Below are 57,671 nucleotides of genomic sequence, written 5' to 3'. Positions count from 1 at the left end.
GCTATAGTGTGGATACAAGCTCTATATTGCAAGAAGAAGATCGAATTGATCTATCTGAGGATGATTCTACTATATCTCCAGAAATGTCAAAGGAACAAAATAATCTTAACGATCAACAACTTGCAGCTTTGGTTCATCAAGCAACTGCTCACTCTAACAGAGAGGCAATACCACATATACAACCTTCTACTAGTTCTAATAGAGGAGAGAGCGGTACAGAAGATACTATTTTAGGTATGCAAGCTAAGGATTTAGTAACATTAATTAATGCCGGAGTGCAAGCTTTAGATGGGACTACTAGTCCTCAAGATGCTCAAGGTAGCACTGCTGAAGACTTGGTAACACAAGTAAGTAATCTTTTGCAAGCGACAGGAGGCGATATTGATAATTTGTTGGAATATGGTACCCGATATATAGGTAATCCTCAAAACACTAATGATGCTGCTTGGGATTTAGATTAAATCCTTACCTCTTAATGCTATAACTTCCCTTGCTTCATAAGATAAGTTATGGTAGGCTAGTTTATCTTATTGTAACTCAAGTTATTTTAGTGTTGCCGGTATGGTTTGGGAATTATGCCAAAATTGTCATTGCAAGCGACTAAAAGGAGCGTGGCAATCCAGCAAAACAATAAAAAAATTCTGTAAATCAGAATTTTTTACTGGACTGCTTCGTCAATTGCTACGTAATTTTCCTCGCAATGACGTTAAAACCATACTACTCCTATTATTATCCTTTATCCTCTTCTCTAAGCCGGCTATTGCCGATCCTGAAATAGCTGAATCCTTTAAATGTTCAAAACTTTTTCCTTACTTTGAAAAAAAATTTCATATTCCATCTAATACGTTACATTCAATAGCTTTAAAAGAATCGGGAAAAAAACATACAATCCGTAAAATTAGAGTAGTATGGCCTTGGACAGTAAATGTTGAAGGAAAAGGCTATTATTTTAACACAAAAAGAGAAGCAGTAAGTTTTGTTAGAATAGAGCTTATAAAAGGGCGAGAGAGTATTGATGTCGGATGCATGCAGATTAACTTAAGGCATCATTTAGGGGCTTTTAATTCCCTTGAACAGGCATTTGATCCAAATAATAACATTCGTTACGGTGCAGAATTTTTGCGTTCAAAATATGATCAGCTAGGGAGCTGGCACAGGGCGATAGCTCATTATCATTCGGCTACACATTCTTTAGGGTTTAAATATAAACAAGACGTAGTTAAAATAGCAAGTAATATGGCTCTTTATAAAGCATCCTTACATAGTTATCTAAATAATAATGAAGGGGCTTTAGAAGATACAATTCCAGTAAATAATAACAAAGTTCAAAAAAAATCACTTTTTAGTGGCAATAAAAGATACAGAAGTAGTATTATGATACCGGTTCCTGCTAAAATTAATTAATTCTATGAATATTAAATTAATTACATGTTGTTTAATATTAGTAAGTGCGGTAAAAGTCAATGCCGATTTTAACAATATTCAAGATAATTTTGAATATCAGGAAGAGCAATTAACAATAGCATTACCTTGGAGCGATTGTACCGAAATTCATAAATTATTAGAGGAAAAATTATCTTTTTCAGAACAACAAATAAAAAAAGAAAATAAAATTCATGAAAAATATAAACAATTTTATTTAAAACATAATAATCCTACTAATTTTTCTATGCAATTTCTTGAGAAAAAATCTGAGACTAATGGAGTAGAAACTTTAATATCAGGTTTTTTAAAATTTTGTGAAGATAATTTTCAAACTAGTAAAAGTAAATCTAATTCCCTAAATTATTATATTAAAAAACAACAAGACCAATGGTTTAATGATATAAGAAATGAGAATTACAAAATATATTATAGAAAAAAATACGAAGATACTATCTTTAGAAATAATTAATTAAGGCAACTATATATCTTATAACCTAAATTGTTTCGATATAATAATTTTATATAAAATTGTGTTAGTATAGTTAAGTGTTAAATTTTAAAAGTGTTGTTGATTTATTTGAAAAATTACCTACTGAACAAAAGTGCATAGATTATTTTGATATACGTTGGGCTAGCGGAGCTTATTGTCCGTATTGCGGCAACCAAAAGATTTTTCATTATGCGGATGGAACGAATCACAAATGTTCGGCATGTAAAAAGCGTTTTAGTATCAAAGTCGGCACAATTTTTGAAAATAATAAGATTTCTTTAAAGAAATGGTTTACAGCAGTTTTGCAAGTGACTACGCTAAAAAAAAAGTTTATCATCGTTACAGCTTTCAAGAGATATTAATGTTACCCAAAAACTGCATGGTTTATGCTTCATAGGATTAGAGCAGTGACTAAACTAGAAAGTTTTAGTATTCCTTTAAAAAGCACTGTAGAAATAGATGAGACGTATTATTGGTGGTAAAGAAAAGAACAAACATCAAAATAAAAAAACTAAAGGTACACCAGGTCTCAGCACAAAGACAAAAACCGTTGTAATCGGCATGATAGAGAGAAACGGTAACGCTAAGGCTCAAGTTATAACAAAGGTTAATTCAAAGACCATAGAAAAAATTGCAATAAATAATATTCTAATAGGGTCAACTATTTTATCTGATGAATGGGGAGCTTACAAGGTATTAGAAAAGTTATATAATCATGAATATATAAATCACGACTTAGGTAAATATATAAGAGAGTCTGTGTCCACAAACACGATAGAAAGCTTTTGGGCGGTGTTTAAGCGTGGTATAGTCGGATCTATTCTATTAGCACAAAACACATAGAGAGATATTTAAACGAGTTTATATTTAGGTGCAACCATATAATATAAGCAATATGTTTAATGCTATACTTTTAAATACAGGTAATTATCTTTTAACGAGGCTTTAGCAATGATAGGTCAAGCTCTGTTAAAAATTCATTCTCCAGAGATTGAAGAAGACGAAATCCCTAAACCATTTATAAAATGGGCAGGGGAAAAAGAAACCTTATCAAAGAGTTGTGCTTACACTGACCTGCTAGTTTTACAATAATTATTATGAGCCTTTTATAGGAGGAGGAGCACTTTTTTTGCACTCGTTCCAGACAAAGCTATTATATCAGATATAAACTTAGATTTGATTATTACATACAAGGCAGTTAAGGATGAAGCTCGAGCATTAATTGAGCTGTTAGCTAAGCATAAAGCTAATCACTCTCAAGATTATTACTATGCTGTTAGAAAGAACGCAAATAGCGATAACCCTATTGAGATAGCAACACGTTTCATATACCTTAACAAGACTTGTTATAATGGTCTTTATAGAGTAAATAGCAAAGGAGAGTGCAATTGTCCGGATGGGAGCTGATATTAATCCTAATATTCTTGATAAGGATAACATACTTGCGTGTAGTAAAGCTTTACAAAATGCTGAAATAATATATCAGGATTTCACGTTTATATAGACCCGTCATATCAACCTATTAATAATACTTCATTTAATTTACAAAATATACAAAGCTTGGCTTTACATAGGCAGATCAGGTTAAGCTTTATGAAAAATGCAGAGCATTAAATAAGAAAGGTGTATATTTTATTTCAAATTCAGATAGCGATTTTATAAAGAACTTATACAAGTCTTTTAGTATGGATATAGTAAATGCACCAAGAAGCATAAATTGTAAATCCGACAGTAGGCAAGGAACTAATGAAGTTTTAATAAGAAATTATTAGTACAATGGTAAAACAAATTGCAATTTTACAAGCTAATAAAACTGGAAACGAACCTGAGATTTTTATACATGATCGACTAAAAAGAGAAGGGTATTGTTTTGTACCTAATAAAAGATTTAGTGCAGCTAGGATCCTTATTAAGCAGCCTATTCATACTAGACAGTTTGAAGTTGGCAAAAATATTTATGATACTAAATGGCAATACGATTTTATATTATATCATAAGGAATTTATGATACTATAATAATAATTGATGGTGATGGATATAAAAAAGAAACCTTGAAATGGCTCAAGGATCAAGTTGGCAGTAATTTAATAGAAGTGTTTAGTATGTCTGAATTTACATCTTGGGTAAATAAAAAGAAAATATAGGTTATACAAGTATATAATTCCCTTAATTTATTTCAGTACTTGATTCATATATTATTTAATTTATATTAACTGTAATAATATACAGGGTTATTTATGTTAAAGAAATGTATATTAGTATTGTTGTGTATATAAGTAGTTATAAATCTCTAGGAGAATCTAATAAGACCCAGAACAATGTTTCAGCGATAGAAAGAAAAAAAGTTTCTAGTAATGATAAACAACTAAAACTTGTCTACTTAGAGCATTTGGATCTAACTTCGGATTTAAAGCCTGCAGAAAAAAGCTTGTTGAGTTTAGAACCTTTATCTAATAATAACAATACGAAACCTATAGTTGTAGATATGCAGGAGAATTTTGAAGGGCTAGATAGAGTTAAAGGGGATGATATGCGCACTGCAAGACAGAGAGAACTTGTGCCAAATAGTTTGCTAGGAGATTTTTTATGGGGTTTTATTTCTCGACCGCCACCAACAATTTTAGGAGAGAAAATGCAAGATAGGAGAGGATTATATATTCAACAGACTAAAGCTAAAAAATCACCGAAATAATGCAGTAGAGGGGATAAGTAACAGCTTATTTATCAAACATGCAGCTAATGATATAATAAGTCGATTAGGGATGATTGATAAGGATTTTTCGGATATTCTAGAAATATCGGCTAAATGCGGTTATCTTACGAGCTTACTAAAAAATGCTTATCGAAGTGCCAATATTACCGTAACAGATATGTCGCCTTTATTGCTTGATTCTTTTGAGCATAATCATAAATTATTAATCGATGATGAAGATTTAGAATTGCAAAAAGACTCTTTTGATTTAATTATTTATTCATTAGGGTTACACTGGATAAATGACGTACAACGCTTTTTATCTAATATAAGAATATTTTTAAAGTCTGGCGGTATTTTTATCGGTAATTTTGTCGGAGGAAATAGCTTAAAGAATTTACGTAAATCCTTAATAGATGCCGAAATAGCAAGTGATTTTAAACACTCTTCTCATATTGCTCCTTTTATTCATTTTGATCATGTTCCAATTTTATTTTCGCAAGCAAGATTTGCCGAAGTAATTGTTGACTATGAAAATATAGAGCTAAAATTTAATAATCCTTTAGCTTTAATGAGAGAAATAAAAAATATAGGTGAGGCAAATTCACTAAATACTAGTCACAATTACGCTATTTCTAAAAAGATGTTTTCTTTACTACAAAATTATACAAACGGCTTTGAAGATAATATTAATTTAATTAGTTTTATTGCTTCACCAAATAAGAATAGTATAAGATTAAAGTTGTTATAAAGGTGATAGTGGTGTAGTATTTTTAGCAATATTACGTCATTGCGAGGAAATTATGTAAGTAATTGATGAAGCAATCTCAGGATATTTGACAAGATTGCCGCACAGCCTATGGCTGCTCGCAATGACGATCCAACAATTTATTAAGGTCAAACAAATATGCAAGAATTTGATTTAGTGGTAATAGGTAGCGGTCCAGCCGGTTATACAGGCAGTATTAGGGCTGCTCAGCTTGGTATGAAAGTAGCGTGTATTGAGAAAAGCAATACTCTTGGCGGCACTTGTTTAAATATAGGATGCATACCATCGAAAGTTTTACTTAATTCTTCCGAAAAATATGAAGAAGCTCTAAAACATTTTGAGAATATAGGTATTACTGCAGATGTAAAACTAGACTTACAAAAAATGCTAGCTAATAAAGATAAAGTAGTTCTTGATCTTACAAAAGGTATAGAAAGTCTATTTGCCAAAAACAAAGTTACTAGGATAAAAGGTGAAGCTAAAATTATCTCTAGTAATATCGTTGAAGTAAATAAAGAGCAAATTAAAGCCAAAAATATCCTAATTACTACAGGTTCCAGCGTCATAGAAATACCGAATATCAAAATAGACGAAGAATTTATTGTTTCATCTACCGGTGCTTTGAAACTTTCTAAAGTACCTGAGAACTTAATAGTAGTCGGCGGAGGGTATATAGGCTTAGAACTTGGTTCAGTTTGGCGTCGTTTGGGAGCTAAAGTAACGGTTATTGAGTATGCACCGAGCATTGTACCTATGCTTGATAAAGAAATTGCTAAACAATTTATGAAACTACAGCAAAAACAAGGTATAGAGTTTAAACTGAATACTAAAGTGCTATCTGCTGAAGTAAAGTCAGGAAGAGTAAATCTGACAATAGAGGAAGGCGGTAAGGGTGCGGTAGTAACAAGCGATGTTGTGTTAATGGCGGTAGGCAGAAAAGCCTATACGCAAAATCTAGGACTTGAGTCTGTCGGTATTATTACGGATAAGCAAGGTAGTATTGAGATTAATGACCGGTTCCAAACAGCAATTTCAAATATTTACGCAGTCGGTGATGTGGTAAAAGGAGCTATGCTTGCTCATAAAGCCGAGGAAGAGGCTGTAGCTGCCGTGGAAATTATGGCAGGGCAGGCAGGACATGTTAACTATAACTTAATTCCAAGCGTAATATATACTTATCCTGAAGTAGCAAGCGTCGGTGCAACGGAAGAACAGCTAAAAGAAAAAGGCATTAATTATAAAGTCGGTAAGTTTCCGTTTTTAGCAAATAGTAGAGCAAGAGCAATCGGTAGTACGGAAGGGATGGTTAAGATCCTTGCCGATAATAAAACCGATAGGGTTTTAGGAGCTCATATTATAGGAGCTGATGCAGGTACATTAATTGCCGCGCTTACGGCTTATATGGAATTCGGAGCAGCTTCAGAAGATATAGCAAGAACCTGCCACGCTCACCCAACTTTAAGCGAGGCTATAAAAGAGGCAGCACTTAGTGTAGATAAGAGGACTATTAATATGTGATATATTTCGTCATTGCGAGGAAAAACTGTAAGTTTTGACGAAGCAATCTCAGGAGTCCTGCTTTATGAGATTGCCACGCTCCTTGTAGTCGCGGCGTTGTTGCATGGCTTGAAAAACCAGTTCGGTGTCATACCGTGGCTTGACCACGGTATCCAGTAAAACCACTAAAAATACTAATAATATTAGTATTTTTAACTAGATCCCACGAACAAAAAGTCGCGGGATGACAGAGATGAAGCGAGCCATGCCACAAGGCCTTCAGTCGCTCGCAATGACGAATTTAAGGATATTTATGACCAAACAAGAGCTGCGTCTTTATTTCAAAGAATTTTTAATAAAAAACCAAGATAAGATTAATTCCGATTTAGTCAAAAACTCTCTAATCAATAAAATTAGCCGGTTATTACAGGAGTTAAAAGTAAAGACAGTAGGACTTTACTTTCCTCTAAAATACGAAATTAACTTACTTGAAATAATAAACTTACATCCTGAAATAAGATTCTGCCTACCGAAAATCATAAAAAATGAGATAAAATATTGTCCTTATCATTATAACGATCAATTGGCTTTAGGGGCTTTTAAAATCTATGAACCTATAAATAATGATTTTTTTATTCCTGAGTTAGTGATTATCCCAGGGTTGGCGTTTAGTAAGGAGGGTTATAGACTTGGATACGGCACAGGACATTTTGACCGATATCTTAATAATAACCGAAATATATTAACCGCCGGAGTTTGTTTAAAAGAACAATTAATAGATAATTTTCTGATTGAATCTCATGATCGTAAGCTTAAATTTATGATTTCGGTATAATAACCTTTTTTTAACTTTTTTTATTGTATAAAATATTATATTTATATATTATTATTACAAAAAAATCAACTTAGGGTAAAATGGTTGATATAATAAAGGTTGATATAATAAAAAAATTGTCGTATTGATCGGTGTACCTCTTGCTTTTTTTTGCAAAACAAGCAGTCGGAGATTGACTAGAAGAAACAGGACAAATATCCGGCGATACTCAAGACTGGAGATATTTGCTTTCAATTAGCATTAGTAGGAGTCGGGACACTTATCATAGATCAGGCATTTAGTAACTTGCCTGATGATGTATACAACGAATATGTCAAAGTAGTACAAGATAGTGAGATACAAGTTACATTAGTTGGCTAATTTTTTTCTAGTCAAATAGGCTACAAGTTATTTGATTTATAGCTTTTTTCTTATAAGTTATTACACAAACTTATTATTTCATCTTTATATTTTTGTTTGTGTAAATATTTGCTTTTTAAATTTAGATTTTTAAAATCCTTGTGATTCAATGGCGAGTATTTACTAAGCTTTATTAGATCTTCATCTAAAATAAAATGCTTACGAGGAATATTTATAGTTTGTGCATTCTCTTCACGATAAGCTGCAAGCATTTGAATTTTGTGATTAAAACTCTTATCATCACTTCTATATTTTATTTTTTTCCAAGCATCTTTCAGCTCAACCTTATAATTTCTAACATCTAATAAAGAACTAAGAGTAGTTTGATATTTATTAGTTAAATTATTTCTAATAATTACATGATTTAACTCTTTATATATCTTATACAAATACTCTACGTCTAACATTGCATAATTTAACATATCACTAGTAATAGGGCGTTTTAGCCAGTTAGATTTTTGGTGGGTTTTATCGATAGTAATACCGATTAGCTTATAGCAAAGGTCATCATAGCTTAGCTGTTTACCGAACCCGCAAATATTTGCTGCAATTTGTATATCAAAAACATTAGCAGGTAGTGTTTTAAATACATTATAGAAAATCTCTAAATCTTCACGAGGAGCATGAAATATTTTAGTAATATTATTATCTGCAAGCAGCTTATTAAAAATATTCAGATCTAAATTGCTTAATGCATCAATTATTCCGCAATATTCTTCTGCTTTAACTTGAATTATACTAAGCTGCGCATAATAAGTATAGCGACGCTCAAATTCCGTATCTATGCTTAAGCATGCCTTATTTGTTAACCGGTTACAAAATTCTTCTAATGTTTTTTGATTATCGATAATTTGCATAGAAGCTATTTATAAAGCTCCGATAATTTTTAAGAAAAGATTAGTATGAGATAACGACAGAACAACTTCAAGACCGATTAAAATAATAATAATCCACTCAAGTTTGGTGGAATGTTTATAATTAAGATCGTTTGAAAGAATGTCTAAAAGCTCGTGAATCATATTAAGACGATGATTCATTATATTTTGCCGTATTTCTATGTCTTGAAACTCTGCCGTCATGAGATATAGAGGCTCATAACTCGGGCGACGCCAAAAGAATTCCGGAGTATCGAATATATCGCTATGCAAACTGATTGAATAACGCTCGTTAAATAATATACCTATTTGCTGTAATATCTCCTTTTTAGAAAGCGATACGCTACCGGTTCTAGCTAGTTCCTGTTGTATAGGGGTTGTCTGAACAATCAAGTTACTAACAGATTGCTCAAGAACGCTAAGTTTAACCGATTGTGCAAGAGCATGGGAAATAGAAAGTTTAACAAAAACTGATTTATCTGCTAAGATTATTTTATTTTTTTCTTCATCAATAAATGTTTTCTTGACTTCCGTATTATATTCAAAATAAATATAATCGGATACCGGCTCTTTAAGCTTATTTACTGGTACTAAATCAGTATCGCTTAAAACTATTTTTTCTTGAATTTCATCGCCGCCCCAAATAGTTACACAACCAAACGGAAAGAAAAATATCTCTATAAAATCAGAATCTTTATTTATCTCTTTCCGAACATATAAAACATCGTCAAAATGTTGAGGTGCAAGACCAATCTTTTTTAAATTAGTAACTAGCTCACTCATCTTATATTCGGAAGAAGTACAGTAAGATGAACATCTCATGATTATTAAGTTTAATTTATATAAATTTAGAGTATAGTAGTTAGAAACCTATAAAGTCAATAATATTATAATTATGTATGAAATATTAAGTAATAGAGAAGTTATCAAAATAATAGGTTTCGATTCCGTAAAGTTCCTACAAAATCTCATTACTAACGATATTTGTAAGAGTATAGTCAATTCAGTTGAATTCGGATACAAGGAGCAAGGAGCGAAGCCTATAATAATAGGCAAGACGACGAGTAACGCAGTAGGCGAGTCCAAATCAATTGACTATAATTATTGCTATACTTATTTGCTTAATAATCAAGGAAGATATTTATTTGATTTTTTCGTGTATGTTCATAACCCTGAGGAAATTTACCTTGATATTGATAAAAGTAATAAAGCTGCTTTGATAGAGTATTTAAACTTCTATAAATTTCGCTCAAAAATACAAGTAATAGATTGTAGTGACGAATATAAAGTTATCTACTCACTTCAAAAATTAGATATAGACTCGCTAATTACGATTCGTGATCCTCGTTATGCTAAGCTTGGTTTCCGCTCAATAAATAAGCTCGATGTCATACCGCGGCTTGACCGCGGTATCCAGAAAATAATTAAAAAAGACTGGACCCCGTGGTCAAGCCACGGGGTGACAGAGGGGGAACCGCCCCCCTCAACAACATCTCCCCGCGAAAGCGGGAATCCAATATACCTAGAAGATAAATATAATTTTGCAATAATAGATGGTGTGGAAGATTTAATCACAGATAAATCTATTCCAAATATGTATGGTGCTGAGGAGTTAAATGCAATTAGTTTTGATAAAGGTTGTTATGTCGGGCAGGAAGTGATTTCAAGGACTAAATATCAAGGAGTTATAAGAAGAAAGATATATAAAATTACAGCAGATGAAGATTTATCTTCATTAGTTAAAGATGAAGAAATACTCGTAGATAACAATAAAATCGGCGTAATATGCTCAAATTATCACAATAAAGCAATCGCCTTAATCAGAGAAGAAAAATATCTTGCCGATAAAGAAGCTGATGTTACCGTTAAAGGGATTAAAATAAACTTATCTCTCGCACCTTGGTATTAAATAATAGTTAATTTTTTAATAGTTACTTGACATTTATTAAGTTTTCATGTATTATAACTATAAAGAGATACAAACCATATTTCATGGTATTTTTTATAAAAAATTAACATAAATTGGAGACTTTTATGTATACACCTTTTCAATTATTAACTTCAGGAAACATACAATTAATACCGGCTATATTAAACGGAACTAATGTTAACAACAAACTTAATATTTTTGAAGCTCTTTGTAGTTTAATACCTCAACAATAAGATCAGAATGTTAAAAATGTTTTGAAAATACTGCTGTACAGATATCGAACACACTGATCCTCATCCCTGACACTAATTGGGATAAGAAAGATACAAACGGTAATACTATACTTGAATGGGGTATTTGGAGTAATAGCTCCAATGTTATTGATGTATTTCATCATAACCCTGCACTTATGGCAAAATTTGTTTCAACTGAAAAAGCACAAATTCATAATTTTTTCCGTATTGCTATGGAGTCGCATATTGCTGACGATTTCCGTAAGACACAAATTGAAAAATTTACACAATTAGGTTTAGATATTAATGATCTTGGTCAAGATAATCATATTGCTTTATATTCTACAATACATATTTAAATAAATATCAGCTTACTACTAATAATCCGAGTAATGGTACTTTACAAATACAAAATACAATATCTAAAATGTCCGATAACGGTCATAAATACTTAGCTCAAGCAGGTTTTAAAACTTTAATAATGAATGTAAAGGAATTAGTAGAAAAAACATTAGAAAATTGTAACCTTGAAATTCTACCGGCGGTAATAATATGATTGCTACGCTTGGTAATATAATATGGTCTATTAAACAAGATATTTCAAAAGCATCCGGTCAAGAAAAAACATTGTTAATCAACAATTTTAAAGCGCTACAATCTTTATCTGAGCCTATAATAGAAAAAATAGTAAAACAGCAAGGATTTAATCCTAACATTATGGATCAATTGAATTCTAATGCAATAGCATGGTTCGGTGAATTTGAAGCCGAATTCTTAGAAAAATGCATAAAAAATACACATACAAAACCTGATGTAAATTTCTATGATAAGAGTGGTAAAACATCACTTGATTGGTATAGCGATTATAACGCTACTAAAATCGTAGAAACTTTAATAAAAAATGGCGGTAATGTAAATCTTCAGTGTACTCAAGATGCAGCTACTCCTCCTAGCCATAGATTATTTTTCAATAATTCAAAAGTAATGCTCGCAACCCAAAACTTCCAACTCTAAAAGCATTATTAAATAAAGAAAACAAGCTGCCGTTTGATCCAAGTATCAAGATGGTGGGTACTAAAACTGCAGCAGATGTATTAGAAGAGAAAAAAAACAGCTATAGTTGATTACAATGATTGTCATAATGCACTTGATGAGTACACAACTTGGTATGAATAACGATTATACTGTAGTATCATTAGGTCAGGCAGTAGAAGAGTTTAATCTTTATGAATAAAAATGAGTCTTGTATGTCATTCCTAGCTAAAAGCGGCCTTATTACATGGCTTGTTTATGTCATGCCCGCAGAAGCTCAGCATAAAGCGAGATAAAGCAAGCTTTAAAAAAATCTTTTAAAAAGTTTTGAAGTACTGGATTCCTGCGTAGGCGGGAATGACATCGAGTCTTATGACACCCATGTGTATTCGTAGGAATGACATACTTTTTTAACTCCACAAAAATATTGTTTGTTTCTTTTTTTATCTTTATTATTATTTGCATAGAAAATCCCTATAACTTAACTCTATGCCAAATATAGATCTCCTTATTTTTACTAGCTTTTTAGCGATTAATTTGCTAGTTGGACTTCTAAATATCAAAATATAAAAAATATTCGCGAATATGCGATAGGCACAAGGAATTTTTCTACAGATACAATAGTCGCAACTCTTATTGCTACTTGGATCAGTACTAGTACTTTTTAAATCGATAATTCAAGAATATATACGGACGGATTATTGTACTTATTACCTAGTATATTTGGTAACGTCGTTAGTTGGTTATTAATTAGTGACTTTATAGCTCCTCGTTTTGAGAATTTTTGGGGTAGCTTATCGGCAGCAGAAATAATAGGGGAGGCATACGGTAACAAAGTTCGTATTCTTACGTCGATAGTTAGTATATTAATGTCTATAGGTAGGATTGCCATGCAATTCCACGTAGCAAGTTTAATATTACAGCTATTCTTTAACATTTCAAATTTTTACATAGATTTATGTATTGCCGTAATAATAAGCTATTCTGCTTTTGGCGGTGTAAAATCGGTTACTTTTACCGAAGCCGTACAGTTTTTTACTTATAGTGCAATTATTCCGGTAATAGGAATTGTCGTATGGAATGTTTTTAGCGATCCGCATATAGTTATAGACTCAAATGTACAAACTCATCTTGCTGATTTACAAGGATTGTTTCACTATACTAGTCCTAAATTTTTGATTTCTTTAAATATTTTTATATATTTATTCTGTCACTTGGTCCTTCAATTTTTCAAAGAATATTGATGGCAAAAGACACAAGGCAAATATCACGAACATTTTTTATTTCGGCAGTTATTTGTCTTTGTTTATCCGTTTTATTCATTTGGATTGCAATATTATTATTGTCTCAAGATCCGATAGTTAACACCAATGAATTGTTTTCACGGATCATTAAAAGTTATATAGGATTTAAGGGGTTAATAGTCGGCATTATTATGGCAATGATAATCGCAAGTACGAACTCTTATATTAACGTTGCAGTGGTAACTTTTACTAATGACATCATTAAAAAAGCTTCATTAAATTATAATTATATAACCGCAATGACTATAGGATTAATAGGTTTTATTATATCGCTCTACACTAAAGATTTAATAAATCTATTTTTATTATTGACTAGCATCTATTTACCGCTAATCACTTTGCCGTTAATTTTGTTAATATACGGTTTTAAATCAAGTGCCAAAAGTTTTTTTATCGGTATGATTGCTGCAATATTAACTATTATATTGTGGCAAATATTTTCTTTAAGAGCAGTTCTAGGTATTTATCCGATACTACCCGCAACTATTGTAAATTTACTCTTTTTCCTTGGAAGCCATTATATTTTAAAGCAACCCGGAGGGTTTAGTGCTTTGAAAGAGCCGCTAGCCATTAAAATAATCAGGCAAGAGAGAGAAAGAAAAGGTTTGACTTTATTGCGTGATCTTAAGAATTTTAACATCTTTAAATATTGGGAAAGTACCATACCAAATCAAAAAATTACTTATAGTTATGTCGGTATATTTATTTTAATATCGATGTTCTCATCTGTATATACCACATCAGGTAGCAGAATAATGAACCATTTGGAGATATATAATATTACTTACCATACCACACTTATAACTGCTGCAATATTAATTACTGATCCTTTATGGTCTTTAAAGTTTCAAAAGAATTATATTATATCTTTCTCTTGGTTTGTGGCTACTTTCGTTATATTAATATTTTTCGGTAGTTTACTTGTTATATCAAGTCGTTTTGATCAACTGCAATTAATGTGTGCGATAATTCTTATAATGGCAACGATATTCAGGTGGCAAGCTACTTTACTTATGACCGTTACAGGCGTGTTTGCTAGTATAGAGTTTTATAAATATTTTATGGATGAAAAGTTATTAATTAGCATAGAGCGTTTCAATTCAAAGTAGTATATTCCTAACCTTATTTAGTAGCCTTTTAATAGTATGCTTAAAACCAAGGCCAGAGCAAGAAACATTAGTTAACCTAAAAAATACTCCTTTAGGTAATAGAGTTAATTAGAGAGAGCAGGAATTAGAGAAGTTACTTGATTTGAAACATGAGTTCTTACGTAATATAGACCATGAAATCAATACGCCGCTAACCGGTATTATTAGCCTTGGTGAAACCTTATGGGCTAATTATGATAAATTTAATGAAGATCAGCGTCGCAATGCAGTAGCGATTATAGCTAAAAGCTCTATTAAATTAAATAGCTTGATAAATAATATTCTAGATTTTTCAAAATTATCCAGTCTTAATGATGAACTAAATAAACAAGATATAAACTTAAGCGAATTGCTACATGAAAGGATTAAAATATGTAAGAAATTATATCTAAACGGCGAAATCTTAAATTTTGTATCTGATATTGAAAAGAATATAATAATTATATTCTTTTCAATTTTAACTGTGATCCTCATTACATGAAACACACATTCGATAATCTAATAATAAATGCTATCAGCTATTGTAGTGAGGGAATAATAAAAATTGATCTACACATGCAAGAAAATAATATCTTGTTTAGTTAAAAGACGATGGAATAGAAGTACTGAAAGAGGAATTGCAGAGTATATTCGGTGTATTTATCGTAAGCTCTAAAACACGTACACCGGTAGGAGGTAGAGGAGTAGGACTTGCATTATGTAAGAAAGTAATAGAACTGCACGCCGGAAAAATTTGGGCAGAAAACGATAAACAGGGAAAGACTACTTTTATTTTTACGATGCCTTTGTAATTGAAAATGTCATTCCGTTGATCACAGGAATCCAGTACTTTTTGCTGTTATACTGTGGCCCCGCCACGGTATAACATTATACTGGATCCCCGTTTTCACGGGGATGACAATAAAATTCTATTGCTTGAAGACGTTAATGAAAAAGCCTATGCAGTGCATCGTAATCTAGTTCAATTAAAAAATATCGGTTAATCTTTGGTGATTTTACTAAAGGGGATGAGTTTGTAGAACAAGCTATAAAAAGTTTTTGTTTAAATCATATTCAAAATATTGGAACTTATAAAGCAGCAGGAGGGCATGAAGAAGTAAATCATCCGGTTATTATGAATCATAAAGTAATTATAAACAGTAATGTTTTAAGTTTTACTAGCCCTTTTGAAATAGGAGAAAACAAATGACAAATTCTATCAGAATAGGTACAAGAAAAAGTCCACTTGCTTTAATACACACTAATTTAGTTATTCAGCAAATCAAACAATTTTGTCCTGATATTAATTTTGAAATAGTGCCGATTATTACTAGCGGGGATTTAATCCAAAATAAACCATTATACGATATAGGCGGTAAAGCTTTATTTTTAAAGGAAATAGAACAAGCCTTGCTTGATAAAAAAATTGACTTAGCTGTTCATTCTTTAAAAGATGTACCGGGTAGAATACCTGAACCGCTAGTAATAGCTGCTGTTTTAGAGCGTGAAGACCCCAGAGATGTTTTTGTTTGTCTAAAATATAAATCTATAGAAGAGCTGCCGCAAAATGCCGTAATAGGTAGCTCGGCAGTACGAAGAAAAGCATTTATCCAAAAAATAAGACCGGATTTAAAGGTAACGGTTTTTAGAGGGAATGTTGATTCAAGAATGAAAAAGCTAATGACCGGCGAAGTTGACGCAACAATTTTAGCATATACAGGTCTTAAAAGGTTAGAGGCGTTTAATCCGGAGTATTGCCATTTGATAGAGTATTCACAGATGTTACCGTGTATAGGGCAGGGAGTCATTGCAGTTGAGATTAGAAAAGACGATAATGCTATGCTTGAGATATGCAACAAAATTAATCATCTTCCCACTTTTGAACTAATAAAACCCGAAAGAGCATTTTTAGAGTATCTAGATGCTAATTGCCGCACTCCGATTGCTGCTTATTCACAATATCTAGATGCAGATCCTAGACATCTTTCCAAACTCGCTTATCGGGAGGCATTTGAAGGCAACACGGAAACACTTGCCACCGCAGCGTACAAAAACGATCGTACAGATGCAAGTACCGGATTGACGTACAAATTACCCCTAGAAGTAGAGTTTGGGAAGATGTCTAATATACAAACCGATTTTATGCTCGGTAACCTTGACGGCAGTAAAATAACTTTCCATACCGAAACTACCAATATAAAAACTTCAACAGAAGCAGGCATAAAAGCCGCTAAAATGATGTTGGAAGCTATCTGTAAATCAACTAGACAAATAGATATTTAGGGAATATACTCCTAAAATATCTAAATTTGCAAGATATTATCTGACAATACAAAGATTTTTAGACTTAGAATTACCAAAAGGACAGTCCTATTTTTTGTGGGGAGCACGTAAAACTGGTAAGTCAACATATCTGAAACAACGTTTTCCGGATAGTGTATATATAGGTTTATTACAAGCTGATATCTATAAAGTTTACTTTCAAAATCCTGAACGTTTAAGAGAAGAGCTTAAGTCAAAAGACGGCATCTCAACTATTATTATTGATGAGGTGCAAAAAATTCCCTTACTGTTAGATGAGGTTCATTATTTAATAGACTCTAATAAATCTTTACAATTTATCCTTTGCAGCTCTAGTGCTAGGCGCTTAAAATCAACAGGTAGCAATTTACTTGGCGGAAGAGCTTGGATATATATGTTTTTGCCGCTATGCTATTCTGAGATAAAAGAGCTTGATTGGCATAAAATTTTTAATCATGGACTAATACCTGATCATTATATTGCATCAAAAAAGATTCATAAATATCTTGCGTCCTATTTATATGACTATATTTTATCTGAAGTACAGTTTGAAGCAAATTTAAGAAAACGCGAAGCATTTGCAAGGTTTCTAGAGATTATAGGCATTTCAAACGGTGAGATGATAAATTATAGTAATATAGCAAGAGATTGCGGTGTTGATGCAAAAACCGTTAGAACATATCTTGAAATATTAGAAGATATGTATTTAGGATATCATCTTTATCCGTATAGATCACGTAGTAAAAGGCAAATTATTACGGAAATGCCTAAATTTTACCTTTTCGATATCGCACTTAGCCATTACCTAAGAAAATATGAATATCAGGAAATGACAGGGTTTAATGCTGGTAAATCTTTTGCGCATTATGTATTCTTAGAATTAATAGCTTATAAATATTTAAACGACAAAAGAGATGAGTTATTTTATTGGCGTACTAAAGAAGGATATGAGGTTGATTTTATATTTCAAAATAATGCATTTGAAGTTAAAATTGCTTCTTCTATACAAAAAAATAATTTAAAAGGTCTATTAGAATTTAGTAAAGATAGTGATTTTAAATTACATGTTATATCTTTTGAAAAAACAAAACGTATAATTAATTTAGAAAATAAAAAAATTACCATTTGGCCTATTCAAGAATTTTTAGATACTCTCTGGAATAATGAAATATAGCGATAAAATAATTAATAAATTTTTTCTTAAATTTTAATTTAAAACTAAACAGTATGGCTTATTACCCATATAGATATATGGACATTTAGTATAGAGCTAAGTATTATTAAATTAATCGATTACAGGCTAAAAATGCATTCTTCTTTTGAATGAGATGAAGAAAAAAATAAAATTAATATTAGTAAGCATAACGTAAGCTTTTATGAAGCTCAAAAAGCTTTTCTAGATATCAAAAGGATAATCCTTCAAGATGTAGACCATAGTATTACAGAAAAAAGATATTTTTGTTTAGGTACAGTTGATGGTAATATTTTAACAGTCCGTTTTATGTTTCGAGATAATCATATAAGAATTTTTGGAGCAGGATACTGGCATAAAGTAAGAGAACTTATGAGCAAGAGAATAAAATACACTGATGGGGAAATAGAGGAAGTAAAAATAGTAAAAGATTTCTTACCACATCCTAGCAAACTGTTATTAAAAAATGATTCAGTAAAAGTAACCATTGCTTTAAGTAAAGAGAGCGTAGAATTTTTTAAATCAGAAGTAGCAACTGCACATATGCCTTACCAAAAAATGATTAGGACTTGACTAGATAAATATACTAAGCACTATAAAGAAAATAAAAGGGCATAATACTGTAAACTGAGCTGGCGGATAGGGTGGGATTCGAACCCACGGTACGGTTGCCCGTACGCCAGTTTTCAAGACTAGTGCCTTAAACCTCTCGGCCACCTATCCAAGAAGATTCATACCAAATAATCTTATATATTTCAAGGGAAATCTTGCAATATATGAATTTAAATTACAAATCCGAATTGTTCTTTCACTTCGTTAACCGTTTCAGAAGCTCTAATTCTTGCTTTTTCTGCTCCTTTGTGCAGTATTTTTAATAAATATTCTTTATCATTCATTAATTCTAAATATTTATCACGTATCGGTTGTAGATTTGTAATAATAATTTCTGCCAAATCTTCTTTAAATTTTGCGAAACCTTGGTTTTGATAATTACCGATTATTTTTTCCAAGCTTTCTTCAGATAAACTTCTATAAGTATCTAATAAATTACTAATTTCCGGTCTTGTTTCTTTATCATAGCTAACAAAACTTAAATGATCGGTTTTGGCTTTTTTTATTTTTTGATGAATAAGATCGTTATCGTCTTTTAAATTGATACGGGAAAAATCCGAAATATCAGATTTACTCATTTTCTTTAATCCATCCCGTAAGCTCATTATTCTTGTGCCTGTTTCACTAATTAAAACCTCAGGAACTTTTAGAATTTCTTTGTTAAATTTTCTATTGACTACCCCTGCAATATCTCTTGTTAGCTCTAAATGCTGCTTCTGATCCTCACCTACAGGCACTATATCGGCTTTATATATTAAGATATCCGCTGCCATAAGTACCGGATAGGAAAATAACCCAAGACAAGCCTTTTCTTGATCGCTACCTGCTTTATCTTTAAATTGCGTCATGCGCTTTAACCATCCAAGCGGTGTAACGCAACTTAGTAGCCAAGCAAGTTCAGCATGCTCTTTCACCATACTTTGAGCAAAAATCGTTACTTTGTCGGGGTTAAGCCCTGCTGCTAAATAAACAGCAAGCACCTCCATAATTGAACTGTTAAGTTCTGATGGCTTAATATCAACCGTGATAGCATGCAAATCTGCTAAGAAGAAAAAACAATTATATTCTTCCTGCATTTTAACCCAGTTTTTAATTGCACCAAGATAGTTACCGAGATGTAAAGAACCGGTTGCTTGCACACCGGAAAGAACAGTTTTTTTCATTTAATACCTTTTTATTTTATTCATTGTAAAATTATGTTATAAATACCATTTTAATTAATATAATTATCTTAATAATTATGCTGTGGCGTTTAAGAATTTTATCATTTTACGGATTATTATCATTATTTACATTTATTTTTTTTCTTATATGTTACATACCCGTAACATTTTTCAATGTCAACTATCAAATAAGATATAGAATTGCCATTATCTTTTCTTATGCTTTTGTGTGGCTTGCAAAAATTTGTTGCGGTTTAAAATATGAAGTAGAGGGGCTTGAGAAATTACCGAAGACTACTTCAATAGTCGTGTCTAATCACCAATCCTTTTGGGATCAAATGTTTATGCAACTGATTATTCCTAAACATTCTTGGGTATTAAAGCGTGAATTATTTAATATACCCATGCTTGGTTGGGGACTTCGGATGGTTAAACCTATTGCGGTTGACCGTGGTACTAATAGCTCGGTTGCTCAGATTTTGAGAGAAGGTCAGGAAAAAATAAAAGAAGGATTATGGTTAATAATATTTCCGGAATCAACTAAAGTTCCGCCTGATAGAACGGTAAAATTTAAACCAAGTGCCGTAAAGCTTGCTTCAATTACTAAAGTTCCAATTGTGATGATGGCTCATAATGCCGGTTTATTTTGGCCTAGAGGTTTTTGGTTTAAGCAACCTGGAACTATAAAGATAAAGATTATAGGTGTAATAGAAAAAGAAGAAATAGAACAAACAGACGTACGTATACTGAATGACAAGGTTGAGCAAATTATTAACAGTGAAAAGCAAAAATTATTAAATTAATATTAGGTTTTAAAAATAATTAGTATTATCATAAAATTACAACTTAGTTTTTATGGAGGTATTTATGGTAATTACAGCACCGTTAAAATTAATTGCGGTTATCGATAGTAAGCAAATGATGCTTTACGACGCTCAAGGAGTTAAAATTATTACTAATACACCTTTAAAATTATCTTTGGATTTAGAGGAGCATCACCACCATAGAGAAAAAAAACAAAGCCTTTACCAAAATAAATCTACACCAGCTTCGTTATTTGAGCCGCATACTTCGCTAAAAGATATAGAACATCAAGAAGCAGCAAAGAGCGTTATTAAACATTTAGAGAAAGTAACTAATGCTGATCAAGCTAAATATAAGGAATTGATTATTGTAGCAGAACCGCAAATGCTTGGATGTGTTAGACAAGAACTTAAAAACGGTCTAAAAAAGATGATTACTAAAGAAATTGCTAAGAATTTAGTGCAACATAGCGTAGATGCAGTGGAGCGAGCAGTATTTTCTTAGATAATCTTTATATGTCATTCCCGCGAAAGCGGGAATCCAGTAAAACCTATAAAAAACTTGTTTTTTTTAGGTTTATTTTGTCAATAGTCTGTAATTTTTCTACTAGTATTAAGGTGATTTTTCTAGACTCCCGCTTTCGCGGGAATGACATAGAAGTCGTACAGCAAGGTTTCTAGTCGCTTGCAATGATGATACAAATTAGGTGCCTAACTTATTAAACATTTCTTTTGTATTATTTGAGATCGTTAAACCAATTTGCTTATCGGTATCCTCAAAAGTTTTTATAGTCTTTTTATTAGGAATCTTAATATGTGGTTTGAAAGGCAAACCGCCGCTATTTATACATTGATTTAGTAATATCCTCATGGCTTCTGACATAGTCATCCCCATTTGCTTAAATATTTCTTCTGCTTCAATTTTTATATCTGCTGAAACACGTAATCTAATATCTAATGTATTCATAATATAGCTCCATTCAGTTATTATTATCCGCTATAGTCAAATGATTTGAATTCACTTACATCGTCTCTCGTCGCTCTCCTATTATCTATAGACTACGCTTCTCGCTCCTTGTAATTTAAATCCAACTGATTTGACTACATTTTAGTATATATGGCGGCCTGCGTCAATACAATCATATTTTAATTAAGAATAGTTGCACTAATAAGAAAAAGTAGTAAAATATCATATCGAACAAATTAAATATTATGAATAATTATGCCGCAAATTTATTTTAACGGTCCGGAAGGACGAATTGAAGGAAGATATGCAAAAGCTACCTCGCCTAACGCCCCTATTGCATTAGTTCTTCATCCTCATCCTTTATATGAGGGTAATATGAATAATAAAGTAGTTTATAATGCCTATAAGATTTTAGCAAATAACGGTTATACCGTCTTACGTATTAATTTTAGAGGAGTAGGGGGATCACAAGGTAAATTTGATAACGGAGTCGGTGAAGTGGTTGATGCGGGGGCAGCGCTCGACTGGTTACAGCAGAATCACCCAAATGCTCAGTTTAATCTGATATTAGGATTTTCTTTCGGAGCATGGATAGCTATGCAACTTGTAATGCGACGTCCGGAAATAAATCATTTTATTGCTATTTCGCCGCCGGTTAATACAATTCATAAATATGACTTCTCATTCCTCTCACCTTGTCCTATTCCAGGGTTTATATTACAGGGAGATAATGATAGTATAGTATCAGCAGATGATGTAAAAGACCTAGCAAATAGATTATCTAAGCAACAATCCCATATTAAAGTTGATTATAAAATTATCAATGGAGCTGACCATTTCTTTCGTTATAAAACTGAAGAATTTTCTAAAGCAATAAATGCTTATTTAATAACAATTCAATCTAACTATCATCACCATAATAATAATGTAAGTGAAGAAATTAGTAAGAGCCCAAAGAAATTATTTTTATATTAGTTTTTGTTGTGTGGTTCGGCTTATCCGTCATTACGAGCAGGCGTTGTTACGTAGGTACCCAAGTCATCATTGCGAGGAAATTGCGTAGCAATCAATTGACTAAGCAATCCAGTAAAAAATTCAATCAGAATTTTTTTTATTATTTTTCCGGATTGCCGTCTACGGCTGCTCGCAATGACTATTTGCTATCCACGTGGGGATGATATAAAAGAATCCATATCACAACGTCTATAATTCTAAATAAGCTTCTATTGCCAAAATTAATATTTCATCTTTTTTAGCATCTAACTCTTGAGTTAATGCTTCGTAAATTTGCCTATCTGATAGAAAAGTAAATTTTTTAAATAGCTGCACTAATTTTAAAGAGGGGATAATACGAAAAGCATCTTTTAATATTTTGATCTTTTTATTAACATTAAGCTTATTATTTAAATTAAAGTAAAATTCTAGTAATTCGTTGTTATAAAAATTTAAATCTACAGCCGTTGCCAAATAATCTATAGCATTAACCGTATTATTACTTTCTACTTCTTGCTTCGCTGCTAATAAATAATACTCAGCAATTTCTGGCATAGACTCATGTTTATGAAATTTTGCGAGCTTATTCGTTATAAAAATAAATTTCGTCCATAGAGAAAGTCTAGCATAACAACGAATTAAAGTAATTAAATTGTCAATATCAAGTTCATTGAAATTATAAGCCTTTGTTGCGTAATTTTCTGCTTTCTCATACAAAGATTTATCATAATAAAGTGTTGCTAGATTTTTGCTACCGTAAAAAACAAATTCTTTAGATGTAATAAGTTTTTGAAAATAGGAAATTTTTCTATCTACATCTTCTTCAGTTACGGCTAAGATTAAATTATGGAATTCTTGTGAATCTTTTAGATCTTCAGAAGATAAATTTTTGCGAGCAATAGAAGCAGATTTAGTTTTATTATTCATAATATATTCGGCAAAAGCTAAAATTAAAGCATATCTATCATGATTAATTTTTTGTTTACTAAAAATATTATGTATTTTAGATGGTAAATCGATAATTAATATTAGAAATCTAATGACAATAAAACAAGAAATTAGTAATAAAAGCCCTAAAATAAGACTCAAGCACAAGGTAGTCTCAATATTATAATCATATAAACTAATCAAAACTTTTGAATCAAAGCGCTCTATAAAAGTGAACCCGAAATAAAGCAGTAAAAAAGTAGCACATATTAATAATAACCTAAACATCTTTATTTACAAACTCCTGTATAAATTTTGCTGAATAAAGAAAATCGATTAGATAGTTTAAGTTCTCTAAAATTAGAGCTTTATCTTGTTCTTTTATCATCATAGCAGAAGGTTTTTTTTCAATTTTGATAAACTTCTCCAGCCACTTATGGTTGGTAGGAAAAATTACTTCCGTACTACTTGATTTAGAAAAAAGATAATTATTATATGCTTCTAAGTTATTTAAAATATTCCTTATATCTTGAGGCAGCAGGCGGGATTTTACTATTCTTAGTTCTTTACTATAATCCTTATCTTGCATGAAATTATATACTAATAGATTTACATTTAATAAGTAATTAATATAGTCAAGTGATACCCATCCGCCTACCTCATCACTCGTCGCTCTCCTATTAGTTATAGGCTTCGCTCCTTGTGCCTTGTATCCGAATGAGGCTGAATTGACTACAGTTTCTAATTTTGGTTCTACTAAATTAGTCGGTGCTTCAGGAAACTTTAAAGAACTTACGTAATTTAAAAGCGACTTGGTAGATAATAGAGGAGCTGCTTCCTTTTCTGCCAGGGTAGTATTTTCTTTATTTGCTACTGCTTGATCAGGAATGTGGCTTAAATCCTTATTTTCACTTTTAAACAGTTTTAAAATATCAGATCTATTATGATAAAGAGTAAAAGAAGAGAAGACAAATATTACTATTGCTATAAAAAAGATGTTTTTGCTTTTAAATAAACTATCGAATTTGTGCATTTTCAGATAATAACTGGATTATATCGTTAAGGTTTTGATCATCACAATAAACCACATTTTTTATAAAAGGTCTAACTATATTTGCGACTTTCAAACTTATGGCTACAACTAAACTACCTTGTAAGTACTCTAGTAAATTATTTTGAAGTAATAATTTTACTAAAGTCCTAGCACTATTTTGAGAATAAAGTAATATAAAATCAATATTATTTTTAAATTCTTTTATAATAGATACGGGCAGCTCATTCAAATATTCTACATTATAAATGATATGTCTAGCTATTTTACTAGGTAAATCTTTAGTAATTTCATTTGAAGATAAATATATAGTCCGCTCATATAAATCAGGAGGAAAATGCTTAATCAAATCTTCCACATTTTTAGCAGTATACATTACTTTCTTGCCTAATAATCGTTTTGACTTACTACCTACTACCCAAATATCTTGTTTTAAGTTATGACCGGTTAAGATACTTGCCGCATATTTACTAGTTATTATTATATTTGAGTAATTATCTAAAATATCGATATTAAAATCTAGAGTTTTATATTTAATTAAAGGACAATGAATATCACGTAAATCTAAATTATATTTACTTATTTCCTTTATAGTTTCATTATTTTCTTCAATATGTCTAGTGAATAAAACCGATTTCATACAATATTTGTACTCCAATATAAAAAGCAACTGCCCAAATAATAATAGCAGCTATTTTATTAATTATAGTTAAAATCGTACCACTTTTATTTAGCTTTCTGATATTATAACCTGCAACTGCTAAAGAAAAAAACCATATCCAAGATATAAGTATGCAAGTTAAGGTAAATATAATTTTTGCAATACCACTATACTTTAAAGCACTAATACCTATTACTATAATCGTATCCATAATTGCATGCGGATTTAATATTGACACCGATATAGCAAATAAAATTTGTTTTTTAGCTGAAAAAGCCACGGAATTCATTGTAAGATCAATAGGCGGCTGATTCCAAGTATTATATCCCATATAAATTAAGAAAATAAATCCAACAATAAATATAGATAATTTTAACCAAGAAATTTCAAGAATTAACAAAGATATCCCAAGCACTGCCATACATATAAGCATAGTATCACATATTGAGGCTGCAATTATGCTAGGTAAAGCCTTGCTAAACTTTGGCTGTGTTGCTCCTTGATTGAATATAAAAATATTCTGTACTCCGAGTGGCACTATTAAACCGAGAGCTAAAATGATGCCATATAAAAAAGCACTTAATATATCATTATTCATTTAAATAGCCATTTTATTGAACTTATCAAGTCCGATATATATACTAGAGCTATGCTCCAAATGTTACTGCTCCTAAATTATTTTTAATATTATAGCATTTTTATTTAATTTTCTAATATTATAACCAATTATTGCCAATGATAAACACCATATACAAATAAACATGTAAATAATTTTAATGTCATTTTCTTGATATTTGTAAAAACCAATATTTAATATACTCATTATATATGGGTTTAATATATATAATATTGATATCACAATATAGAAACTAAACTTTGTTGCCACATAGAAATAGGCTAAGGTTCTATTGTTAAATTAAAATATGATTGATTCCAAGTATTATATTCCAATACAGATTAGAAAAATAAATCCAATTATGAAAAGAGGTATTGCTATATACCAAATCATAAAAATAAAGAAGAAACCATGATTGAAAACGATTAATTATATGTATAAGTATATTATAACATATCGAAGCAATAATTACACTAGATAGAGCTTTTTTGAAGCAACGATATTTTGCACTTTGATTTAATATAAAAATACTTGGTATAATGGAAGAAATAGCAAAATACGGTAAAAATATTATACTTAATATATATCATGCATTATTATAATTTAGTTTTTATTTTTAATAATATTAATAAAGACGGAATAGTTATAATAGTAGTAAATAAAAAGAAATTTTGCCAACCGAAATTTACTACCATATAGCCTGAAATTATAGGAAAAATTGAGCGCGAAATCCCCATCATCGATGAAAGAAACGAATATTGAGTAGCTCGAAATTTACCTTGACAGAGTGAAGAAATAAAAGCAATATAAGCAGTCATCGTCATACCGCCGGTAATACTTGCTATTCCTATCGTAATAAATAATAATAAAGAATTTTTACCGTTTATTTCAAGAAAAATAAATAAAATATGTCCTAAAGCATGAATAATACCAAATAAACATATACTATTTAATATATTTTTATGTTTCATAATAACACCGCCGACAAGTCCACCGATTATAGCTCCTACAACTCCCCAAAACTTTCCAACACTTGCTATTTCAAAAGCATCATACTCAAGATGAAGCAAAAACGGATTAATCATAACATTAATTAAGTTATCGGGTAATCTATATAATACTAGGAAAATTAATATAAGAATAATGAAATAAACAGAACCTATAGGTTTTAACGCATTATATATAAAATTTATTATGTTTTTTTTATTTTGATTATTTTTTATATCATTCTTGATTATCTGTATATGTATGTTCTCGTTTAAATAACAATACTTAATTCCTATAATCAATAAAATTAAATAAATAAATACTAAACTGGCAAAGATTTTATATATTTCATTAAATGTTAAATAAATAGATAAATAAATAGCTCCGGAACCGGCTAAAAGCATACCGACCCGATAACCGAATATATATATTCCTGAAGTAAACCCAAGCGATTCTTTAGGTACTATTTCCGTTCTTAAAGCACTTAATATAGTATCTTGTGCAGCACTAAAAAAAGAAATAATTAAAGCCGTGAAAGCAAATAATAATAGATTAGTACTAGGCTCTAAAAAGCTGAAAATATATATAAGAAATATCAATGCACTGCTAGTTAAGCAAATCCAAGATAATCTATGACCGAATATTTTGTTTAAATATTTAATTTGCACTGCATCAAAAATCGGTGCTAACAAGAAATTAATAGAGTAGGGAAGCGTGATGAATGATAATATACCGATTGTTTGCAGTGCTATATCTTCTTTAGCAAGCCAATAATTTAAAGTATTACCGGTAATCATTAGATTAAAACCGCTAATAAGCCCCAACAACCAAATAATACATAAACGAGAGTTATTTAACATGAATTTATATACTTCGAGTAAATGAAGAATTGACAGACGAAGATCAACTTCAAAAAGAGCAAGGAGTCTATAAGGCAAGGAGCGGAGCGTATACTTAACACGTGAGCACCGCAGAGCTTATGAGACAACGTAGCCAATTTTTGAAGTTGATCGAGTATATATGCCTTTAGCTCTAAGTGCCTATAGGCTTAATATGCAAAAATGTGAGTATTCTGTTTATTTGCAGCATGTAATGTAATCATGTAATTGCTCAATATCTTTCTTATCTAATTTCGTTATTTTCATAATAGCTTCTAAAGAAAGTCCTTCTTTTTTCATTTCTTTAGCCATAGTAATTTTCTCTTTTTTTCTACCTTCTTCAATACCTTCTTGTTTCCAGCTATGAGCTAAGCTATTCATAAGGTTTCCTCCTAATGCAGGGTTTAAATGCGATTTAAGCATTTTTTCTATTTCTATTCTATCATTTTCCCTAATCTGATTCAAGGTGTAGGACAAAATCAGCTCTATATAATCTATACCTATATTAATATGTTTTAAAAAAAATTGCAAGATTCCAGACCAAGCTTTTTCTTTTTAGACATAAATGTTATTTTTTGACAAAACCTTATATAAGGTTCTTTATTATAAGTATATAAATAACTAATAAATTTTTTATCGCTATTTGTAATAATTATTGCTCTTTTGTTATTAATTGTTAAAATCCATGCATTAATTTTTTATAATATGTAAATGTCTCGTACGAATTTAATACTATCTTTTTTTATTTTTCTAGCAGTAATAATTACTGCAACTTTTTTCGTAAGTAATTACAGAATGTATAAACTATAGATTGTATTATAGATATTGGGAATGATAGTTATAAAAAGTTCTATAGTACCATACGTGAAGATCAATTAAATTTTGATCTAGCACTTGAGCAATTAGAAGATAGCGAATCTTTAAACTCAAAAGATAAAGCAAGGTGAGAAAAAATTTGCTCTTTTCAAGTAGAAGACGGAATGGTGCGTTTGGAGGTAGCAAAGGGTTATGATTGCTTACTACGTCTTTATCTAGACAAAAATGTTACTTTAGTTCAGCAATATAAAGCGATTAAAAACGGTAGTTACGGTTTAGATACTTTATATACTAAAAAAGCTGCGATTAATTTAGCTAAACTCATTATTTTAGGTCACGAAAGAAAAGTAAAAGAAATACTAGAAATAAAAAATGATGATGATTGCCTAAAATATTATAGCGGTTATACTAAGTTTGCTATTCATGCCGGCACAGTAATATCCTCTAGTCTACTAAATAGTGACTTAGATAGTTTCTATAGATTTCATATGGTTATGAATTCTAATGACCCCGTTAGTCAAGAATCAAGAGAAATAACACCTTGGAGTAGTATAAATTAATTATTTTAATTGACTTTAGCACTTAAGAGATTTAAAAGTTAACTTTAATATGTAAGGTTACAATAAAAATGTTACCGCCTAAAATTTTCTTTGAAAAAGTGAAAGAAATAATGTGGCCTATAGAAAGGAAAGAATTAAAGCTATTTATACCTATGGCTTTAATGATGTTATGTATCCTTTTTAATTTTGGGGCTTTAAGATCTATCAAAGATAGTTTAGTAGTACCCTCTATGGGGGCTGAAATTATTAGCTTCTTAAAATTATGGTTAGTATTACCCTCGTGCGTAATTTTTACCGTACTTTATGTTAAGCTTAGTAATAAATTAAATTTTGAATATATTTTCTACATTATAGTCGGCAGTTTTTTACTATTTTTCTTATTATTTGCCTATATTATTTATCCAAATCAAGATATTTATCATCCTAATGATGAAATGATAAATAACTTAATTGCTTCATACCCTAATTTTAAATGGTTTATTAAACTAGGTAGTCAATGGAGTTATGCACTGATGTATATTTTCGCGGAATTATGGAGTGCAGTAGTCATAAACTTAATGTTTTGGCAGTTTGCCAATCACATTTTTGATACTTCTAAAGCTAAAAGATTCTATCCCGTTCTTGGAATGATCGGTAATATCGGTCTTATAATAGCAGGCAGCGTACTTGTCTTTTTCTCAAGCGGGCAGGACGTCATTGATTCAGAATTATTACTGGATTCTTTTAATGCATCTGCCGGAAATGCTATAATGCTTCAGCCAATCATGTCAATTATTGTTACTGCAGGAATCATTGCTATGCTTCTATTTAGAATAATAAATAGATTTATTTTAACAGATTCCATAAATGTTTTAGATGCAAAAAAAGTTACAGCTAAAATGAAAACAAAACTTTCGGTAATTGAAAGTATCAAATTAGTAATTCACTCAAAATATATAGGTCGTATTGCCTTATTAATAATCTGTTATGGATTATTAATAAATATAGTTGAAGGACCTTGGAAAGCAAAAATAAAAGAATTACATCCAAACACTATAGACTATGTTAACTTTATGGGCAGGTTTAATATTTGGATGGGGATATCATGCGTTACTTTCATGATAATAGGCAGTAATATTCTTAGAAGACTCGGTTGGCTCATTTCTGCATTATTAACTCCTATTATGTTATCTATTACCGGCTTGATGTTTTTTATCTTTATAATTTTTATTGAAGAAATAGGAGCATGTTTCGGTGATTTTCATCTTCTATATGCAGCGATTATTGTTGGAGCAATTCAGAACATACTGAGTAAATCATCCAAATATTCATTATTCGATTCAACAAAAGAAATGGCGTATATTCCGTTATCTTTAGAACTTAGAACTAAGGGAAAAGCTGCCGTAGAGGTAATAGGTACTAAATTCGGTAAATCGCTTGGAGCATTTATACAGTCTTTGATATTTATTATTATTCCGACTGCTACCTTTGATTCTATTATAATATATTTATTAGTAACTTTTATAGTTATGATGAGTTTATGGATTTGGAACGTTATAAAATTGAATAAGGAATATATAGAGCTGTGTAAGTAAACGTCATTGCAAGCGGGCATTGTTGCGTGGATACCACCCAGTCATTGCGAGCAGTCGTAGACTGCTTGGCAATCTCATGAAATAATAACAAACTCAGAAAATCACACTATAATACCGATTTAAAGATGAAAAAAATTCTTAAAATAATATTATTTATAACTATCTTTATTATACTCGCATATAGTGGGCTGTGGTTTACTATTATGTTCTCTTTATCACACTCTATAAATCAAAAATATGCCGGTACCAACCTTAATATAGGACAGGCTGATAATAATCCTAATCAGCAATATCTTATTAAGTTTTCTAAAGTTCAGCCATATGGTTTTCCTTTCAAATTAGGTATTTCAGTAATTAATTGGCAAGAAGAGAGTATTAATAGAGCAACTAAATTTACCACACCAATAAATATCGGTTATGATTTACTTAAGCAGAAATTATTTATACATTTTTCCGGAGAAGCATTCGGAAAATTTAAGCCGGTTCAAAGAGGCTTTGGAGTAAGGTTTTATAATGAGAACTGTATATTATCAACAAAAATACCGTTAAATTTTAAATTATTTGAAATAGTACTATTTCAAAAAGATTTATTTGAAGTTATAAATTTAATAGAAAATATTAAATTTACTTCCGGTAAAACAGAAATTTTTGACTTAGTCGATAATCAAAAATTATATGAAGAAGATCATACTATACTTACTATGTTATTTGACAAAAGTAAGTATTATACAAGTAAACAGGATTTCCTTGATAACATACCGCAAAAATTAGAAATTTATTATGAAACCGAAATAGTACAAAGTAACCTTGAAGATAGAATAATACCTGCCGGCTTATTATTATATAGACCCGCTTGGAATAATAATTTCAAATTTTCCGGTAATTTCTTGATTAGTACTAGTAGTGTGCATTTTAAAGATATTGCTAAAGATTTAACAATTGAAGTTACTAATGCAAAAATCAATAGTAATAACTTTGAAAATAATATTAATTTATTATATAAAGGTAAGTTAAACGATTTCGGCAATAATAATATTGATCTTTTGGTAGATTCGCAATTTAAGCTAAAACCTGGTTTTATAATAGGTTCATTAGAATTTATAAAGAAATATTATGATAAGCAAACCTATTTATTTAAACTTTCTGATAATAAGCTATATAAAGATTTTAACAATGAACTAAGCTATATTTTAAATAATAATAAACAATATAATTTTAGTATTTTTGAAGATAGGGAATATAATTTTAATTTAAATATTAATTTAGTGACTGAATTAAACAAATTAACTAGAGCACAGATAAATGCTTTAAGTCTCTATTCCAACGCATCGGGATTTAATATAACAAATGAAACTATAGTAAATGCTCTTAAAGATTCTTACAGTAAAGGTACGATAGTAATTAATGATTACTCTAGAATAATAGATGTTTTAAGTACATATATATACGGAGTAGGGGATTTTAAAAATTTTTCGGAAGAGAGTAAGGAAGTATACAGGAATGCTTTGAAATCATTTTTAAAAACTATTTCCGATCACCCGAATTCATCTAATTTAATTGATGCTAGCATTGAGTATGTGTTTGATTTGTCCGATTTAAACAAAGCTAAAATAGGTAATATAGATGATATAAATAAACTTATACCTTTATATTATTTATCTTTATATCAAGCAGCAGTAAAAAAAGTGCAACCCGGTGAAAATGTAAAAGAAAAAATTATGGAGTTAATTCCTAATGTTAATCAAAAAATATTAGAGGAATGTATACTCGATGAACTTCGTTAATCATCATTGCGAGCGACTGAAAGAAGCGTGGCAATCTCAGGATTTTGGCACGAGGTTGCTGCGTCAAAATTTTCAATTTTTTCTCGCAATGACGGAAAAATTTATAAAAATACCATGAATATTATAGTAAAAATACAGCAAGATTTAAAAGATGAAGTAACTAAGTTAAACAATTTAATAATTAGCTGTTTAAAAAGTGATGAAGAGTTAATAGAAAAGGTCGGTAAATATTTACTAGAAGCAGGAGGTAAAAGAATTCGTCCGCTTTTAACTATAATAACTGCTAAAATGTTTGATTATAAAGGCGATAATCATATAAAGCTCGCAAGTGCCGTTGAATTCATTCACACCGCCACATTGCTTCATGATGATGTGGTAGACGACAGCACTTTAAGAAGATTCAAACCTACGGCTAACGTTATTTGGGGAAGTAAAACAAGTATTTTAGTGGGTGATTTCCTCTTTAGTCAGTCTTTTAAGTTAATGGTAGCTTCCGGCTCTATTAAAGCTATGAATGTTCTAGCTAAAGCTTCGGCAATTATTTCCGCAGGGGAGGTAGTACAGCTAGTGAAGTTAAATGAACGACGTATTATAACTATAGACGAATATCAGCAAATAGTTAAATCTAAAACCGCCGAACTATTTGGAGCTGCTTGTGAAGTGGGAGCTATTATAGCAGAGCAGGTAGACCATATTTCTAAAGATATGCAGGACTTTGGGAAATTACTCGGTACGATATTTCAGGTTATAGATGACTTGCTTGATTATTTGGGTAATGATAAACAGGTAGGCAAAAATATTGGCGATGATTTCTTAGAAGGAAAAGTTACATTACCGCTGATTTTTTTATATAATAAGTTAGAGCAAGATAAGCAGCTTTGGCTCGAAAATATAATTAAATGTGATAAGCGTACTAAAGATGACTTTGTAAAAATACATAACTTAATGGTAAAGCATGAAATTTACAATGAAACAGTTAATTATTTAAGTAACTTAGAAAATGAAGTAAGTAAGTTATTAAATAAAATTCCGGTTCAGAATATTTATAAAGACTATTTGTTTTCGATTATTAAATTTATTTTGGACCGCTCTTATTAATAGTTATTGCGTGAAGGCTAATTCTGCCCCTGTCATCCCGTGAAGGTCTACGTTCACTCGCAATGACAACATTTGCATTCGTAGCTCAGCTGGATAGAGCGTTGCCCTCCGAAGGCAAAGGTCGTTGGTTCAAATCCAATCGAATGCACCATCACTAAATTAACTTTTATTTTCCATAATATAGATTATAGAACAATTACTTAATTCTTATCAACTATTGACGCATGGCTGGGACGGGAGGATTCGAACCTCCGGATGACGATACCAAAAACCGTTGCCTTACCACTTGGCGACGTCCCAATAATGTATAGAATAGACTTTATACCAATAAATAGCGGAAACGTCAATTACAATAATGATTGTAAAAATAAATTTATTTCATTATTCAGCCAATTCCTCGCTTGCGTGGATAATAAATCATAAATTTTAGCTCTAATTTTGTTATAATATTCCTTGATATAGTTTATTTCATCAATATTAAGTAGTTTCATATCAGTCAATTTACTAGCATAAGGCACTAGGCTTAAGGTCTCAAACTCAAGCCATCCATTATTTTCTTTTACATACATCAAATTCTCAATTCTAATACCATATTTTCCAGGAATATAAAAACCCGGTTCATTAGATAAGATCATACCTGCTTTAAGTATTGTTTTATTACGAAGATTTATGCTTTGCGGTCCTTCGTGAACACTTAAGAAGCTCCCTACCCCATGCCCTGTACCGTGTGGATAATCTAGCATTTCTTGCCATAAATATTGCCGAGCAAGTATATCAAGATTAGCTCCTGCGATGATATTTTTTGGGAATTTGGCTTTAGCTAAAGCAATATGTCCTTTAAGTACTTGCGTATAACGCTTTTTCTGCTCATCTGTCGGCGTACCTATTACTATTGTTCTAGTTATATCGGTAGTAGCACCTTGATACTGACCGCCGGAATCTATCAGTAATATCCCTTGCCCTTCAATTTTTTTAGCAGTTTTTTGGTCAGCTCTATAATGAATAATAGCGCTATTTTCCTGAAATCCGCAAATAGCAGGAAAACTATCCGAAACATATCCCTCTTGTTGAGCTCGTTGCTCTGTAAGCTTTAAACCGAGGGAATACTCGGTCAATTCGTTATTTCCTATATCATTCCCGCGAAGGCGGGAATCCATATTATGTTTTTCTGGATCCCCGTGAAAACGGGGATGACATTGAGAAAAATCAGCAAAAAATTCACATAAAGCTACTGCATCTTTAATATGCAAATCGATTGCATGCTTAATTTCTACATCGTTCTTACAAGCTTTAAGCATTAAGCATGGATCGGTAATTTTTTGTACTTTTTTATCAGCTACTAAGTCCATTATATGAACAGATGCTATAGTATCATCAATAAAAATATTAGACATCTTCCCAAACTGCGCTTCTAGAGGTAATTTAGACATCGATCCGATACTCGCATCCTCACTTACGCTTGTGTACGCTGCGGTGCTGCGTTTCGTATCTCCTTTAAGTTCCTCTCTATAAGCTGGTTTGGAAAGATGTTTATTCTCGCTATCTCTTAAAATATTTTCAAATTCTTCTTCTGGTAAAATTGTTATTTCAGGACGAGCATTAATAATTTCGGCATCGATTCTTGTAGGATTTATAAACAAATATAATTGTGTAGAAGTGAGTATAACTTTTGCAAACATTAAAGGCGTATAAGCAACATCACTAGCCCGCAAATTTAGTAACCAACATATGGAGGAGCTATCGAGAATGACTAAGGCAGATTGCTCGGTGTCATTCCCGCTTTCCTCTATGTCATTCCCGCAAAAGCGGGAATCCAAAAAAATTTCACGACATTTACTTATTTTATCAGTATGACTAACGCCCGCAAACTTAATATCATGCAAATAAACTTTAGAGTTTGGCTCTAGCGGCTGATTTTGCCAAATCTTATCAACTAAATTTCCATTAATCTTCTGAAAATTGAACTTTAAATTTGATATAATGGGATAAGTAAATAATTCAGAATCGTATCCTATTTTTGCATCTTTACCAAACTTAGATATATCTTTTAAGTCAAAAAGCTTAAAAAGCTCTAAATCCAGCTCTTTATTTGCTTGCTCTAAATAACGTCCATCGGTAAAGAATAATGCTGTATCTTTATATATAATAGCTATACCGTTTGAACCAGTAAAACCTGTTATATATTCAAGTCTCTTTGCGTAGCTTGGAACATATTCACTCATATATTTATCGTTAGACGGAATTATATAACCGTCTATATCATATTCTGTGAATAAATTTCTAAGCAGATTAATGCGGATTTTTGTCATGTTTACATCTCTTATGTTGTGCTCTTGCCCGCTTGGAGACTGAGCCGTCATTGCGAGGAAATTACTTAAGTAATTGACTAAGCAATCCAGTTAAAAAATTCTGATTTACAGAATTTTTTTATTATTTTTTCTGGACTGCCACGCTCCTTGCAGTCGCTTGCAATGACGGCTCAGGCATCCAGCTAGGCAACGCTCATAAACGGGAATGACATTTATACCATCCATAATACAAAGGAATACCAAAGATAGTAAAAGAACTAGCTATAATCAGAGTTTTAACAGGTGTTTCATAGATAACCCATGCACAAAAGATAATCGATATTATAGCTATAAGTAAATAATAATAAGAAAAATTTTCTTTTGAGCTAAAAATCACCTTTAAGAAAGCTAAGCTACAAATTAAATAGACGAATAAGAATGTTATTGCCGAGAAATCTATTATTTGTGTAATCTGTTTGGCAAAATTATCATTTGCCGTAAAGACTAATAATGGCACAATGCCAAGGCAGCTTACAATGATTCCGTGAGTTGGAGCGTTATTGCTATTTTTCTTAGCAAAAAATTTCGGTAATAAACCGTCTTCTGCAAGCCCAAGAGCTATCTGTCCGCTAGTTAGCACCCAAGCATTGAGCGTACCTATACATATAATCGAGGCTATAACCGTCATTACGCTTGACCATTTACCTCCGAATAATAACGAAGCGGCATCGGCATAAGGAGCTTTAGCACTAATAAGTTCAGAAGCAGGGATTAATCCCATTATACCTATGCTATTAATAATATATAACACTGCTACGCAAAAAGTGCCAACTATTATGGCTCGTGGAATGGTTTTTGCCGGATCTTTTACCGCACCTGCCGTGGTAGTTGCACATTCTACGCCGATAAATCCCCAAAAAGTAAGAAGTGCGACTCTTCCCATAATGCTTGGAATGCTTAAATTCTCTACTTCCTCGGCAATAGTTATATTATCTATATTAAAATGTGATAAAGCACATAAACCTACTACAAGCAATGGAACAAATTTTAAGAGAGTTAAATAAAACTCTGCTTTTCCTGCTACTTCAGGACCTTTTAAATTTAAAACCATAATAGCACCTAATAATATGATCTGTAATATTAAGTCTAAAATCGCTTGTGATTTAAAAAAAGGCGTTAGATAACCTATTGCCGAAATGACTACTATACTTGTACTGACAAAGGATATAACCCAGTAAGTCCAACCGGTGAAAAAAGCTATTTTATCCCCGAAATTTTCCCGTACATAAACGTGCGGACCTCCTGTTTTAGGAAATTTTGCACAAAGGGTAGAAAATACAAGAGCTATACTCATAGCACCGCATAATGAAAGTACCCAGCCCCAAATGCTGTATATACCGAACGGTGCTAAACTTAACGGCAATATAAAAACGCTAGTACCGATTTGACTGCCGGTTACTAAGGCAAAAACCGCCCAGAAACCTAATTTTTGTGACATGTGACATATTAAATCTAATTTAAAATAGCTTTAAAATAGCTGAAATAATGCTTTTTAGCAATAGTTAAAACTACTATAATTATTTTACTCTTGATTTCTAAACAAAAGATTGATAACTTTTTTAAGCTATCAAAAATAATCTTAGGAGTTAATATGCCAAAATCGCACCGCTAAAGTTTATACAGTGAAATCAGGAGATACTTTATCAAAAATTTTACTAAATTAATTTAGTTCAATGTAATAATATACGCGATCCTAATCATATCGCAGTAAGCTGGGGGATTTCATTGTCCGGTGATTTGCATGGTTTTTCTTAAAATAAAGCTATTGGTGTAATAGTCAACTGCAATTGACTTTTTATGGATGTATTGTAATTGCTAGAATAGTGATATTATATTTGTTTGGTCCATAATACCAAAAAATTCTATAAGCAGCAGGAGTAATATTTTCAGCATAAGCTTCAAATATTTCTGCTCCGTTATGTCCTTTAACAGATTTATATTTATGGGTATTTAAACTAGGATGACGAGGGTTTGCCTGTAGATATACCAGTGTTTTTTTACTGCTTTTAAACGTTTTTCTATTTTCGAGTTCTTTCAAATCTTTACTAGCTTGAATAGTAAAAAGAATTTTAAAAGTCATCATCTAAATATTTACTGAAATCTTCTATAAATTTAACTGACCCTTTAGCGGAATCTTTAATACCGTTATTTAATTGCGTTAAAGCCTTTTTGTGATTAAATAGCCAACTTTCTTTAAAGGTATTTCCGTATAGGATTCTAAAATAATTTGTCCTTTTTTACTATTAACAATAACGTCTGACTTTTTTAGCTAATTTACCAAGTGTGATTCTTCCTTTCGTATCCGGTTTAATATACATGCTTGAGTCATACAAATTACTTTTTATATCATAGCTTATAGAATAATACATAGTGGGTAATTAATCAAGTGGGATCATGCATCCATCAATTGACCTAATATATCCGGCTGATTACCTAAAAAACAATTACCATCAGGGTTTTCATAGAATACAATTTCATTATCCTGAAACTTGTCTAAATGTTCGGTTGTGTTTGTATTATTAACATATTCATAATGCCCACTAGTATCTTTTCCTCCTACAATATGACTATTTTTCAAATCATATATTTTCATAGCAAAACAAAAGTATGAAAACATTTTTGCGAATATTTCTTGAAAAGTAGAGGCTACTCTTAAATCAAAAACTATATTTTCTACCTTCTCTGCAATAATAGAGAAAGGGACGCCTTGATTATTAAATTTAAGATTTCCTCCAACAACGGCAATTTTTTTATCAGAATCCAAACTTTTAATATTACTGACATTTAAAACATATTCAGCAGATTCTAAACCATCAACTTTAATATTATAACCATACTCTTGCTCAATCTTTATCCCCTCTATATTATCACGGTCATGTACTTTATTACCTTGAATTATTTTGATTCCATGCTCATTTTATTAAATAATATAAACCGTTCTTGGTGAAATTTGGATAAGATTAAAAACATCCACAGTGCCGCATCAGAAGAAAAGATGGATCTGTTTACAATACTGGATCAAGAAGAATGTAATGATCATTTGGTTTAATATCTTGCAGTGATTTTACTATTGCTTCTAGAATAGACTTTTTATCATTTTCGATATCAGCATCTCTCATAAGCCTAATTTCAGCCCTTCTTTCCTTTTCTCTGTATTAAGCGGAAAAAAGAAATCAATTCTTTCCTCTAGTTCTTTTCGTAAGCTTTCAATATTAGGTGAAAGATACGAGAATATTTTATTATAAACCCAGTTAAACACATTTTAAAACCTTTATTGATTTTAAAGTGTTACACGCTAAAAGATTTGCCGCAGCCGCAATTAGCTTTTTCGTTGGGATTGGTGAAAGTGAATTGGGATTTGAATTTAGTCTCTACATAGTCCATTTCAGAACCTAGAATATACATTAATGCCTTTGGGTCGATTAGTATCCGTACGCCCTTTTCTTCAACTACTTCATCGAATTGATTTTTACTATCGGCATATTCCACATAATAAGTCTGACCGGCACAACCGCCTGACTTAACCCCTACCCTAATACCAAAGGTATGCTTGGTGCGTTTTTCTATTAGCAATTTTACTTGCTTTGCAGCAGAATCGGTTAATGAAATAACATTTTTCATGTTTTAAGAGTCTTTTTTGCTTTCTTTTTTCTGTTTGTAATCGGCTATAGCTGCTTTTATTGCATCTTCAGCAAGTAGTGAGCAATGTAATTTTACCGGTGGAAGTGACAATTCTTTTGCTATTTCGGTATTTTTAATAATCTCGGCATCTTCTACCGATCTTCCTTTAACCCACTCCGTTACTAAAGAACTTGAAGCAATAGCTGAACCGCAGCCGAATGTTTTAAATTTAGCATCTGTAATAATCCCGTCATCATCAACTGCGATTTGTAGCTTCATAACGTCACCGCAAGCAGGAGCTCCAACTAGTCCTGTACCAACATTTTTATTTTCTTTATCAAGCGATCCAACATTACGAGGATTTTCATAATGATCTATCACTTTTTTGCTATAAGCCATTGTTATTCTCTAAAATTTGGTTTTGTATGTTATACTTGCGTGAATACCTGAGCCATCATTGCGAGGAAAAACTGCAAGTTTTGACGAAGCAATCTCAATATTCTCAATGTACAGCCCATTTAATCTTTTTCAAATCAATGCCCTCTTGCATCATTTCCCAAAGAGGGCTTAATTCCCTTAGTTTATCGATTTTTGAGCATATTAAATTTACTGCGTAGTCAACTTCCTGTTCGGTAGTAAACCTACCTATGCCGAACCTAATTGCAGCATGGGCAAGCTCTTCACCGATTCCCATAGAACGTAAAACATATGACGGCTCTAAAGAGGCAGAAGTACAAGCAGAACCGGAGGAAACCGCTAAATCTTTAATGGCAAGGATAATTGATTCTCCTTCAACTCCAGCAAAGCTTAAATTTAAATTACCTTTATATCTTTGATTTTTATCGCCGTTTAAATAAACTTCTGAAATTCGCTTATGTATATTATTTAAAAATCTGTCGAATAAGTAATTTACGTGCTTAGTATCTTTTTCCATCTCACTATACGCTATTTCAGCAGCCATGCCAAGCCCTACGATTAAAGGAGTCGGTAGCGTACCTGAACGCATACCTCTCTCCTGCCCACCACCGTTTATGAGCGGTGTAACACGCACACGAGGTTTTTTCCTTACATATAATGCCCCTATTCCTTTCGGACCGTAAATTTTATGCCCTGAGATACTTGCAAGATCAATATTAAACTCGTTAACATCAATTGGAATTTTACCAAAACCTTGAGCAATATCGGAATGAAAAAAAACACCCTTTTCACGGCAAATTTTCCCGATTTCCTTTAAAGGCTGAACAACACCTATTTCATTATTAACCACCATAACTGAAACTAACATAGTCTGATCGGTAATGGCATTCTTTAGAGTTTCTAAATCGATTATTCCATTTGGCTTAATCGGTAAGTATGTGATTTTTATACCTTCTGGCTCTAAATGCCTGCAAGCATCAAGTACGCATTTATGTTCACTGACTACGGTAATAATATGATTCTTTTTATTGCTGTAAAATTTTGCTATTCCCTTTATTGCAAGGTTGTTAGACTCAGTTGCACCGGAAGTGAAAATAATTTCTTTAGTATCCGCTCCTATTAACTTTGCTACCATACTCCTTGCCTCTTCAACGGCGTTTTCTGCCTCCCAACCGAAAGAATGGCTGCGTGAATGAGGATTGCCGAACTTGGTAGTAAAATAAGGCAACATGGCCTCCATTACTCTTGGATCTATTGGGGTCGTCGCCTGATAATCCATATATATCGGTAAGGTTAAATTGTTTAATTGTGGGTTCATATGGTTAAATTAATTCATGTTTTGGTATAGTTTAACAGTCATCGATGTCATCCCCCCGCGGAAGCGGGAATTTACATAAACGGAGCCGTGCAATAACGTCGCTTTTAGCTAGGAATGACATCGTAAATCTCCTCAAAAGCCTCTATAAAAGCCTCTATATCACTTACCGTATTAGTATGGCTTAAAGATATCCTAATCGAAGATTTTGCTTCTTCTGCCCCTACACCCATATTGGTTAATACATGCGATTTAGATATTTTGCCCGATGAACAAGCAGAACCGGAACTGATGCAAATATTATGTAAATCAAACCCGATTAATTTCGCTTGTGCATCCGTATTTGGTATAGTAATTAAGGTAGTATTAGGCAACCTAGCTACGTTATTACTAACAATATTTACATTAGGATATTTTTTTAATTTTTTCTCTAAATTTTCTTGTAACTTTTTGATTTTTATATAATTTTCTGAGATATTGTCTGTCCTCAATGCAGAAGCTAAACCAAATCCTGCAATTGCTAAAACATTTTCAGTGCCTGAGCGTACTGATTTTTCCTGCCCTCCTCCTATAATCATTGGAGTCACTTGAAAATTAGAGCTAGAAATTAAAGCAGCACCACCCTGCCCCCCTCCTATTTTATGCCCTGAAATTGTAGCAAAATCTAATCCTAATGCTTTGATATTTATTGGTATTCTGCCAAAACCTTGCACTAAATCGCTATGAAATTTTGCCTCATATTTTTTAGTTATTTTACCTATCTCAGCTATATCTTGTAAAACTCCGCTTTCATTATTAGCCATTATTACGGAAACTAGTTTTTTACTAGTATTACTTTGAGCTAACAACTCTTCTAAATGTTCTGAATCAACTAGCCCTTGCGTATTAACTCTTATAACTTTAATATTTGGAGCATAGTTTATATGGTTATAGATCGATAAATGTTCAATAGCTGAAATAAAAATATCGCCGTCATAAAAATTTTTCATTATTAAGTTATTACCTTCAGTCCCTGATGAAGTAAAAGTAATATCATATTCTCTAGATGATAAGGTTATACCAAGAGCCGCCGCCATTTGTGCGCGTGCCGTTTCTATGAGATGCTTAGCAAATCTACCTGAGCTATGTGCTGATGAAGGGTTAAGCTCCTTGTCCATTAAACTTATTATGAATTCCTTAACTCTAGGGTCGATAAAAGTAGTAGCATTATGGTCTAAATATATCATATATTTAAATTTGAGTTTAAAGCATCTTTAATTGAGATATTTTCAAAATAATCTCTAATATGCTTACTAAGACCTTGCCATAATTGATGCGAATTACATTTTATTGTATCAGGCACGCAAGCTTTAACTGACTTCTTATAGCAGGTAGTCATTATAAAATTTTCGTTAACGGCGTCCATAATATCGGAAATTTTTATTTCTTCTAGGTTACCTATTAAAATATACCCACCTTTCGATCCTCTAATAGCCTTAACTAGATCAGCTTTTTTAAGTTTAGAAAATATCTGCTCTAAATAGTTAAGCGATATATTTTGTTTTACGGACATTTCATTCAAAGTGACCGGTTCGGCACTTGATTTTGAAGCCATTTCAAGTATTGCCATTACGGCATATCTTCCTTTCGTCGTCAGCATCATATAACCAACCTATTAAAACTTAAAATTGTTTTATATCTACAATACCCAAGTAATTTAGTCAAGTATATAATTATATTATTTAACAAAAAATTAGCTTGTTAATATAAACTAAAATTTAATTGTGTAGAAACTAGCAGAAGTAGAAAAGAAGGAGAGAATATTATAAATAAGTGATTAATCCAACGTTACCTAAGGACATTATTGCATGGTGCAAAAAACACCTTCGATGTCATTCCTAGCTAGAAGCGGGAATCCAAAATTGTTTTGTCATCATCCCGCAAGCTTGTAGTGGGACCCAACTTAAATATTAGTACTTTAAATTATTTTTATGGTCCCAGTGGTCAAGCGAACTAGGTGACATAGTGGGTTTTACCAATCCACGCAACAATGCCGGAGTATGACATTTAATTATAAATAGTTAATTATTTTATTATCCACGCCCTCTGTTTGTTGTTCTATTTCTAGTTTTAGGTTTTGAAGAAGCAGCAATATTTTTTAAATTAGCTTGATAATTTTTAATTTTCTCTATTCTTTCCTCTCTTAGTTTTTCATAATGAGTTTTAGCATTTTTTCCGAAACCTAATTTGGTTTCCATATTTTTTACAAAATCAGTAACAAGTATTCGTGGATACCCTTGAATATCGATTTGACAATTTTTATCTAAAGCACCGGGCATAGTTTCTTGTATTTTTTTTTACAGCACGCGGTACATATCTAAAGCTTCAGGTTGATAATGACCGCTATTATTACGAAGGTAATAAATTTTCCCCTATCATTTATACCTATAACTCCTGCTGCTTCCGCAGGCTTTCCACTTAAAAATGAACCGTGAACAAGATTTTTAGTATTTGGCAAATATTGATTTTTATGAGTACCCATATAAATTGTTCCATCCTCTCCCATTACAAATGCTTGAACATTATTCATGCTTTTACTTTCTTTACCGATAGTAGAAGCTACTTTACCGTTAGCATCAAGTCATCTTTGAGAGAAGGTATCATAGAATAATTGGTGATTTTTTTCCTCTGGTCCCATACGTAATATTTCAAATTCATGCCCATCCCATATTTGTTTACCTTGAGCTATTTCTTGAAGATGATGTTCTGCAAGTTTTGGATTTGGATGAACTACTTTAACTCTTACAGAATCTACTATAGCATCGTTTAATTTGCCTAACTCATGTTCCGGTATTAAAGCATGCTTAAATTTCTTTATTAATCTATTCCAATTATCTCTAGCTCTAGTTTGTGGATCTCTAAAAGGTGTATCAATATTTCGTTCGGCATCTCCAACTAGATAAACTTTATTATCTTTTTGGACTCAGTTATCTTTGTATAAAGGCTCTCCTTCTTGATTTATAAGTGGACTTTTTCTTTCAATAGCAACTAATTGACCATCCTTATAAAGAATAATTTTTTCATTACTTAGTCCAAACTTTGAATTAATTTGTATTTTACCCTGATAATTTAAATTACCAATACCGATACCGTCAATATCTGCAATTTGAATATCTCTATTTTTATCAACAAATTTTCTAATTTCTTCAGAATTATTAATAAATTGACCGTGATCCTTTAATATTCCTTGTATATCGCCGGTAGTATAAGTAAATTCTTCTTTGATTGTTTTTGTGTCCTTTATAAGACCTACTGCAGCGAAAATTTGTTGAAAGAAATTTAGATTTCTCTTTACTTCAACATTTTTTACTCCAATAGCTTCTCGTTCATGAATTACCAATTGATCCGGCTTTAAGTAGCCGCCTTTATCATAAATATTAATTACTCTTCCTTTTATAAGGTCTACTTCTGTTGCTTCTTTATCGTGTGCAAATTCCTTAACTTGCGGCTCTTCTGCAAACCTTACTTTCTTTTTTCCTGACCCATTTAAATTACCTAAATTTATAAATAACTTTAGGTTTTATTTTAACAATGCAAACTTTTATTTTTTTAATAATAGGCTGTTTTTTTAGTAAATTGAGGATTTAAAATCACATATTATATGATAACTGATTTTTCTTATATATAGTGCGATAGATTCTTGTTAATTTGCCAAATAGCGACAAATACTAAACAAGTTGTAAACATTTGTAGTAGCTGTAATAATATGCTTAATTCCGGTATTAATATAATAATAATCGGTTGTAATATTATCGGGACTCCGCTTGAAAACATTACTAGCCTTATAGAAGTTTGTATTGAAGTTTTAGTAGTAAGTAAATTAGCTAAGCTATATACTAACAAAACTATAATACTTCTCTCTAATAAGAATGTTACAAACCAAAATAATATAATAGCCGGCATGCCGAAATAAATAAATAAATTTGGTGCATATAATAAATTATCGGCAAAATATTTTTTTATTATTTCAGGCGTTAAAATTACTTCATTTTGTTTAAATATCTCAGAATAGTTAACAGTACTGGGGAAATTTTTCTTAGTATTGCCTACAATTAAATTTATCTTCAGCTTATTCTCTTCAAGTACAAACGGTATTTTGCTTTTTTCTTCGTTAGAAACTTGATTTTTGGTATCAATGACGACTATTTTATGGTTATTCTTGCTATATAAATATATAGGCTCTACTTCTTCAACTGAAATGTTTGAATTATTATATTTAATTTCCGGTAATTGATTGATAATATATTCAATGTTGGCTGTAACTTTTGATGATTGTATTCCGTTAAAATAATCTTTTAAAGTTATTATGTAATTTAATATAAAAATACAATAAATTATTGATGGGATAAAAGATAAGGTAAAGACATATCTTATTCCGTACCCTTGATAGTTTTTATATACGTCTTTATAAAACTCTATAGAGCTAATTGATAAACGTAATTGACGGAGTAATGCATTTAATCCTCCTAATATAAATGATAATAAATACATGTATAATAATTTATTTAAGTTTTTCAACCTCTTCCTTCTTTAATCCGGTTGAGGTAGCTATTAAATCAGTTTTTACACCGGCTTTGATTAAATTTGGGGCTATATTAATTGTGATTTAAGTATTTTTTCTATTTCTATTATATCATTTTGACCAAGTTTGTTCAAAGTGTAGAATAAAATTAACTCTATAATCCCTATATTAACCTCAGCAAATATAGGTAAAAGGTCCGCTATTTCTTACCATCTCTTTAACAAATCGCGTGTATGAATGTGCTTCATAACAAATTATAAAATTCCGGACCAAGTATTTTCTGTCAATTTTTCATCAGGAATTTCATGAACATTAATTCGCTGATAATCATTAATCCAAGTAGCTTTTACTAATTCACTATTTTCAAATAATTCCCATAAATTTAAAGGAGCAGTATATTTTTGTATGCCATTATAAAACACTAAAGGATATATGAAAGGAAATTTTGTATTTTTTAGTACTTTCTATGATATTCAGCAATATCTAACATATACCTAAATAACCGAAAAGCCATATCATAGTGTGTGACACGAGGTTGTATCAAAGAGTTGTGTCCGCTAGGCAACCATCTATGTCACTAGATGAAACCTAAGAGTATGAATAAAGATACTCAAAATGAAATATTTACCGATTGTAAGACATGTGAAAGTTAAAATGGATACTACAATATATGATCCGGCATATTAAGAAATATTTTGAAAAGCGTGAGCCGACTCAAAAGAAACTCATCACATGTGCATTAGGTTCATAATAAAACGCTCCATTGAATGGGAGTAAGGTGACACACAACCAAATAGCTGGGTCTAACAAGGTTTGAGCTGTGTGCGGGAAAACCAGCATACACGATTCTTAGGAGAGTGGCAATTGCTGCTTATCTGATTTTACATTTATTAGGTGTCAGAAGAGATTAACATTAGACAATATTACTATTTTCACCCTTTTCATCCTGCACGTAAGAATCGTTTTTTTCATTCAATATATCATCACGGTTTGTATATAAAGATTCAATAAATAAATATAGAGTCCTTTAAAGCTAGTTGCACATCTATATTGTCCTTATCATGTCTTTCTATAGCTTTAGGAAGCCCAAATTCTCTAACTACATTACCTAATTCTTTTATATTAGCTCGAAATTTAGTGGAATAAGAATTTGATATAGGTGTTTTTGAGAGATTTATTATTTCGTTTCTACATTCTTGTGTTTTAATAATAGCTATTTTCTTTAAGTTATCGTCTAAATCCTCCATTCCAATTTTATTGCGAATAATATCGTTTATACTAATTACTTTATTTCCATGCTTTCTCTCATGCCTTGCTGCTACTATACTGCAAGCCAAATCTGTTAATATATCTATTAAGAAACTTTGCGTTATTAAATCTATACCTTTTGCTAATATTTTTATTATACCCTCTTTCTCATTAATATTATTTTTAAATATTTTAGTTTCAGCAATACAGCAAGCATTTATGATATTTTTTTATATTCCAATAAAATGCATTACAGTAATCGTATAATAATGGGCTTTCTTGTGCTAAACTTTCAATTTCTCTAAAGATTTCTGCTTTTTGTATTGTTCCACTAGCTTTTAGTGTTTTATTGTGGCTATCTATCTTAATTGCATAGGCATCTAATCTTTTATTTGCCCCAGCATCTAGTAATTTAAAATTACTGGTTTTCAACCTTATTTTTGCATCTTGAATTATTGCACTTGAAAACTTCAGCTTACTACTATGTTTAAATATCTGTTTTTCTTCTTCAGGCTCAAGCTTTTCATTCTTAATAAAGCAATCACATGGTTCTTGGACTGCTAATTCGTTAAATAGTTGCCTCTTAGTTCTGTGTTAATTTCTGCTGGATAAATAGTGGCTATTTTCTTTTATTTTTGGTAATTCGTTAAAACTTGTAGTAAACCATTCTATTACTTCAGGATTTTTACTTTTCTTATATTCTTGAGTGATATGATATGGTCGGTTATTTTGTGTAGGATGGTGTTTGCCTTTGTGTGTAAATCTTCATCAAATTGGAATGCTTCAATTTTAGTTAAGTAAATTATTTTTAATTCATTAAATTGTTTATGACCCCCTTTATTAACTAACATTACTTTTAATATTTCAATTAAATTCCAAGCAGCTTCATACTTAGCATATCTGTCAACATAAGGGTCACTGAGTATATCTTTGAACACTTTAAATGCTTCTTCTGCCGGTTTGACCTTTCCTAATTCAACTAAACTTAAAGCAGACTCGGATTTAATAATATAGTCAGAATTACTAAATAGATTTTTTAGTATTTTAGATGCGTCATGTGATATATTGGGGTTTATTTGTATTATCCAACCTAGGATTTTGGTGATTGTGAATTCAATATAATTACTAGGGTTATTAAGTAGTGTATTCAATATTTTTAATGTCTCTTGGACTAAACTAGGATTTATACGTACTGTTTCAGTTAAGCTCCAAATAACTACAATTTTGACTTCGTTGCTGGAATCGTTTAATACTTCTTTCAATATACTAAATATTGCTAATGTTAAACTGGGTACAATATATATTAAATCTAAGCTTAAAACAGCCGTAGTCTTAATATAAATATTAGAATCATTTAGTAAGATCTTGTAGTGTATCTAAAGCTTCTTGTTCATGCATTACACTTAGCATTTCAGTTAAGCTTCGAGTCGCTTGATATAAAATTTCATTATTAGGGTTACCAAATAGTTATTCTGATTTTAAACATTGCACAGTATCAAATTTGATATAATGAGCATTACGGATTAGTGTGTTCAATATGTTCAATGCTTCTTTTACTAAATTAGGCTTTGCTTTTACTATTTCAACTAAAACTGAAACTGCCTCGAACTTGAAATTTTCTATAGGATCATTAAATAATTCTTGCAGTGCATTAAATGCCTTGGGTGCTATATTAGGTGTTGTATTTACTATCTTAACTAAGCTTTTAGTAACTAAGTATTGGTTGTATAATTTTTTTACCTGATTTAATATTTTTATATCTAAATTAGGCATAATATTAATTATTTCAATCAATATTATATTTACATATGCATTTAATACCTTTTTATTTAATAACGGTATTATTTTTTTTAAAGCTTTCCTGTAATACTGTCTGATCTATCGTCTCATCTCATATTTGGGCTAATTTTTGTAATTGTTCCTCTTTAATTTCTAATAGGCTTGTTAACCTCTTATAAATTTTTGTTTTACTGCCCCATTCATTTCTATTTGCTAATCCTGTGATGATGCCTATAACTGTTTTAAATTCTTGAGGATCAGGTTTTTTGTTTTGTAATTTTTCATTTACTGCTTTAACAATCGCTTCCGATAAATAACCGCTGTCTATTATATGTTGTTCTCAACCCGTAATATCTTTTAGCGCAACTTCATCTATTAAATTTTGTATTTGTTTTAAATTCGGTATTCTACTATCAAATTTCCCGTTCATTTTGCTTTGAGCTAATAAATGCATTAAAAGTATAATCTTTCTTTCAATCCCTAACTCTAATATCCCCTATCAACATTACATGTTACAGCTTTTTTAAATAACATGCGGCTAAAAATTCTTGAATAGTTAAGTGAATAAATTGATAATTACTTCCTTCTCTTTTTAATCATCCTTGTTCTATAACTTCATCTATATAATTAGCTTCAGTTTTATTTTTATATTTATTTTGGGTTTTTTCTAGATGCCTAATTATTAAGCCAGTTTATTATTTCACTATATAAACGACTTATATTAAAATCTTCATCACTGTTTTTGTGAAACTGATCCCTTATATCTTGATCACTCCAAACCAAACATATTAATGCAGTATTGATAGGAACTTCACATATTTCTTTTGGCTATGGAGTATCCAAAAAGCTTTTTAATTGTACTCCTAGCTCTTTATCATACTCAAAATTTTTATGTACATATTGCTCTATTCCCTCACTATCCCAGCCTGTATTGTCTACTTTCCGTGCAAACCTGTTACGCATTTCTTCTACAACCGCATTAGGTTTAGAACTCATTATTACGTTTTTATATTCTAATATTTTATCTGTTAACTTTTTAAATTCATCTCGAGTATTTAGATGTGCTACTTAGTCATACCCATCAAGTAATAACAACATCTTATCTTTATTTTATCCATTATTGCCTTAACACTTAAGGTACTTTCACTACTGCCTAAACAATAATGGATAAAACAATTAAGCTTACTTTGAGATAAATTATTAATATCAAAATACCCACTATAACCGTCTTTCCAACTTGCATTTAATAATTCTTTTACTCTAAAAACATAATTCAAACTTATCGCTCCATAACTCCCCTTTTCCCCCCATAACTCCCCTTTTCCCCATTTATAAGATATATAATGCATTAACGTGGTTTTACCTATGCCTGCACTACCGAGTAACAGTACTTTACCGACATCTGCTTTTATTCTGTTTACTTGCTCAATGATATTTTTTATTTCTGATTCACTTTTATTAGGTAGATTTCTGCGAAGTATCTCAAACTTATGTTCTTCATCTAGTGACTTAACTATATTATCAATTTTTTCTTCTTGAACTTGATAATTTTTATTAAACAGCTCTCTTATCTTTCCGTATCTATGGCTTTAAAAATATTCTCTATTTCTATCGATCTCTTGTCTCCGACAACTTTATTGCGTAATGCTGCTTTAGCTGCTTCATCGTCTTCACTCAATAATATCTGTAATTTTACGTAATATTCATCTAAAGACTGAGCTTTGATTTTCGTATCTTCTATTAGCTTTGGTAAAGTATCGTGAGAGCTATATAAGGTTCTTAACTTGTCAGTTAATGATTTTGAAGTAGAAGGCTTCATATTTTTACTTAATAGTAGAAAGTATATTTTTATTAGAAAACCTAATTAGATTAAAACAATTATTAGGTGTGAGTTTAAGAATTTAATTGTATTTAAGCAATTTAAAATTGATTAACCAAAATAATTTATTTTTTTTATTTATTGCCATTATTAATTATTAATGTATAAGAAATTATACACTCAACAAAATTAGCACTTATAGTTATGAAATATAAAAATATGAAACGAACATCTAAAATATATTAGCCATAGGAATTTTAATAGCCGGTAATAATATATTTGCACAGGACACGAAGTCTGCTAAAGAATAAGGACAAAGAGGGATTATTAGAACTAAGCTGTAGAGGGCTTTAGCAACTATAGGGTTTTCAAATGCACTACGTACAATCTTATCATGTTTAGGCTTTTTTTGTATAATATAATTTTACGAAGAAAATAATTTTAATTAGAGGTAGTATTAAAGTTCAATATTATATATAAGTTTGTTGATAAAAAATGATTTATTTACTAATATCTATATTTCCATAAATAATATTAGTTTTATATGCTACTGCTACTTCCTGAAATAACTTTGACTTTAATAGCACTTTTAGGGCAGTTTTTTGCCGTAATGATCCCAAATAAAAATAGAATTATTTCTAATATCATTATTTTACTATGCATATTATCAATTTTTCTTACCTTTAAGTACTCAAGTTATGAAGGAGTATGGTACTCATTTGCTACCGGAATAAATATCGGTATTAGTAAAAGCATAGTTCTACTATTCACTATTATCTCCATGATTATATACCGTGATTACTCTATTCTTGTTGCTGAGGAATTAAAGTTTGAATTTATTACTTTAATGTTATTATCGGTCGTAGGTATTTTTGTTGCAATTTCATCACGGAATTTTCTATTATTATTCTGCGGTATGGAGCTTACTGCTTTAACTTCATATGCACTTGCAGGATTCAAATTAAATGATATGAAATCATCGGAAGGTGCTTTAAAATATTTTATCTTAGGTAGTTTAGTTAGTTGTTTATCATTATTCGGTATTTCTTTTATATACGGATTCGGCGGAAGTCTACAATTTGAGGATATCTTATATAAACTAAATGATAATTCCGGAATAAATCTTGGTTTAATAATCGGTATTGTACTATTTTTAAGTAGTATTTTCTTTAAACTCTCAAGTGTTCCACTCCATTTTTGGGTCCCTGACGTATATGAAGGATCACCGATTACTTCGGTTACTTATTTCACCACTGCTTCAAAAATAGGTATGGTTATTGTTTTATTCAATATCAGCAAATTAATTATAGGTAATTACTACCCTATTAATTATAATTTAATAAAGATAATTGCTATATTATCTATGCTGCTTGGAGTTTTTGGAGCCATTCGTCAAACTTCTCTAAAAAGATTAATGGCTTATAGTACTATTTTAAATATCGGTTATGTATTAATCGGCGTTCTTCTGCATAATCAAGAAGGATATAAAGCAGCTCTACTATATATTCTAATATATGCGGTAGGGAGTATAGGCTTTTTTACTTGCTTAATTATACTGCTCGGTAAAGACACCGATAAAGCTAGTTTTAAAACTATACAAGGAATTGCAGAGCACCATAAAACTATAGCTGCCGTAATTAGCATAGTTATGTTTTCAATGATTGGAATCCCTCCTCTTACAGGATTTTTCGGTAAATATTACCTTTTGTACCAAGCAATTAATCAAGAAGAATTCGCATTAGCTTATTGTGGTATTTTTACCAGCGTAGTTGCTGCGTTTTATTACCTTAAAGTAGTAAAAGCCATGTATTTTTCTAAAAAGATTGAGATAATTAAGCTGCCGATGCAATATGGGCTTTTACTGATTAATTATTTAGTTGTAGGCTTCTTGTTGCTTGGTTCATTTATTATCTCGTTTTAGCCGGTGTAGACTTTTTATTAACAACACTAGCTGCAATAGTTTTAGTAGGCTTCATAACCTTTTCTTTTAGATTCTTTATATGTTTTAGATTTTCTTCATCTAATTTTAATAAATCTTGGTCTTTTTGTTTAGCTTTTTTAGCTAGACCTAATTGACTTGGAGTAACACTAACAATATAATCCGTTCCAACTTCTTTCTTAAATTTTTCTAGAGCATCTACATATTCTCTGTTTGCATATATATTTGTCTTTACCGACTTTTGTTTTGGTTCTTTCTTTATTTTATAAGAAGAACCAGCTAAATTTCTTGTATCTTTAATATCTTCATTTAAACTTTTTATTGTCTTTATTAAATGTTTTTTCGCACTATCTCTCATACCAAGTATTTCTAAAATTCTTGCAAAATTAGTAGTAATTTTATTTCTTAATTTAAGTTTTTGTCCTCCTTTTTTCTTTCTTCATAATTAAGAATTTTCTCAAAATAATCGGGATACTCTTTCATTAATGTTTTTAATCCTTGCTCTTTTACTTCGTAATAAGGAAAACTATATTTTTTAGATAATTAAACTATTTACTTTAATTTCTAAGCCGTATTCCTTTAAGGATTCTTGCCTTTTTTTCATTGTATCTATTAGACTAGCCTTAATTTCTTCAGGCGTTATTTGTTTAGAGTGTTTATTATTAAATTGCTTTGGCATCGCTTGTTTTGTACATTCTGCAATTGCTTCATTACTATAATATTTAGTTAATTCATCAAAACTTTTATCAATAGTTTTGCTTAAATCAATTTTAGAAACTGCAAGTAAGCTATCGGCAAAATTAGGATTTTTTGTTCTTAAATTAGAAGGAAATTCTCTAAAATGGTTAGTGGGACCTAATCCAGGCAAATGTTTAGCTCTTGAATGCGGATATATATTATTTTCAAAACTACCAGCAAAATCAATTCTTACTAATTTAGGTAAAGTTTTTGGATTGTTTTGATCTCTGATAACTCCTATATTTCCAACATGTATATCAAAATCGCCTATCAATAAACTTGCCGGCATAATGTTTTCAAAGTTCTGATACTTAATTTCCTTAAAAGCATTTTCTAAGGTTCTAAATAATTTATTTCTAGCCCTATAAAAAGTGGTCTACCGCCGTCCTTTCTAAACCAAGAACTCGGTTTAGTTTTAGCAGACATATGTTTATCCATGTCCACATACATATCGCTACTATAATTCTCAAAAAATTCAGATTTGACATATATTTGCGAATCAACAGCTTTAGATTTATTAAAATCATCAGGAGCAATTAAATTAACCTTTGCTCCATTTCCAGGACTTATAGTTTCAAAAATTTGAGAAAAAACTCGGCTATATTTTTTGCGCTTGAAGCCTCTTTGTTTATCATCGCCGTAATTTTACCGTCTAAGCTTTGATATACTCCGCCATGCTCTCCTGTCTCATTAGCTCCGCCTCCTTTAGGCTTTAAAAAATTCCAACCTTTAAATACTGATTTCTTATTTTACGTCATCTTCGCCTCTTTATAATGATTTACATCAAATTGATAATTTTGATATAATTATAAAACATATTATTTTATATCAAGGACAGAAGCCATTTTCTACTTAATTTTATTGTTCTTTAATATTTCAGCTACTTCAAGAGCTGCATAGGTAAATATACCTGTAGCACCGGCACGTTTAAAACTAATTAATGACTCCATCAAAGCTCTCTCCCAATCAATTGCCCCTGCTTCTGCTGCAAATTTTAACATTGCATATTCTCCACTAACCTGATATGCAAAAATTTTAGCATTAAAATTATTTGCCGCTTCACGAATAACATCCAAAAACGGCATACCAGGCTTCACCATTACCATATCGGCTCCCTCTGCTATATCATGCTCAATCTCAAGCATTGCTTCCTTAATATTACGTACATCCATTTGATAGCTTGATTTATCTAAATAATTCTTTTTATTACTCTTAACAGCATCGCGAAACGGACCGTAAAGACTTGAAGCATATTTAACGGCATAAGCAAGAATTCCAACATTTATAAATCCCTCTTTGTCAAGATATTCCCTTATAGCCCCGATTCTTCCATCCATCATATCGGAAGGTGCAACAATATCTACTCCAGCTTTTGCTAGCACTAATGCTTGATTACACAAAGCTCTTACTGATCTATCATTATCAACTGCCCCATGATGCACAATACCGTCATGACCATGTGTAGTATAAGGATCAAGTGCTACATCGCATATTATACCAATATCGATATTAGCGTTTTTGATGCTTCTAATAGTTCTACATATTAAATTATCTAAATTATAAGCCTCATCAGCATTGTCACTTTTTAGACTTTGATCAATACTCGGAAATAATGTAATAACATTAATACCAAGCTCTGCTGCTTCTTTTGCCGTTTCTACTATTTGATCAATCGATAAACGATATATACCAGGCATAGTTTTAATTTCTTGCCTTTCATTATGTCCTTCAACAACAAATAAAGGCAATACTAAATCACTAACCGATAAATTACTTTCGGATATTAACTCTCTAAGCCAAAAAGCTTTTCTATTTCTTCTAAGTCTAATATGGGGGTACATAAAATTCATATCTCATTTTAGTTAATAACTTGGGTTCTAATATATAACCTAACTATCTTATAGTAAAATATTGCATTACAAAAAGAAAGTTTGCTTGCAATTTATAAAAAATTTAAGCAAGCTGTTTAATGATGTAAATAAACATAGGAGCTTAATATGACACAAGATAATATTCCAAAATCAGTAAAAGATAGAATACAAGAGTGGGAAAAAAATCAAAAATATGTCAAATAACTCACCAAAAAATACAAAACCAGCTGTTCCTCCAAAACCTACTTCTGAGCAAATAAAGGCATGGAACGAGGCACATAAAAAACAGACTGACTTAATTACACATTCCCAAGCACTTGATATATTTGTCACCACCCCATCTCCGCAAGTTGAAACCCAAAAGCCTATTATTTTTTCAAAACCGGCTCCGGAAGAAACAAAAGTACCGGAAGAAACACCTAAAAAACAATCTAATTTAACCGTAAAAGAGAAAATAGAGAAATTTTTTAAAGATCATAATATTGATACCAAAGATGCTTTGATTCCGGAATTTAGCCGCTATATAGCATTAAGCGGTTCTATGGCAGGGAAGCGTCTTTATGTTACTATTAAAGCTTATGAACAATCATTAGGACGGCTAATAAAACAAGTAGGCGTACCTCAAAAAGAGTTTGTTTCTTTTATAGAAGATGATCTAATAAAGAATCATCCATACAAAGATAAATTTGAAAAAATCAATCAACATTATAAATTACCTGAACCACCTAAATTATCTGATATAATTGATAATCTTAGAGAATTAGTAAACAATGATGATATAGCTGCTCATTTGAAACAAAGTAGGAAACACATTGAATTTAAAGAAAAAATAAATAATATTATTCAGATTTATAATAAATATAATCCAGCTACTATAGTTAAAGTTGAAGCAAAACTGAAAGAGGTAGGTAAATGGTGTGAAGAAACTACAAAAATGGATAATAATCCTATTTGGAAAAATATTGGTAATTTTATAAAATATTCTTTTATCGGAGATAAAGCTAAAGCTGCTTTTATAAAGAGGCTATAAAAAATTCTACTCAAAATACTAAAAAAGCTATAGCAGAAATACAAAAATCTCTTACCAATCCTTCTCCTCATTCATCTAATGTTCCACCGTCGAAGAATAAAGGAGAAAGATATAGAAGCTAATAAAAACTTTTAGGATCGATATCTATTTTTAGATGGCAAAAAGAAGGAATTTTTATAAGGCTTAGCCAAAATTTTAAATATTTCTGCAAATTAAATTTCTTATCGGCTATAATAAGTATCCGGTAACGATATTTACCAGCGAGCTTTGACATTAATGATCTTGCCGGTCCTAAAATTTTCACGTTTGCTTTTGGTGCAATTCGGACCATATCCCTAGCAATTTCTAGAATTTTAGCCTCACTGGAACCTGATAAAATTACCGATGCTGTTTTGGAAAATGGCGGCATATCTGCTGATTTTCTTATTTCAAGTTCATTTGCAAAAAAACTCTCTTCATCACCGGTTTTAACATAACTAAAAATTGTATTATCAGGATAATAGCTTTGTAAATATACTACACCTTTACTATCTTCTCTACCCGCTCTACCACCTACTTGATGTAGTAGCTGAAAAGTTCGCTCAGATGCTCTAAGATCGGCATTATTGCTTCCAAGATCGGCATCTATTACTCCAACTAAAGTAAGATTCGGAAAGTGATAACCTTTTGTTATTATTTGTGTACCTATTAAAATATCAATTTCTAAATTTTCCATTTGATGTAGAAGCTGTGCTATTTTTTCCGGGCTTTTAGCATGATCTTTACTTATCACCACAATTTTACTCTCAGGAAAAAGTGCTTTTGCTTCTTCCTCTATTCTCTCTATACCTGGACCACAGATAGTTAATGTTTCATCCTCTAGACATTCAGGACAAGAACTAAAAATTTTACTTTGATAACCGCAATGGTGACATTCAAGTTTTTTAGTCGCTTTATGTACTACCATCCAAGAAGAGCAGAATTTACAGGTAAATCTGTGACCGCAAGCTTTGCATAGCATGAGCGGAGCATAACCACGCCTATTAAGAAATAATAAGACTTGCTTTTTATTATCTAAATTACCTTTGATAGCTTCTATAAGAATCTTGGATAAATAGGAATTCTTAGATAGCTTTTCTTTAGTCATGTCGATTATTTCTATATTTGGCAAATCGACATTTTTGTATCTATTAACCAATGTAACCAATTGATATTTACCCATTTCTATATTATGTATCGTTTCAATAGACGGTGTTGCCGCACACAAAACAATTTGTGCTTTATCAAATGTACCTCTTACGATAGCCGTATCCCTAGCATTATATAATATACCGTCATCTTGTTTATAGGAATCGTCATGCTCCTCATCTATAACTATTAAACCGAGATTTTGAAAAGGTAAAAACAAACTACTT

General features: G+C 31.1%; 64 protein-coding genes, 3 tRNA genes and 9 pseudogenes (2 of these 76 cut by a window edge). 40 read left to right on the top strand and 36 right to left on the bottom strand.

Annotation, left to right across the window (positions count from 1 at the left end):
• The 16 genes and pseudogenes from A3305_RS08005 to A3305_RS11685 all read left to right on the top strand — a co-directional run.
• On the top strand, positions 1–461 hold the 3' portion of the coding sequence (locus A3305_RS08005) for a hypothetical protein (RefSeq protein WP_045799446.1). Its footprint begins 16 nt before the window's first position; only the last 461 of its 477 coding nucleotides appear in the window; the start codon falls outside the window, past its left edge; it ends in the stop codon at positions 459–461.
• Between the two features lie 100 nt (positions 462–561).
• Positions 562–1,404: a lytic transglycosylase domain-containing protein gene (locus A3305_RS08000; RefSeq protein WP_014392473.1), complete on the top strand. Its 843-nt coding sequence runs from the start codon at positions 562–564 to the stop codon at positions 1,402–1,404.
• A 4-nt stretch (positions 1,405–1,408) separates the two neighbouring features.
• Positions 1,409–1,894, top strand: a complete 486-nt coding sequence (locus A3305_RS07995; protein WP_014392472.1) for a DUF2532 domain-containing protein — start codon at positions 1,409–1,411, stop codon at positions 1,892–1,894.
• Positions 1,895–1,971: 77 nt separating this feature from the next.
• Positions 1,972–2,277: a transposase gene (locus A3305_RS07990; protein WP_014392471.1), complete on the top strand. Its 306-nt coding sequence runs from the start codon at positions 1,972–1,974 to the stop codon at positions 2,275–2,277.
• Positions 2,278–2,374: 97 nt separating this feature from the next.
• Positions 2,375–2,758 carry a transposase gene (locus A3305_RS07985; protein WP_014392470.1) on the top strand — a complete coding sequence of 128 codons (384 nt, stop codon included), beginning with the start codon at positions 2,375–2,377 and terminating at the stop codon, positions 2,756–2,758.
• Between the two features lie 84 nt (positions 2,759–2,842).
• Positions 2,843–3,027: pseudogene (locus A3305_RS09730) on the top strand (hypothetical protein); the annotation flags it as partial.
• Positions 3,028–3,091: 64 nt separating this feature from the next.
• On the top strand, positions 3,092–3,322 hold the full coding sequence (locus A3305_RS09725) for a DNA adenine methylase (RefSeq protein WP_014392468.1): 231 nt from the start codon (positions 3,092–3,094) through the stop codon (positions 3,320–3,322).
• Positions 3,312–3,576: pseudogene (locus A3305_RS11695) on the top strand (DNA adenine methylase); the annotation flags it as partial. The gene A3305_RS09725 and the pseudogene A3305_RS11695, both read left to right, overlap by 11 nt.
• 115 nt (positions 3,577–3,691) lie before the next feature.
• On the top strand, positions 3,692–3,931 hold the full coding sequence (locus A3305_RS07975; RefSeq protein ID WP_014392466.1) for a hypothetical protein: 240 nt from the start codon (positions 3,692–3,694) through the stop codon (positions 3,929–3,931).
• A gap of 35 nt (positions 3,932–3,966) precedes the next feature.
• On the top strand, positions 3,967–4,059 hold the full coding sequence (locus tag A3305_RS11920) for a hypothetical protein (protein ID WP_331370609.1): 93 nt from the start codon (positions 3,967–3,969) through the stop codon (positions 4,057–4,059).
• A 104-nt stretch (positions 4,060–4,163) separates the two neighbouring features.
• Positions 4,164–4,607 carry a hypothetical protein gene (locus A3305_RS10965; protein ID WP_014392465.1) on the top strand — a complete coding sequence of 148 codons (444 nt, stop codon included), beginning with the start codon at positions 4,164–4,166 and terminating at the stop codon, positions 4,605–4,607.
• Between the two features lie 70 nt (positions 4,608–4,677).
• Entirely contained in the window at positions 4,678–5,358 is a 681-nt protein-coding gene (locus tag A3305_RS07965) for a methyltransferase domain-containing protein (RefSeq protein WP_014392464.1), read from the top strand.
• A gap of 156 nt (positions 5,359–5,514) precedes the next feature.
• Entirely contained in the window at positions 5,515–6,894 is a 1,380-nt protein-coding gene (gene lpdA, locus A3305_RS07960; RefSeq protein ID WP_014392463.1) for a dihydrolipoyl dehydrogenase, read from the top strand.
• Positions 6,895–6,990: 96 nt separating this feature from the next.
• Positions 6,991–7,090, top strand: a pseudogene (locus A3305_RS09140) (permease); the annotation flags it as partial.
• Positions 7,091–7,186: 96 nt separating this feature from the next.
• The gene (locus A3305_RS07955) at positions 7,187–7,708 is read left to right on the top strand and encodes a 5-formyltetrahydrofolate cyclo-ligase (protein WP_014392462.1); all 522 of its coding nucleotides are present in this window, start codon (positions 7,187–7,189) and stop codon (positions 7,706–7,708) included.
• A 124-nt stretch (positions 7,709–7,832) separates the two neighbouring features.
• A pseudogene (locus A3305_RS11685) lies at positions 7,833–8,068 on the top strand (hypothetical protein).
• Between the two features lie 50 nt (positions 8,069–8,118).
• Here the strand turns inward: A3305_RS11685 and A3305_RS07945 are convergent.
• Positions 8,119–8,964, bottom strand: coding sequence for a ribonuclease D (locus A3305_RS07945; protein ID WP_014392461.1), 846 nt, complete (start codon positions 8,962–8,964; stop codon positions 8,119–8,121).
• Between the two features lie 9 nt (positions 8,965–8,973).
• Positions 8,974–9,765: an RMD1 family protein gene (locus A3305_RS07940; RefSeq protein WP_014392460.1), complete on the bottom strand. Its 792-nt coding sequence runs from the start codon at positions 9,763–9,765 to the stop codon at positions 8,974–8,976.
• A gap of 112 nt (positions 9,766–9,877) precedes the next feature.
• On the opposite strand from A3305_RS07940, the gene A3305_RS07935 reads away from it, so the two are divergent.
• The 14 genes and pseudogenes from A3305_RS07935 to A3305_RS10945 all read left to right on the top strand — a co-directional run bounded on the left by A3305_RS07935 (position 9,878) and on the right by A3305_RS10945 (position 18,674).
• Complete coding sequence (locus tag A3305_RS07935; protein ID WP_014392459.1) at positions 9,878–10,891, top strand: YgfZ/GcvT domain-containing protein; 1,014 nt, start codon at positions 9,878–9,880, stop codon at positions 10,889–10,891.
• Between the two features lie 125 nt (positions 10,892–11,016).
• Entirely contained in the window at positions 11,017–11,145 is a 129-nt protein-coding gene (locus A3305_RS11325; RefSeq protein ID WP_014392458.1) for a hypothetical protein, read from the top strand.
• A 53-nt stretch (positions 11,146–11,198) separates the two neighbouring features.
• On the top strand, positions 11,199–11,504 hold the full coding sequence (locus A3305_RS07930) for a hypothetical protein (RefSeq protein ID WP_045799445.1): 306 nt from the start codon (positions 11,199–11,201) through the stop codon (positions 11,502–11,504).
• A gap of 68 nt (positions 11,505–11,572) precedes the next feature.
• Complete coding sequence (locus A3305_RS11320; RefSeq protein WP_264357820.1) at positions 11,573–11,701, top strand: hypothetical protein; 129 nt, start codon at positions 11,573–11,575, stop codon at positions 11,699–11,701.
• Positions 11,698–12,159, top strand: a complete 462-nt coding sequence (locus tag A3305_RS07925) for a hypothetical protein (RefSeq protein ID WP_226983927.1) — start codon at positions 11,698–11,700, stop codon at positions 12,157–12,159. Before A3305_RS11320 ends, A3305_RS07925 begins: the two co-directional genes overlap by 4 nt.
• A 719-nt stretch (positions 12,160–12,878) precedes the next feature.
• On the top strand, positions 12,879–13,421 hold the full coding sequence (locus tag A3305_RS09720) for a hypothetical protein (RefSeq protein WP_193353162.1): 543 nt from the start codon (positions 12,879–12,881) through the stop codon (positions 13,419–13,421).
• Positions 13,421–14,590, top strand: coding sequence for a hypothetical protein (locus tag A3305_RS09715; RefSeq protein WP_193353161.1), 1,170 nt, complete (start codon positions 13,421–13,423; stop codon positions 14,588–14,590). Before A3305_RS09720 ends, A3305_RS09715 begins: the two co-directional genes overlap by 1 nt.
• 142 nt (positions 14,591–14,732) lie before the next feature.
• Positions 14,733–15,110, top strand: a complete 378-nt coding sequence (locus A3305_RS09710; protein ID WP_014392456.1) for a sensor histidine kinase — start codon at positions 14,733–14,735, stop codon at positions 15,108–15,110.
• A gap of 136 nt (positions 15,111–15,246) precedes the next feature.
• The gene (locus A3305_RS09705) at positions 15,247–15,420 is read left to right on the top strand and encodes an ATP-binding protein (protein ID WP_014392455.1); all 174 of its coding nucleotides are present in this window, start codon (positions 15,247–15,249) and stop codon (positions 15,418–15,420) included.
• A 75-nt stretch (positions 15,421–15,495) separates the two neighbouring features.
• Positions 15,496–15,818 (top strand): annotated as a pseudogene (locus A3305_RS07900) (LD-carboxypeptidase); the annotation flags it as partial.
• Positions 15,815–16,891, top strand: coding sequence for a hydroxymethylbilane synthase (gene hemC / locus A3305_RS07895; RefSeq protein ID WP_014392453.1), 1,077 nt, complete (start codon positions 15,815–15,817; stop codon positions 16,889–16,891). The pseudogene A3305_RS07900 and the gene hemC, both read left to right, overlap by 4 nt.
• 94 nt (positions 16,892–16,985) lie before the next feature.
• Entirely contained in the window at positions 16,986–18,083 is a 1,098-nt protein-coding gene (locus tag A3305_RS11915) for an ATP-binding protein (protein ID WP_014392452.1), read from the top strand.
• A 171-nt stretch (positions 18,084–18,254) separates the two neighbouring features.
• A pseudogene (locus tag A3305_RS10950) lies at positions 18,255–18,401 on the top strand (BrnT family toxin); the annotation flags it as partial.
• 9 nt (positions 18,402–18,410) lie between these two features.
• Positions 18,411–18,674, top strand: coding sequence for a hypothetical protein (locus tag A3305_RS10945; protein ID WP_014392451.1), 264 nt, complete (start codon positions 18,411–18,413; stop codon positions 18,672–18,674).
• 60 nt (positions 18,675–18,734) lie between these two features.
• Here the strand turns inward: A3305_RS10945 and A3305_RS07880 are convergent.
• Together A3305_RS07880 and trpS are read right to left on the bottom strand one after the other, a co-directional pair.
• Positions 18,735–18,824, bottom strand: a tRNA-Ser gene (locus A3305_RS07880).
• A gap of 59 nt (positions 18,825–18,883) precedes the next feature.
• On the bottom strand, positions 18,884–19,876 hold the full coding sequence (gene trpS, locus A3305_RS07875) for a tryptophan--tRNA ligase (protein ID WP_014392450.1): 993 nt from the start codon (positions 19,874–19,876) through the stop codon (positions 18,884–18,886).
• Between the two features lie 77 nt (positions 19,877–19,953).
• Between trpS and A3305_RS07870 the strand changes: the two genes are divergently transcribed.
• Both A3305_RS07870 and A3305_RS07865 read left to right on the top strand, forming a co-directional pair.
• Positions 19,954–20,679, top strand: a complete 726-nt coding sequence (locus A3305_RS07870) for a lysophospholipid acyltransferase family protein (RefSeq protein WP_014392449.1) — start codon at positions 19,954–19,956, stop codon at positions 20,677–20,679.
• Positions 20,680–20,743: 64 nt separating this feature from the next.
• Positions 20,744–21,184: a host attachment protein gene (locus tag A3305_RS07865; protein WP_014392448.1), complete on the top strand. Its 441-nt coding sequence runs from the start codon at positions 20,744–20,746 to the stop codon at positions 21,182–21,184.
• A gap of 198 nt (positions 21,185–21,382) precedes the next feature.
• Here A3305_RS07865 and A3305_RS07860 read toward each other — a convergent pair whose 3' ends face one another.
• Complete coding sequence (locus A3305_RS07860; protein ID WP_014392447.1) at positions 21,383–21,646, bottom strand: type II toxin-antitoxin system RelB/DinJ family antitoxin; 264 nt, start codon at positions 21,644–21,646, stop codon at positions 21,383–21,385.
• 255 nt (positions 21,647–21,901) lie between these two features.
• Here A3305_RS07860 and A3305_RS07855 point away from each other — a divergent pair, with 255 nt between their 5' ends.
• Positions 21,902–22,621 carry an alpha/beta hydrolase gene (locus A3305_RS07855; RefSeq protein WP_014392446.1) on the top strand — a complete coding sequence of 240 codons (720 nt, stop codon included), beginning with the start codon at positions 21,902–21,904 and terminating at the stop codon, positions 22,619–22,621.
• Between the two features lie 228 nt (positions 22,622–22,849).
• On the opposite strand, the gene A3305_RS07850 is transcribed toward A3305_RS07855, so the two are convergent.
• The 6 genes from A3305_RS07850 to A3305_RS07820 all read right to left on the bottom strand — a co-directional run bounded on the left by A3305_RS07850 (position 22,850) and on the right by A3305_RS07820 (position 28,224).
• Positions 22,850–23,854 carry a tetratricopeptide repeat protein gene (locus tag A3305_RS07850; RefSeq protein ID WP_014392445.1) on the bottom strand — a complete coding sequence of 335 codons (1,005 nt, stop codon included), beginning with the start codon at positions 23,852–23,854 and terminating at the stop codon, positions 22,850–22,852.
• On the bottom strand, positions 23,847–24,599 hold the full coding sequence (locus tag A3305_RS07845) for a palindromic element RPE2 domain-containing protein (RefSeq protein WP_014392444.1): 753 nt from the start codon (positions 24,597–24,599) through the stop codon (positions 23,847–23,849). The genes A3305_RS07850 and A3305_RS07845 overlap by 8 nt, the downstream gene beginning before the upstream one ends.
• Positions 24,583–25,257 (bottom strand): uroporphyrinogen-III synthase, encoded by a 675-nt coding sequence (locus A3305_RS07840; RefSeq protein ID WP_014392443.1) that lies wholly within the window; start codon positions 25,255–25,257, stop codon positions 24,583–24,585. The genes A3305_RS07845 and A3305_RS07840 overlap by 17 nt, the downstream gene beginning before the upstream one ends.
• Positions 25,235–25,876 (bottom strand): LysE/ArgO family amino acid transporter, encoded by a 642-nt coding sequence (locus A3305_RS07835; RefSeq protein WP_014392442.1) that lies wholly within the window; start codon positions 25,874–25,876, stop codon positions 25,235–25,237. The genes A3305_RS07840 and A3305_RS07835 overlap by 23 nt, the downstream gene beginning before the upstream one ends.
• Positions 25,877–26,490: 614 nt before the next feature.
• Positions 26,491–27,741, bottom strand: coding sequence for an AmpG family muropeptide MFS transporter (locus tag A3305_RS07825; protein ID WP_014392441.1), 1,251 nt, complete (start codon positions 27,739–27,741; stop codon positions 26,491–26,493).
• A 216-nt stretch (positions 27,742–27,957) separates the two neighbouring features.
• Complete coding sequence (locus A3305_RS07820) at positions 27,958–28,224, bottom strand: hypothetical protein (RefSeq protein WP_014392440.1); 267 nt, start codon at positions 28,222–28,224, stop codon at positions 27,958–27,960.
• Between the two features lie 246 nt (positions 28,225–28,470).
• Between A3305_RS07820 and A3305_RS11680 the strand changes: the two are divergent.
• From A3305_RS11680 to A3305_RS07790, 5 genes and pseudogenes are all read left to right on the top strand, one after another.
• Positions 28,471–29,102 (top strand): annotated as a pseudogene (locus A3305_RS11680) (glycosyltransferase family 8 protein); the annotation flags it as partial.
• A gap of 101 nt (positions 29,103–29,203) precedes the next feature.
• Positions 29,204–30,709: a nucleotide exchange transporter Tlc3 gene (gene tlc3 / locus A3305_RS07810; protein ID WP_014392438.1), complete on the top strand. Its 1,506-nt coding sequence runs from the start codon at positions 29,204–29,206 to the stop codon at positions 30,707–30,709.
• A gap of 125 nt (positions 30,710–30,834) precedes the next feature.
• Positions 30,835–32,493, top strand: coding sequence for a hypothetical protein (locus A3305_RS07805; protein WP_014392437.1), 1,659 nt, complete (start codon positions 30,835–30,837; stop codon positions 32,491–32,493).
• Between the two features lie 114 nt (positions 32,494–32,607).
• A complete protein-coding gene (locus A3305_RS07795; protein ID WP_014392436.1) occupies positions 32,608–33,591 on the top strand; it encodes a polyprenyl synthetase family protein in 984 nt (327 codons plus the stop codon).
• A gap of 74 nt (positions 33,592–33,665) precedes the next feature.
• Positions 33,666–33,742 (top strand) — tRNA-Arg (locus A3305_RS07790).
• 74 nt (positions 33,743–33,816) lie between these two features.
• On the opposite strand, the gene A3305_RS07785 is transcribed toward A3305_RS07790, so the two are convergent.
• From A3305_RS07785 to A3305_RS09120, 22 genes and pseudogenes are all read right to left on the bottom strand, one after another.
• Positions 33,817–33,891: transfer RNA gene (locus A3305_RS07785), tRNA-Gln, on the bottom strand.
• 47 nt (positions 33,892–33,938) lie between these two features.
• Complete coding sequence (locus tag A3305_RS07780) at positions 33,939–35,951, bottom strand: aminopeptidase P family protein (RefSeq protein ID WP_081120942.1); 2,013 nt, start codon at positions 35,949–35,951, stop codon at positions 33,939–33,941.
• Between the two features lie 142 nt (positions 35,952–36,093).
• On the bottom strand, positions 36,094–37,377 hold the full coding sequence (locus A3305_RS07775; RefSeq protein WP_014392434.1) for an APC family permease: 1,284 nt from the start codon (positions 37,375–37,377) through the stop codon (positions 36,094–36,096).
• 357 nt (positions 37,378–37,734) lie between these two features.
• Complete coding sequence (locus A3305_RS07765; protein WP_226983925.1) at positions 37,735–38,022, bottom strand: hypothetical protein; 288 nt, start codon at positions 38,020–38,022, stop codon at positions 37,735–37,737.
• A 309-nt stretch (positions 38,023–38,331) separates the two neighbouring features.
• Complete coding sequence (locus tag A3305_RS07755; RefSeq protein ID WP_014392432.1) at positions 38,332–38,703, bottom strand: hypothetical protein; 372 nt, start codon at positions 38,701–38,703, stop codon at positions 38,332–38,334.
• A gap of 524 nt (positions 38,704–39,227) precedes the next feature.
• Positions 39,228–39,560 (bottom strand): iron-sulfur cluster assembly accessory protein, encoded by a 333-nt coding sequence (locus A3305_RS07745; protein ID WP_014392429.1) that lies wholly within the window; start codon positions 39,558–39,560, stop codon positions 39,228–39,230.
• Between the two features lie 3 nt (positions 39,561–39,563).
• Positions 39,564–39,959 carry a Fe-S cluster assembly scaffold IscU gene (iscU, locus tag A3305_RS07740; protein ID WP_014392428.1) on the bottom strand — a complete coding sequence of 132 codons (396 nt, stop codon included), beginning with the start codon at positions 39,957–39,959 and terminating at the stop codon, positions 39,564–39,566.
• A gap of 103 nt (positions 39,960–40,062) precedes the next feature.
• Complete coding sequence (locus A3305_RS07735; protein WP_014392427.1) at positions 40,063–41,295, bottom strand: IscS subfamily cysteine desulfurase; 1,233 nt, start codon at positions 41,293–41,295, stop codon at positions 40,063–40,065.
• Positions 41,296–41,399: 104 nt separating this feature from the next.
• Complete coding sequence (locus A3305_RS07730) at positions 41,400–42,518, bottom strand: cysteine desulfurase family protein (RefSeq protein WP_014392426.1); 1,119 nt, start codon at positions 42,516–42,518, stop codon at positions 41,400–41,402.
• Positions 42,515–42,934, bottom strand: coding sequence for a Fe-S cluster assembly transcription factor (locus tag A3305_RS07725; RefSeq protein WP_014392425.1), 420 nt, complete (start codon positions 42,932–42,934; stop codon positions 42,515–42,517). The genes A3305_RS07730 and A3305_RS07725 overlap by 4 nt, the downstream gene beginning before the upstream one ends.
• 430 nt (positions 42,935–43,364) lie before the next feature.
• Positions 43,365–43,610, bottom strand: coding sequence for a hypothetical protein (locus A3305_RS07720; RefSeq protein ID WP_041860518.1), 246 nt, complete (start codon positions 43,608–43,610; stop codon positions 43,365–43,367).
• A 38-nt stretch (positions 43,611–43,648) separates the two neighbouring features.
• Positions 43,649–43,861 carry a hypothetical protein gene (locus A3305_RS07715; RefSeq protein ID WP_226983924.1) on the bottom strand — a complete coding sequence of 71 codons (213 nt, stop codon included), beginning with the start codon at positions 43,859–43,861 and terminating at the stop codon, positions 43,649–43,651.
• 393 nt (positions 43,862–44,254) lie between these two features.
• Positions 44,255–44,671, bottom strand: a complete 417-nt coding sequence (locus tag A3305_RS07710) for a hypothetical protein (protein ID WP_014392424.1) — start codon at positions 44,669–44,671, stop codon at positions 44,255–44,257.
• A 278-nt stretch (positions 44,672–44,949) separates the two neighbouring features.
• Complete coding sequence (locus A3305_RS07705; RefSeq protein ID WP_041860517.1) at positions 44,950–45,822, bottom strand: DUF1189 family protein; 873 nt, start codon at positions 45,820–45,822, stop codon at positions 44,950–44,952.
• A gap of 105 nt (positions 45,823–45,927) precedes the next feature.
• Positions 45,928–46,373, bottom strand: a pseudogene (locus A3305_RS11910) (Rpn family recombination-promoting nuclease/putative transposase); the annotation flags it as partial.
• A 484-nt stretch (positions 46,374–46,857) separates the two neighbouring features.
• Positions 46,858–47,190: a hypothetical protein gene (locus A3305_RS07690; protein WP_014392022.1), complete on the bottom strand. Its 333-nt coding sequence runs from the start codon at positions 47,188–47,190 to the stop codon at positions 46,858–46,860.
• Between the two features lie 109 nt (positions 47,191–47,299).
• Positions 47,300–47,533, bottom strand: coding sequence for a hypothetical protein (locus tag A3305_RS07685; protein WP_045799405.1), 234 nt, complete (start codon positions 47,531–47,533; stop codon positions 47,300–47,302).
• 239 nt (positions 47,534–47,772) lie between these two features.
• Positions 47,773–48,405 (bottom strand): HEAT repeat domain-containing protein, encoded by a 633-nt coding sequence (locus A3305_RS07680; protein ID WP_331270789.1) that lies wholly within the window; start codon positions 48,403–48,405, stop codon positions 47,773–47,775.
• A 163-nt stretch (positions 48,406–48,568) separates the two neighbouring features.
• Positions 48,569–48,874 carry a hypothetical protein gene (locus tag A3305_RS09130; RefSeq protein ID WP_155845528.1) on the bottom strand — a complete coding sequence of 102 codons (306 nt, stop codon included), beginning with the start codon at positions 48,872–48,874 and terminating at the stop codon, positions 48,569–48,571.
• 834 nt (positions 48,875–49,708) lie between these two features.
• Entirely contained in the window at positions 49,709–49,876 is a 168-nt protein-coding gene (locus tag A3305_RS10935) for a hypothetical protein (protein WP_226983923.1), read from the bottom strand.
• Positions 49,877–49,944: 68 nt separating this feature from the next.
• Positions 49,945–50,229 (bottom strand): hypothetical protein, encoded by a 285-nt coding sequence (locus tag A3305_RS10930; RefSeq protein ID WP_226983922.1) that lies wholly within the window; start codon positions 50,227–50,229, stop codon positions 49,945–49,947.
• A gap of 218 nt (positions 50,230–50,447) precedes the next feature.
• Positions 50,448–50,699, bottom strand: coding sequence for a hypothetical protein (locus tag A3305_RS09120; protein WP_095531991.1), 252 nt, complete (start codon positions 50,697–50,699; stop codon positions 50,448–50,450).
• Between the two features lie 544 nt (positions 50,700–51,243).
• On the opposite strand from A3305_RS09120, the gene nuoN reads away from it, so the two are divergent.
• Positions 51,244–52,620 (top strand): NADH-quinone oxidoreductase subunit NuoN, encoded by a 1,377-nt coding sequence (nuoN, locus tag A3305_RS07655; protein WP_014392418.1) that lies wholly within the window; start codon positions 51,244–51,246, stop codon positions 52,618–52,620.
• Here nuoN and A3305_RS07650 read toward each other — a convergent pair.
• Together A3305_RS07650 and hemB are read right to left on the bottom strand one after the other, a co-directional pair.
• Positions 52,607–54,125 (bottom strand): annotated as a pseudogene (locus tag A3305_RS07650) (hypothetical protein); the annotation flags it as partial. The gene nuoN and the pseudogene A3305_RS07650 overlap by 14 nt on opposite strands.
• A gap of 99 nt (positions 54,126–54,224) precedes the next feature.
• On the bottom strand, positions 54,225–55,217 hold the full coding sequence (gene hemB / locus A3305_RS07645) for a porphobilinogen synthase (protein ID WP_014392416.1): 993 nt from the start codon (positions 55,215–55,217) through the stop codon (positions 54,225–54,227).
• Between the two features lie 223 nt (positions 55,218–55,440).
• Here hemB and A3305_RS10925 point away from each other — a divergent pair, with 223 nt between their 5' ends.
• A complete protein-coding gene (locus tag A3305_RS10925; RefSeq protein WP_014392415.1) occupies positions 55,441–56,277 on the top strand; it encodes a hypothetical protein in 837 nt (278 codons plus the stop codon).
• Between the two features lie 118 nt (positions 56,278–56,395).
• Here A3305_RS10925 and A3305_RS07630 read toward each other — a convergent pair whose 3' ends face one another.
• On the bottom strand, positions 56,396–57,671 hold the 3' portion of the coding sequence (locus A3305_RS07630; RefSeq protein WP_014392414.1) for a primosomal protein N'. It continues 671 nt past the right edge of the window; only the last 1,276 of its 1,947 coding nucleotides appear in the window; its start codon lies beyond the right edge, outside the window; it ends in the stop codon at positions 56,396–56,398.

Source organism: Rickettsia amblyommatis (assembly GCF_002078335.1).
Classification (GTDB): Bacteria; Pseudomonadota; Alphaproteobacteria; order Rickettsiales; family Rickettsiaceae; genus Rickettsia; species Rickettsia rickettsii.
The sequence above is the reverse complement of the archived record's forward strand: the minus strand, read 5'-3'. Positions and strand labels throughout refer to the sequence as shown.

Bases quoted from the DNA above. Each gene is read 5' to 3' on its own strand.
- A3305_RS07775 (WP_014392434.1), bottom strand. From the start codon at position 37,377: ATGTCACAAAAATTAGGTTTCTGGGCGGTTTTTGCCTTAGTAACCGGC.
- A3305_RS07995 (WP_014392472.1), top strand. From the start codon at position 1,409: ATGAATATTAAATTAATTACATGTTGTTTAATATTAGTAAGTGCGGTA.
- A3305_RS07975 (WP_014392466.1), top strand. From the start codon at position 3,692: ATGGTAAAACAAATTGCAATTTTACAAGCTAATAAAACTGGAAACGAA.
- A3305_RS07860 (WP_014392447.1), bottom strand. From the start codon at position 21,646: ATGAATACATTAGATATTAGATTACGTGTTTCAGCAGATATAAAAATT.
- A3305_RS07835 (WP_014392442.1), bottom strand. From the start codon at position 25,876: ATGAATAATGATATATTAAGTGCTTTTTTATATGGCATCATTTTAGCT.
- A3305_RS07735 (WP_014392427.1), bottom strand. From the start codon at position 41,295: ATGAACCCACAATTAAACAATTTAACCTTACCGATATATATGGATTAT.
- A3305_RS07795 (WP_014392436.1), top strand. From the start codon at position 32,608: ATGAATATTATAGTAAAAATACAGCAAGATTTAAAAGATGAAGTAACT.
- A3305_RS07765 (WP_226983925.1), bottom strand. From the start codon at position 38,022: ATGATGACTTTTAAAATTCTTTTTACTATTCAAGCTAGTAAAGATTTG.
- A3305_RS11325 (WP_014392458.1), top strand. From the start codon at position 11,017: ATGTATACACCTTTTCAATTATTAACTTCAGGAAACATACAATTAATA.
- A3305_RS11320 (WP_264357820.1), top strand. From the start codon at position 11,573: ATGTCCGATAACGGTCATAAATACTTAGCTCAAGCAGGTTTTAAAACT.
- A3305_RS07955 (WP_014392462.1), top strand. From the start codon at position 7,187: ATGACCAAACAAGAGCTGCGTCTTTATTTCAAAGAATTTTTAATAAAA.
- A3305_RS07725 (WP_014392425.1), bottom strand. From the start codon at position 42,934: ATGATGCTGACGACGAAAGGAAGATATGCCGTAATGGCAATACTTGAA.
- A3305_RS07845 (WP_014392444.1), bottom strand. From the start codon at position 24,599: ATGCACAAATTCGATAGTTTATTTAAAAGCAAAAACATCTTTTTTATA.
- lpdA (WP_014392463.1), top strand. From the start codon at position 5,515: ATGCAAGAATTTGATTTAGTGGTAATAGGTAGCGGTCCAGCCGGTTAT.
- A3305_RS07715 (WP_226983924.1), bottom strand. From the start codon at position 43,861: ATGAATAATGTTCAAGCATTTGTAATGGGAGAGGATGGAACAATTTAT.
- A3305_RS10965 (WP_014392465.1), top strand. From the start codon at position 4,164: ATGTATATTAGTATTGTTGTGTATATAAGTAGTTATAAATCTCTAGGA.
- A3305_RS07825 (WP_014392441.1), bottom strand. From the start codon at position 27,741: ATGTTAAATAACTCTCGTTTATGTATTATTTGGTTGTTGGGGCTTATT.
- A3305_RS07935 (WP_014392459.1), top strand. From the start codon at position 9,878: ATGTATGAAATATTAAGTAATAGAGAAGTTATCAAAATAATAGGTTTC.
- A3305_RS07780 (WP_081120942.1), bottom strand. From the start codon at position 35,951: ATGACGGCTCAGTCTCCAAGCGGGCAAGAGCACAACATAAGAGATGTA.
- A3305_RS07730 (WP_014392426.1), bottom strand. From the start codon at position 42,518: ATGATATATTTAGACCATAATGCTACTACTTTTATCGACCCTAGAGTT.
- A3305_RS07985 (WP_014392470.1), top strand. From the start codon at position 2,375: ATGAGACGTATTATTGGTGGTAAAGAAAAGAACAAACATCAAAATAAA.
- iscU (WP_014392428.1), bottom strand. From the start codon at position 39,959: ATGGCTTATAGCAAAAAAGTGATAGATCATTATGAAAATCCTCGTAAT.
- A3305_RS07850 (WP_014392445.1), bottom strand. From the start codon at position 23,854: ATGTTTAGGTTATTATTAATATGTGCTACTTTTTTACTGCTTTATTTC.
- A3305_RS09120 (WP_095531991.1), bottom strand. From the start codon at position 50,699: ATGAAGCCTTCTACTTCAAAATCATTAACTGACAAGTTAAGAACCTTA.
- A3305_RS07745 (WP_014392429.1), bottom strand. From the start codon at position 39,560: ATGAAAAATGTTATTTCATTAACCGATTCTGCTGCAAAGCAAGTAAAA.
- A3305_RS07940 (WP_014392460.1), bottom strand. From the start codon at position 9,765: ATGAGTGAGCTAGTTACTAATTTAAAAAAGATTGGTCTTGCACCTCAA.
- A3305_RS07945 (WP_014392461.1), bottom strand. From the start codon at position 8,964: ATGCAAATTATCGATAATCAAAAAACATTAGAAGAATTTTGTAACCGG.
- A3305_RS07865 (WP_014392448.1), top strand. From the start codon at position 20,744: ATGGTAATTACAGCACCGTTAAAATTAATTGCGGTTATCGATAGTAAG.
- A3305_RS10925 (WP_014392415.1), top strand. From the start codon at position 55,441: ATGTCAAATAACTCACCAAAAAATACAAAACCAGCTGTTCCTCCAAAA.
- A3305_RS08000 (WP_014392473.1), top strand. From the start codon at position 562: ATGGTTTGGGAATTATGCCAAAATTGTCATTGCAAGCGACTAAAAGGA.
- A3305_RS07720 (WP_041860518.1), bottom strand. From the start codon at position 43,610: ATGCCCGGTGCTTTAGATAAAAATTGTCAAATCGATATTCAAGGGTAT.
- A3305_RS10930 (WP_226983922.1), bottom strand. From the start codon at position 50,229: ATGCATTATATATCTTATAAATGGGGAAAAGGGGAGTTATGGGGGGAA.
- trpS (WP_014392450.1), bottom strand. From the start codon at position 19,876: ATGAAAAAAACTGTTCTTTCCGGTGTGCAAGCAACCGGTTCTTTACAT.
- A3305_RS07840 (WP_014392443.1), bottom strand. From the start codon at position 25,257: ATGAAATCGGTTTTATTCACTAGACATATTGAAGAAAATAATGAAACT.
- A3305_RS07855 (WP_014392446.1), top strand. From the start codon at position 21,902: ATGCCGCAAATTTATTTTAACGGTCCGGAAGGACGAATTGAAGGAAGA.
- A3305_RS10945 (WP_014392451.1), top strand. From the start codon at position 18,411: ATGTTTCGAGATAATCATATAAGAATTTTTGGAGCAGGATACTGGCAT.
- nuoN (WP_014392418.1), top strand. From the start codon at position 51,244: ATGCTACTGCTACTTCCTGAAATAACTTTGACTTTAATAGCACTTTTA.
- A3305_RS07705 (WP_041860517.1), bottom strand. From the start codon at position 45,822: ATGTATTTATTATCATTTATATTAGGAGGATTAAATGCATTACTCCGT.
- A3305_RS07965 (WP_014392464.1), top strand. From the start codon at position 4,678: ATGATTGATAAGGATTTTTCGGATATTCTAGAAATATCGGCTAAATGC.
- A3305_RS07925 (WP_226983927.1), top strand. From the start codon at position 11,698: ATGATTGCTACGCTTGGTAATATAATATGGTCTATTAAACAAGATATT.
- A3305_RS09715 (WP_193353161.1), top strand. From the start codon at position 13,421: ATGGCAAAAGACACAAGGCAAATATCACGAACATTTTTTATTTCGGCA.
- hemB (WP_014392416.1), bottom strand. From the start codon at position 55,217: ATGTACCCCCATATTAGACTTAGAAGAAATAGAAAAGCTTTTTGGCTT.
- tlc3 (WP_014392438.1), top strand. From the start codon at position 29,204: ATGTTACCGCCTAAAATTTTCTTTGAAAAAGTGAAAGAAATAATGTGG.
- hemC (WP_014392453.1), top strand. From the start codon at position 15,815: ATGACAAATTCTATCAGAATAGGTACAAGAAAAAGTCCACTTGCTTTA.
- A3305_RS07870 (WP_014392449.1), top strand. From the start codon at position 19,954: ATGCTGTGGCGTTTAAGAATTTTATCATTTTACGGATTATTATCATTA.
- A3305_RS07805 (WP_014392437.1), top strand. From the start codon at position 30,835: ATGAAAAAAATTCTTAAAATAATATTATTTATAACTATCTTTATTATA.
- A3305_RS09130 (WP_155845528.1), bottom strand. From the start codon at position 48,874: ATGCCTAATTTAGATATAAAAATATTAAATCAGGTAAAAAAATTATAC.
- A3305_RS10935 (WP_226983923.1), bottom strand. From the start codon at position 49,876: ATGAGTTCTAAACCTAATGCGGTTGTAGAAGAAATGCGTAACAGGTTT.